55 protein-coding genes and 1 pseudogene (1 of these 56 cut by a window edge) are annotated in these 56,559 nt (G+C 67.8%); 34 read left to right on the forward strand and 22 right to left on the reverse strand.

Annotated features, from left to right (window positions below; all coding sequences use genetic code 11):
• Positions 1-92: 92 nt before the first annotated feature.
• Entirely contained in the window at positions 93-713 is a 621-nt protein-coding gene (locus AC5RW2_RS07030; RefSeq protein WP_494014087.1) for a hypothetical protein, read from the forward strand.
• A gap of 44 nt (positions 714-757) precedes the next feature.
• Here AC5RW2_RS07030 and AC5RW2_RS07035 read toward each other — a convergent pair whose 3' ends face one another.
• The 3 genes from AC5RW2_RS07035 to AC5RW2_RS07045 all read right to left on the reverse strand — a co-directional run bounded on the left by AC5RW2_RS07035 (position 758) and on the right by AC5RW2_RS07045 (position 2,337).
• The gene (locus tag AC5RW2_RS07035) at positions 758-1,045 is read right to left on the reverse strand and encodes a hypothetical protein (RefSeq protein WP_494014086.1); all 288 of its coding nucleotides are present in this window, start codon (positions 1,043-1,045) and stop codon (positions 758-760) included.
• Between the two features lie 34 nt (positions 1,046-1,079).
• Entirely contained in the window at positions 1,080-1,502 is a 423-nt protein-coding gene (locus AC5RW2_RS07040) for an arsenate reductase ArsC (protein ID WP_494073852.1), read from the reverse strand.
• Between the two features lie 160 nt (positions 1,503-1,662).
• Positions 1,663-2,337, reverse strand: a complete 675-nt coding sequence (locus AC5RW2_RS07045; protein ID WP_494014084.1) for an arsenate reductase/protein-tyrosine-phosphatase family protein — start codon at positions 2,335-2,337, stop codon at positions 1,663-1,665.
• A 46-nt stretch (positions 2,338-2,383) separates the two neighbouring features.
• On the opposite strand from AC5RW2_RS07045, the gene AC5RW2_RS07050 reads away from it, so the two are divergent.
• Both AC5RW2_RS07050 and AC5RW2_RS07055 read left to right on the forward strand, forming a co-directional pair.
• Complete coding sequence (locus AC5RW2_RS07050) at positions 2,384-3,124, forward strand: aquaporin (protein ID WP_494073853.1); 741 nt, start codon at positions 2,384-2,386, stop codon at positions 3,122-3,124.
• Between the two features lie 35 nt (positions 3,125-3,159).
• A pseudogene (locus AC5RW2_RS07055) lies at positions 3,160-3,348 on the forward strand (ArsR/SmtB family transcription factor); the annotation flags it as partial.
• 28 nt (positions 3,349-3,376) lie between these two features.
• On the opposite strand, the gene AC5RW2_RS07060 reads toward AC5RW2_RS07055, so the two are convergent.
• The 3 genes from AC5RW2_RS07060 to cmtR all read right to left on the reverse strand — a co-directional run bounded on the left by AC5RW2_RS07060 (position 3,377) and on the right by cmtR (position 6,682).
• A complete protein-coding gene (locus tag AC5RW2_RS07060; protein ID WP_494073854.1) occupies positions 3,377-5,506 on the reverse strand; it encodes a PEP/pyruvate-binding domain-containing protein in 2,130 nt (709 codons plus the stop codon).
• A gap of 154 nt (positions 5,507-5,660) precedes the next feature.
• Positions 5,661-6,332, reverse strand: a complete 672-nt coding sequence (locus tag AC5RW2_RS07065; RefSeq protein WP_494073855.1) for a cation efflux transmembrane domain-containing protein — start codon at positions 6,330-6,332, stop codon at positions 5,661-5,663.
• The gene (gene cmtR, locus AC5RW2_RS07070) at positions 6,329-6,682 is read right to left on the reverse strand and encodes a Cd(II)/Pb(II)-sensing metalloregulatory transcriptional regulator CmtR (RefSeq protein ID WP_494025970.1); all 354 of its coding nucleotides are present in this window, start codon (positions 6,680-6,682) and stop codon (positions 6,329-6,331) included. Before cmtR ends, AC5RW2_RS07065 begins: the two co-directional genes overlap by 4 nt.
• Positions 6,683-7,114: 432 nt before the next feature.
• On the opposite strand from cmtR, the gene AC5RW2_RS07075 reads away from it, so the two are divergent.
• The gene (locus AC5RW2_RS07075) at positions 7,115-7,732 is read left to right on the forward strand and encodes a hypothetical protein (RefSeq protein ID WP_493999852.1); all 618 of its coding nucleotides are present in this window, start codon (positions 7,115-7,117) and stop codon (positions 7,730-7,732) included.
• A 93-nt stretch (positions 7,733-7,825) separates the two neighbouring features.
• Here the strand turns inward: AC5RW2_RS07075 and AC5RW2_RS07080 are convergent, their stop codons facing one another.
• Positions 7,826-8,194 carry a cupin domain-containing protein gene (locus AC5RW2_RS07080; RefSeq protein ID WP_493999851.1) on the reverse strand — a complete coding sequence of 123 codons (369 nt, stop codon included), beginning with the start codon at positions 8,192-8,194 and terminating at the stop codon, positions 7,826-7,828.
• Between the two features lie 92 nt (positions 8,195-8,286).
• Entirely contained in the window at positions 8,287-9,360 is a 1,074-nt protein-coding gene (locus AC5RW2_RS07085; protein ID WP_494073856.1) for a DNA polymerase IV, read from the reverse strand.
• A gap of 252 nt (positions 9,361-9,612) precedes the next feature.
• On the opposite strand from AC5RW2_RS07085, the gene AC5RW2_RS07090 reads away from it, so the two are divergent.
• Positions 9,613-9,798: a hypothetical protein gene (locus AC5RW2_RS07090; protein ID WP_493999849.1), complete on the forward strand. Its 186-nt coding sequence runs from the start codon at positions 9,613-9,615 to the stop codon at positions 9,796-9,798.
• A gap of 57 nt (positions 9,799-9,855) precedes the next feature.
• Here the strand turns inward: AC5RW2_RS07090 and AC5RW2_RS07095 are convergent, their stop codons facing one another.
• Positions 9,856-10,110 (reverse strand): hypothetical protein, encoded by a 255-nt coding sequence (locus tag AC5RW2_RS07095; protein ID WP_494073857.1) that lies wholly within the window; start codon positions 10,108-10,110, stop codon positions 9,856-9,858.
• Positions 10,111-10,217: 107 nt separating this feature from the next.
• The gene (locus tag AC5RW2_RS07100; RefSeq protein ID WP_494073858.1) at positions 10,218-11,117 is read right to left on the reverse strand and encodes a ribonuclease Z; all 900 of its coding nucleotides are present in this window, start codon (positions 11,115-11,117) and stop codon (positions 10,218-10,220) included.
• Between the two features lie 194 nt (positions 11,118-11,311).
• Between AC5RW2_RS07100 and AC5RW2_RS07105 the strand changes: the two genes are divergently transcribed.
• A complete protein-coding gene (locus AC5RW2_RS07105) occupies positions 11,312-11,917 on the forward strand; it encodes a DnaJ family domain-containing protein (protein WP_493999846.1) in 606 nt (201 codons plus the stop codon).
• 7 nt (positions 11,918-11,924) lie between these two features.
• Here the strand turns inward: AC5RW2_RS07105 and AC5RW2_RS07110 are convergent, their stop codons facing one another.
• Positions 11,925-12,548, reverse strand: coding sequence for a uridine kinase family protein (locus AC5RW2_RS07110; protein WP_494023005.1), 624 nt, complete (start codon positions 12,546-12,548; stop codon positions 11,925-11,927).
• Between the two features lie 152 nt (positions 12,549-12,700).
• Here AC5RW2_RS07110 and AC5RW2_RS07115 point away from each other — a divergent pair, with 152 nt between their 5' ends.
• Together AC5RW2_RS07115 and moaA are read left to right on the forward strand one after the other, a co-directional pair.
• Positions 12,701-13,480: a lipoate--protein ligase family protein gene (locus tag AC5RW2_RS07115; protein ID WP_494073890.1), complete on the forward strand. Its 780-nt coding sequence runs from the start codon at positions 12,701-12,703 to the stop codon at positions 13,478-13,480.
• A 59-nt stretch (positions 13,481-13,539) separates the two neighbouring features.
• Entirely contained in the window at positions 13,540-14,649 is a 1,110-nt protein-coding gene (gene moaA / locus AC5RW2_RS07120; RefSeq protein ID WP_494073859.1) for a GTP 3',8-cyclase MoaA, read from the forward strand.
• A 141-nt stretch (positions 14,650-14,790) separates the two neighbouring features.
• Here the strand turns inward: moaA and AC5RW2_RS07125 are convergent, their stop codons facing one another.
• From AC5RW2_RS07125 to AC5RW2_RS07135, 3 genes are all read right to left on the reverse strand, one after another.
• A complete protein-coding gene (locus AC5RW2_RS07125; protein WP_494073860.1) occupies positions 14,791-15,420 on the reverse strand; it encodes an MBL fold metallo-hydrolase in 630 nt (209 codons plus the stop codon).
• Complete coding sequence (locus AC5RW2_RS07130; protein WP_493999841.1) at positions 15,417-16,505, reverse strand: S-(hydroxymethyl)mycothiol dehydrogenase; 1,089 nt, start codon at positions 16,503-16,505, stop codon at positions 15,417-15,419. Before AC5RW2_RS07130 ends, AC5RW2_RS07125 begins: the two co-directional genes overlap by 4 nt.
• A 164-nt stretch (positions 16,506-16,669) precedes the next feature.
• Positions 16,670-16,927 carry a glutaredoxin domain-containing protein gene (locus AC5RW2_RS07135; protein WP_127512700.1) on the reverse strand — a complete coding sequence of 86 codons (258 nt, stop codon included), beginning with the start codon at positions 16,925-16,927 and terminating at the stop codon, positions 16,670-16,672.
• A 168-nt stretch (positions 16,928-17,095) separates the two neighbouring features.
• Between AC5RW2_RS07135 and AC5RW2_RS07140 the strand changes: the two genes are divergently transcribed.
• From AC5RW2_RS07140 to pdxS, 8 genes are all read left to right on the forward strand, one after another.
• Positions 17,096-17,803, forward strand: coding sequence for an SOS response-associated peptidase (locus tag AC5RW2_RS07140; protein WP_494073861.1), 708 nt, complete (start codon positions 17,096-17,098; stop codon positions 17,801-17,803).
• Positions 17,804-17,943: 140 nt separating this feature from the next.
• Entirely contained in the window at positions 17,944-18,378 is a 435-nt protein-coding gene (locus tag AC5RW2_RS07145; RefSeq protein ID WP_494073862.1) for an SRPBCC domain-containing protein, read from the forward strand.
• A gap of 261 nt (positions 18,379-18,639) precedes the next feature.
• Positions 18,640-18,954 (forward strand): DUF6504 family protein, encoded by a 315-nt coding sequence (locus tag AC5RW2_RS07150; protein ID WP_493977563.1) that lies wholly within the window; start codon positions 18,640-18,642, stop codon positions 18,952-18,954.
• A gap of 99 nt (positions 18,955-19,053) precedes the next feature.
• A complete protein-coding gene (locus AC5RW2_RS07155) occupies positions 19,054-22,647 on the forward strand; it encodes a DNA polymerase III subunit alpha (protein ID WP_494073863.1) in 3,594 nt (1,197 codons plus the stop codon).
• A 156-nt stretch (positions 22,648-22,803) separates the two neighbouring features.
• Positions 22,804-24,816, forward strand: a complete 2,013-nt coding sequence (gene thrS, locus AC5RW2_RS07160; protein ID WP_493999837.1) for a threonine--tRNA ligase — start codon at positions 22,804-22,806, stop codon at positions 24,814-24,816.
• A 2-nt stretch (positions 24,817-24,818) separates the two neighbouring features.
• On the forward strand, positions 24,819-25,397 hold the full coding sequence (locus AC5RW2_RS07165) for an HIT family protein (RefSeq protein ID WP_493999836.1): 579 nt from the start codon (positions 24,819-24,821) through the stop codon (positions 25,395-25,397).
• Between the two features lie 7 nt (positions 25,398-25,404).
• Complete coding sequence (gene pgsA / locus AC5RW2_RS07170; protein ID WP_494069108.1) at positions 25,405-26,016, forward strand: phosphatidylinositol phosphate synthase; 612 nt, start codon at positions 25,405-25,407, stop codon at positions 26,014-26,016.
• A 124-nt stretch (positions 26,017-26,140) separates the two neighbouring features.
• A complete protein-coding gene (gene pdxS, locus AC5RW2_RS07175; protein WP_494014074.1) occupies positions 26,141-27,055 on the forward strand; it encodes a pyridoxal 5'-phosphate synthase lyase subunit PdxS in 915 nt (304 codons plus the stop codon).
• An 89-nt stretch (positions 27,056-27,144) separates the two neighbouring features.
• Here pdxS and AC5RW2_RS07180 read toward each other — a convergent pair whose 3' ends face one another.
• Positions 27,145-29,193 carry a M3 family metallopeptidase gene (locus AC5RW2_RS07180; RefSeq protein WP_494073864.1) on the reverse strand — a complete coding sequence of 683 codons (2,049 nt, stop codon included), beginning with the start codon at positions 29,191-29,193 and terminating at the stop codon, positions 27,145-27,147.
• A 102-nt stretch (positions 29,194-29,295) separates the two neighbouring features.
• Here AC5RW2_RS07180 and AC5RW2_RS07185 point away from each other — a divergent pair, with 102 nt between their 5' ends.
• The gene (locus tag AC5RW2_RS07185; protein ID WP_494073865.1) at positions 29,296-30,669 is read left to right on the forward strand and encodes a CapA family protein; all 1,374 of its coding nucleotides are present in this window, start codon (positions 29,296-29,298) and stop codon (positions 30,667-30,669) included.
• Positions 30,670-30,745: 76 nt separating this feature from the next.
• On the opposite strand, the gene AC5RW2_RS07190 is transcribed toward AC5RW2_RS07185, so the two are convergent.
• Both AC5RW2_RS07190 and AC5RW2_RS07195 read right to left on the reverse strand, forming a co-directional pair.
• A complete protein-coding gene (locus AC5RW2_RS07190; protein ID WP_494073866.1) occupies positions 30,746-31,468 on the reverse strand; it encodes a type 1 glutamine amidotransferase in 723 nt (240 codons plus the stop codon).
• On the reverse strand, positions 31,468-32,763 hold the full coding sequence (locus AC5RW2_RS07195; protein ID WP_494073867.1) for a MurT ligase domain-containing protein: 1,296 nt from the start codon (positions 32,761-32,763) through the stop codon (positions 31,468-31,470). Before AC5RW2_RS07195 ends, AC5RW2_RS07190 begins: the two co-directional genes overlap by 1 nt.
• Positions 32,764-32,897: 134 nt before the next feature.
• On the opposite strand from AC5RW2_RS07195, the gene pdxT reads away from it, so the two are divergent.
• The 9 genes from pdxT to AC5RW2_RS07240 all read left to right on the forward strand — a co-directional run bounded on the left by pdxT (position 32,898) and on the right by AC5RW2_RS07240 (position 42,729).
• Complete coding sequence (pdxT, locus tag AC5RW2_RS07200) at positions 32,898-33,602, forward strand: pyridoxal 5'-phosphate synthase glutaminase subunit PdxT (RefSeq protein WP_494073891.1); 705 nt, start codon at positions 32,898-32,900, stop codon at positions 33,600-33,602.
• Between the two features lie 2 nt (positions 33,603-33,604).
• Positions 33,605-34,360: a YebC/PmpR family DNA-binding transcriptional regulator gene (locus AC5RW2_RS07205; RefSeq protein WP_494073868.1), complete on the forward strand. Its 756-nt coding sequence runs from the start codon at positions 33,605-33,607 to the stop codon at positions 34,358-34,360.
• A gap of 26 nt (positions 34,361-34,386) precedes the next feature.
• Positions 34,387-34,947: a crossover junction endodeoxyribonuclease RuvC gene (gene ruvC / locus AC5RW2_RS07210; protein WP_493999827.1), complete on the forward strand. Its 561-nt coding sequence runs from the start codon at positions 34,387-34,389 to the stop codon at positions 34,945-34,947.
• Between the two features lie 157 nt (positions 34,948-35,104).
• Positions 35,105-35,740 (forward strand): Holliday junction branch migration protein RuvA, encoded by a 636-nt coding sequence (gene ruvA / locus AC5RW2_RS07215; RefSeq protein WP_494014068.1) that lies wholly within the window; start codon positions 35,105-35,107, stop codon positions 35,738-35,740.
• A 1-nt stretch (position 35,741) separates the two neighbouring features.
• Positions 35,742-36,827 carry a Holliday junction branch migration DNA helicase RuvB gene (gene ruvB / locus AC5RW2_RS07220; protein ID WP_493987107.1) on the forward strand — a complete coding sequence of 362 codons (1,086 nt, stop codon included), beginning with the start codon at positions 35,742-35,744 and terminating at the stop codon, positions 36,825-36,827.
• Positions 36,828-36,969: 142 nt separating this feature from the next.
• On the forward strand, positions 36,970-37,413 hold the full coding sequence (yajC, locus tag AC5RW2_RS07225; protein WP_493999825.1) for a preprotein translocase subunit YajC: 444 nt from the start codon (positions 36,970-36,972) through the stop codon (positions 37,411-37,413).
• A 111-nt stretch (positions 37,414-37,524) separates the two neighbouring features.
• Entirely contained in the window at positions 37,525-39,252 is a 1,728-nt protein-coding gene (gene secD / locus AC5RW2_RS07230; RefSeq protein ID WP_494014066.1) for a protein translocase subunit SecD, read from the forward strand.
• Positions 39,253-40,248: a protein translocase subunit SecF gene (gene secF, locus AC5RW2_RS07235; RefSeq protein WP_494023015.1), complete on the forward strand. Its 996-nt coding sequence runs from the start codon at positions 39,253-39,255 to the stop codon at positions 40,246-40,248. It begins immediately after the preceding gene.
• 270 nt (positions 40,249-40,518) lie between these two features.
• A complete protein-coding gene (locus AC5RW2_RS07240) occupies positions 40,519-42,729 on the forward strand; it encodes a RelA/SpoT family protein (RefSeq protein ID WP_494014064.1) in 2,211 nt (736 codons plus the stop codon).
• A 58-nt stretch (positions 42,730-42,787) separates the two neighbouring features.
• On the opposite strand, the gene AC5RW2_RS07245 is transcribed toward AC5RW2_RS07240, so the two are convergent.
• The 3 genes from AC5RW2_RS07245 to AC5RW2_RS07255 form a co-directional block, all read right to left on the reverse strand.
• Positions 42,788-43,399 (reverse strand): type IV toxin-antitoxin system AbiEi family antitoxin, encoded by a 612-nt coding sequence (locus tag AC5RW2_RS07245; RefSeq protein ID WP_494073869.1) that lies wholly within the window; start codon positions 43,397-43,399, stop codon positions 42,788-42,790.
• A 98-nt stretch (positions 43,400-43,497) separates the two neighbouring features.
• Entirely contained in the window at positions 43,498-45,075 is a 1,578-nt protein-coding gene (locus AC5RW2_RS07250) for a DUF349 domain-containing protein (RefSeq protein WP_494073870.1), read from the reverse strand.
• Positions 45,076-45,138: 63 nt separating this feature from the next.
• Positions 45,139-45,930, reverse strand: a complete 792-nt coding sequence (locus AC5RW2_RS07255; RefSeq protein ID WP_494073871.1) for a peptidylprolyl isomerase — start codon at positions 45,928-45,930, stop codon at positions 45,139-45,141.
• Positions 45,931-46,125: 195 nt separating this feature from the next.
• Here AC5RW2_RS07255 and hisS point away from each other — a divergent pair, with 195 nt between their 5' ends.
• Positions 46,126-47,475: a histidine--tRNA ligase gene (hisS, locus tag AC5RW2_RS07260; RefSeq protein WP_494014060.1), complete on the forward strand. Its 1,350-nt coding sequence runs from the start codon at positions 46,126-46,128 to the stop codon at positions 47,473-47,475.
• A gap of 84 nt (positions 47,476-47,559) precedes the next feature.
• On the opposite strand, the gene AC5RW2_RS07265 is transcribed toward hisS, so the two are convergent.
• Positions 47,560-48,810, reverse strand: a complete 1,251-nt coding sequence (locus AC5RW2_RS07265) for an APC family permease (protein WP_494073872.1) — start codon at positions 48,808-48,810, stop codon at positions 47,560-47,562.
• Positions 48,811-49,021: 211 nt separating this feature from the next.
• On the opposite strand from AC5RW2_RS07265, the gene aspS reads away from it, so the two are divergent.
• The 3 genes from aspS to AC5RW2_RS07280 all read left to right on the forward strand — a co-directional run bounded on the left by aspS (position 49,022) and on the right by AC5RW2_RS07280 (position 52,989).
• Positions 49,022-50,818: an aspartate--tRNA ligase gene (aspS, locus tag AC5RW2_RS07270; RefSeq protein WP_494023019.1), complete on the forward strand. Its 1,797-nt coding sequence runs from the start codon at positions 49,022-49,024 to the stop codon at positions 50,816-50,818.
• An 82-nt stretch (positions 50,819-50,900) separates the two neighbouring features.
• Positions 50,901-51,512, forward strand: a complete 612-nt coding sequence (locus AC5RW2_RS07275; RefSeq protein WP_494049893.1) for a GNAT family N-acetyltransferase — start codon at positions 50,901-50,903, stop codon at positions 51,510-51,512.
• 52 nt (positions 51,513-51,564) lie between these two features.
• Positions 51,565-52,989, forward strand: a complete 1,425-nt coding sequence (locus tag AC5RW2_RS07280) for a replication-associated recombination protein A (protein WP_494049894.1) — start codon at positions 51,565-51,567, stop codon at positions 52,987-52,989.
• A gap of 73 nt (positions 52,990-53,062) precedes the next feature.
• Here AC5RW2_RS07280 and dtd read toward each other — a convergent pair whose 3' ends face one another.
• On the reverse strand, positions 53,063-53,515 hold the full coding sequence (dtd, locus tag AC5RW2_RS07285) for a D-aminoacyl-tRNA deacylase (RefSeq protein ID WP_494014056.1): 453 nt from the start codon (positions 53,513-53,515) through the stop codon (positions 53,063-53,065).
• A gap of 270 nt (positions 53,516-53,785) precedes the next feature.
• Between dtd and rpsD the strand changes: the two genes are divergently transcribed.
• The 4 genes from rpsD to alaS all read left to right on the forward strand — a co-directional run.
• Positions 53,786-54,412 (forward strand): 30S ribosomal protein S4, encoded by a 627-nt coding sequence (gene rpsD / locus AC5RW2_RS07290; protein ID WP_493967703.1) that lies wholly within the window; start codon positions 53,786-53,788, stop codon positions 54,410-54,412.
• 251 nt (positions 54,413-54,663) lie between these two features.
• Entirely contained in the window at positions 54,664-55,047 is a 384-nt protein-coding gene (locus AC5RW2_RS07295) for a DUF948 domain-containing protein (RefSeq protein WP_493999812.1), read from the forward strand.
• Between the two features lie 18 nt (positions 55,048-55,065).
• Entirely contained in the window at positions 55,066-55,299 is a 234-nt protein-coding gene (locus AC5RW2_RS07300) for a DUF6167 family protein (protein WP_494014054.1), read from the forward strand.
• A gap of 75 nt (positions 55,300-55,374) precedes the next feature.
• Positions 55,375-56,559, forward strand: partial view of an alanine--tRNA ligase gene (alaS, locus tag AC5RW2_RS07305; RefSeq protein WP_494014053.1) — the beginning only. It continues 1,494 nt past the right edge of the window; only the first 1,185 of its 2,679 coding nucleotides appear in the window; it begins with the start codon at positions 55,375-55,377; its stop codon lies off the right edge, out of view.

The raw sequence follows: 56,559 nt of genomic DNA on the forward strand, positions 1-56,559 counted from the left end.
GTTCTCTCAACGGACCTGTCGCCATTACGGCATCCAACGGATATCCGTGCAGGACGAGCGAGCAGCCCTCCTGCCACGCCAGGAGTCTCATCATGATCATCAAGAAAACACTGCGCCTGCCCATTTTCATTGCCCTCGCGCTCGTTGCGGGGACCGCGCCGGCCGTTGCAACGCCCCAGGAGGAAGCCCCCACGCCTTGGCCGCCCGAGGACACCGGGGGGCAGTACTTGCCAGTCCCCGACGACTACTACGCTCCTATAGAGTTCGAGGCGTGCGGCACCACCGTCACCATGGAAGCCGGAGACGTCCGGGATGTTCACTACAAGTCCCGGGTGAAGCAGAACGGGTCCACGGTGCTGAAGTTCAAAGGAGATGCCACCGTGGACCTAACCCGTGCCTCGGATGGCGCCTTCATCGACGAACTCGACATTTCCGGATTGGCTTATCAATACATCTCAGCCGATGAGCTGACCGTTGTTGATCTCCTGGGAGGGCGCTCGATTGTGGCAGCAGCGAGCCCTGAAGAAGCCGAATCGATGGCCGAGGAAGGTTTGCCGGAGTTTGCCTACTACACACGGGGGTGGTTAGGTTTCTACAGCCAATTCTCTGAGGACCCCGAGATGATGGAGCCGATCGCTTCGGATATTGTGCTGAACACCACCCGGCATGTGCACGATGTGTGCGAAATGCTCGACGAGGCGGCCTGGGAGTGACGCCACCACCCGCCTCCTAAGGCTACAAAGGAGATGAGACGAGCTCAGGTTGCGCAGGACGCTGCCTTGGCGCCGACGGAGGCAAGGGCACCCAGCCCGACCGCCATTCCCTTGCAGGGACTGCAAGCCAAAACCGGCCTCTTCGAACTGACGGGTTTGGGCTTCTCAGCTCTCTTGTCGACGCCACGCCCAGCCAGAGAATCGGCCGAAAACGCGTTGATCGCGCTGCCGGGTTTGGTCCCGGCCGAGTGCACGGCCGAGATCGCGGCGGTGTAGCCGGCGGGGCCGGAGCCGATGATGATCAGCTGTTCGATGCGGATGTCGGTGCTCACGAAAGTCTCCCCTGATGCTCTAAGTCGGGTTGGTCTAATTGGTGGCCGGGATCAGGGATTCGATCAATCCCTCGATGCGGGTCTTGATCTCGTCGCGGATGGGGCGGACAGCGTCCACACCCTGCCCGGCCGGGTCCTCCAAGACCCAGTCCTCGTAGCGCTTGCCGGGGAAATAGGGGCACTCGTCGCCGCAGCCCATGGTGATCACGACGTCCGACTCCTTCACTGCCTCGGTGGTGAGGACCTTCGGGATCTCGGCGGACATGTCGATGCCGAGTTCGGCCATGGCCTCCACTGCGGCCGGGTTGACCTTGTCAGCGGGCTGGGAGCCGGCGGAGCGGACTTCGATAGCGCCCTCGGACAAGCTGGTCAGGAACGCCGCCGCCATCTGCGAACGCCCTGCGTTGTGGACGCAGACGAAGAGGACGGATGGCTTTTTGGTGGTATTGGTGCTCACGGGTTTCTCCTGTGGTTCGAATGGAATCAATATGGGGCCGGATACTCCGTACATCGACAACCATCAATGCTGCCTCGGTGCAGCGATGGAGCGGGGCGGACAACCAACCAAACCGACCACTCTGTCAATAAATGTGCTGGCGCTCGTCCTGCCCATGAGGTCAGGCGGCGCGCAAGCGTGGCGCGAGATCGCTGATGCGGGTGGAGATGTCGAGGAAGGCGTGTTCGAAAGCGTCCCTGGTGTTCACTCGAAGCGGGTCCGGAACAGACCAGTGAATTCCCTCCAGGTTCGGGAGTTCCTCGTGCGCGTTGTCGCACACAGTGACGATGAAATCGGCACTCGTTGCAACCTCAGCCAGCTGACGCGGCGTCGCGTTCCCGAGGGCGACGCCGTGGCGATGCGCGACGTCGACGGCCCCTTGGGCGACGCGGTCTGCCGGGCGCGTGCCCGCCGACGTCGCAGGGATTTCACTGACGCGCCGCCACAGGGCGGTCGCGAGCTGAGACCGTGCACTGTTGCGCGTGCAGACGAAGAGGACGCGGCGCACGCCGTGTTCACGCCGGGGCGACAGCCACTCCAGCGCCCCGGAGGTGAGTCTGATGTAGCTGCGCCGCTTATCCGCCTCCGAGCGGCGGCGGGTCGCGAGGCCGGCAGCTTCCAAGGTGCGCAGGTGGTGGGACAGCAGGTTGGAGGGGATGCCGAGCTCCGCCTGAAGCTCCGTCGGTGAGTAGTCTCCGAGCGTCAGCAGATCGACAATCCGCAGGCGGGCAGGGTCTGCGAGGGCGGCATGTTTTGCAACTCGCGCCTGAAAGTCCCCGTTTAGCTCAATAGTCATTGATTCAATTTTGACTGAGTTAATTTATTCGGTCAAGCTGGATCTCATGACTTCACAGCAGCCGCCCTTGTGGCGCCGCGCAATCGCCGAGCTGCTCGGGACGGCCCTGCTTGTTTGCATCGTCGTCGGCTCGGGCATTGCCGCGCAACAACTGTCCCCGAACGATGTGGGACTGCAGCTGCTGCAGAACAGTACCGCCACGGTGCTGGGTCTCACGGTGCTGATCCTCATGTTCGGGCCGGTCAGCGGCGCTCACTTCAATCCCATGGTTTCGCTCGCGGACTGGCTTCTGGGCCGGCGCAGCCGCACCGGCTTGACCCTTGCGGAATTGAGTACGTATCTGGTGGCGCAGATGGTCGGCGGGATCGGCGGCAGCGTACTCGCCAACGCCATGTTTGAGGTGGGTACGACCGTCTCGACCAAGGATCGAGCCACTGAGGGAACGTTGCTGGGCGAGGTGGTTGCGACGGCCGGGCTCATTCTGCTGATCTTCTCCCTGGCTGCCACTCGAAGGGGTATCCTTGCGGCTCCCGCTGTGGGTGCGTACATTGGCGCGGCGTACTGGTTCACGTCCTCGACGTCTTTCGCCAACCCTGCGGTAACGGTCGGCCGAATCTTCAGCGACACGTTTGCCGGCATCGCTCCGAGCTCCGTCCCCGGATTCGTGCTGGCGCAGATCATCGGTGCGGCATTGGGTATCGGCCTCCTTGTGCTCCTCTTCCCTGCGGCGTCGCGCATGGCCGACGACGTTGTTGTCCCGCACTCTTCCCAGAAGGACGGATCCTGACCCTCAGAGCATGAGTTGCGCGCCCGCCGGAATCGGCCTCCGGCGAATCGTGCGTTTGCGATCTCACCGAACCCTTGGACCTCGGCCAGCCCACCGTCTCCCACCACCTGAAAATCCTGGTGGATGCCGGCCTGCTAAACCGCGAAAAGCGGGGAACCTGGGCCTACTACTCGCTGGCACCCGGAGCCCTGGACAAAGCCGCGGGCATCCTGACCGACCTCTGAGCGCCACAGTAGCGTGCCCACGGCTGGGTCAGGGGTCCGTCTGAATCGGCAGGACCATGCCGGCACCGCCGTCGACGGTGACGCGTTGGCCTGTCCGAAGCAGCAGGGTCGCGTCTCCCGTTCCGACAACAGCCGGTATGCCGAATTCCCGGGCGACCAGAGAGGCGTGAGCCGCCAGGGTGCCGCCATCCGTGACGACCGCTGCCGCACGGGCGAAGAGGGGTGTCCACGCGGGCGCCGTCGACTTAGCGACCAGTACCTCGCCGTCGAGGAAGGTGTCGAAGTCCTCCGGCCCATGCATGACACGGACGATAGCTGTGATCCGGCCAATGCTCGCCGGCTGGCCTACGATGGCCCCTTCCGGCAGGTGAGGAGAACTTCTTGCTGCTTCCACTGCGCGGGCGATCGGATCGCCGATGAACTTGCCGGGATCGCCCAAGGTCAGCGGTGCAACGAGTTTCCGCTGCCGTTGCCAAGCGCCGCGTCGGCTGGCCACGGGCGGCCGCGCACCCGCAGACGGTCGGGTGACCTCATCCAACCTCAGGAAATGCAGGTACGATGCGTCTTCGATGATGCCGCTGGCGACCGACAGTTCGCCGAGGCGGCGGGCGCAGCGGCGTAGCACCGGCCATCCCAGGCTTAGGTCGCGAGACTGTTCTTCCCGCAGAACCGCGTAGTGTTGGGCCACTTCAACGAGGGCATTGAAACGTGCGAGTACTTTTGGTTGATCCTGGAGTGCCTTGCGTGCTGTTGCTTCGGTCTGGGCACGCTGAACGCGAAGAGCTTTGGTCTTCCCGGTAGCCGGCAGTTGTTCAACGCTCCGGTGCTGGGGCATTGCTTCTCCGGCGGTGGGGTGGTACCAGTCCAGGGAGTAGACCGCGTGGGGAACCTGTGCTGATGCGGTCCCCGCCAGACCGCGAAGGAGCGCCTGATGTCCGGTTTCTCCTGCCGCCGTTCCGTGCAGAGGCGCGGCCAGATGCTTCTGCCAGAACCGGGCGAGTGCGGTTTCCATCTTCCAAGCAGATCCGCCGACGACGGCAAGTGACCAAAGATAGATTCCGGCCCGGCGGCACAGGGCATCCACGAGTTCGACAATCCCGGCTCGGGATGCTGAATCGACCTCCTGTTCAGCTTTCCGCACGAGCTCGCGGTAATCGGGCAGCAGCTGGTTGCGCCACCGCAGTTCCAGGCCATGGAGAACTGCGTGATGCGCTGCGGCAGGATTGGTGGAGACGCGGATGAGAGTGTTGAACAGGAACCAGGGTGCCCGGCCGTGGCTGTCGAAAATTGCTTGTGCGAGAAGCCTTAGCGACGGCACCGGCGGGGAGTTGTAGTACCACCCGTTGACGGAGGCATATCGGAAAGGCACCCGCACGCGGGCGTCGGCCTGCATGCCGTCAAGGTATCCGGACTCAATCCGGGGCAGGAGCCAGTCCTGGAACAGCGGCGTCATCGGTTCCGGCAGCCATTCACCGAGGCGGAAGTTTCGTGACCACAGGCCTTTGCCTGGCGCCACCCAATCGACAACCTCCGGCATGGCCGTCATGGGGCGGGCCTGCAGAAGGAACAGCACGCCCGCCGGGTCGATGACCCATTCAATGTCCTGCGGGACTCCGGCACGGGCCGCGACATTGCGGGCCAGCTCCGCTACTTCCCGTGCCTGAACTCGAGTGAGGGTGCCGGCGTTCCGCGTACAGACGGCGTCCTGAGCCCGGACAGTCCATTGTTCCCCGACGGCGTCGCCGGCCACGAGGGATTCCCCGAGTCCTTGGACGGCAGTGATGATGGTTTCGTCTCTCTCCCCGGTGAGGGGATTGGAGGTGAACGCGACGCCGGCGGCCAGCGGCTGGACCATCTGTTGAACGAGCACCGCCATGGAAGCGGCCGCCGGTTGTGGCTGACCTGACGCTCCGCGTGCTGACTCATATGCCGCCACCCTATAGTGCGCAGCGGACGCCAGGCAGCGCCTGATTGCACCCTCGAGATCATCCCGTGCGACGTTGAGGTACGTCTCGTAAAGGCCCGCATACGAGGCGCCGGGCAGGTCCTCGGCAGGCGCGGAGGACCTGACCGCAAAGGGCCCCGGACCAATCAGGTCGGCGGCGTCCTGCAAGGCGTTGGCGATGTCGTTCCGGTCGGAGGCCTCTGAGGTAACCACGAAGCCCGGCGGAACATTAATCCCTCCGCCGAGAGGGCATCGAGCACGGCCGCTTTGGTGCCCAGCACTGCCGGCCCCGCGCTGACTGCACCAAGCCGCGGAAACGTTTCGTTGATGCCCATCATCGGCCTTCTCCATGAGCCCCTCATCTTGGTTATTCTCGGTCTGCTTCTTCGTCGTCGTCACGGAGTTCTTCGAAGACCTCGAATGGCGACTCGACATCTCCCCTCCATGCCTCGATGCCTTCGCGGACGGCAAGGGCTGCAACCACCAGAGCCGCGATCGAATCTGCCCAGGTCCACCCGAACAAGGTGTTCAGAAGTAGACCAATCAGCACAGTCCCGGACAAGTAGATGCAGAGCAATAGTTGTTTGGCATCTGCCTGAACGCTCTTCGAGTTCAACTCACGCCCGGTCCGGAACTCGAACCACGCGAGCACGGGCATCACGATGAGACTCAGTGAAGCGATACCGATGCCGAGGGGGCTGTGCTCGACCTTTTCGATGCCCGAAAGAGCCAATACTGCGTCTATGGTGACGTAGGCCGCTAAGGCGAAAAAGGCAATCCCGATTGCGCGGACAGTCACTTTCTCCCAACGTTCGGGATCTTTGCGTGTGAACTGCCAGGCGACCGCTGCCGCGGAGAGAACCTCGATGATGGAATCGAGGCCGAAGCCGATGAGCGCGGCAGACGAAGCCATGGAGCCGGCCCAGATCGCGACAATGGCTTCGATCACGTTGTACGTGATGGTGGAAGCGACAATGAGTCGCACACGGCGGTGCAGTACTAAACGCCGCTCGGCAGAGAGCGCAGTTGGTGCTGTCATCGGGACCCCTCGCAGCACCCGGGCAGCGGGCATGCCGGGTCGGCGCAGGGTTTGTTTTCGTCCACCATCAGTGTCACTTCAACGAGGGCCCGTAGAGCGTTCGCCAGGTGGGGGTCGGCGATCTCGTACCGGGTTTGCCGACCTTCAGGTTCGGCAATGACGATGCCGCAATCACGAAGGCACGTCAGGTGATTGGAAACATTCGAACGCGTCAAGTTCAGGCTGCGCGCGAGGACGGCAGGGTAGCTTGGCCCCTTGAGCAGGGACATGAGGATGGATGCTCGGCTTGAATCGGCCATGGCCCGCCCAAGGCGATTCATGACATCCAGCCTCGAAGTTATAGTCAGCATGGACTGACTATACAGTTGTTGCTGAACTATCGCACAACCAAAAGGGGTGCCTCTGCTCGGATGGGCAATAACTCGAAGAATCTGGTGCGGGAAATAACCTTAATTCGGGCATAGACATCGCTTCCGCCCCTAATACTCACCTATGGATGTGACGTTATCGCCTGCCTCCTGATATCCCATTCGCAACTGGGAGAAACGGTGCATTTCTTTTTGCACGGTTTTATACACCCTTAATGAGAAAGGGTAGTGGGACTGCGTCAGAACTCGTTGACAGTCGCAGAACCGCAGGCGTAGGTTGACCGCACTGTGCGCCTGGCTGGGGGAGGAACGCAGGGACCGTGGTTCACTCAACGGACCTGTCGCCACTACGGCATCCAACGCATCTCCCTGCAGGATGAGCGAGAAGCCTCCTGCCCGCCCAGGAGCCCCATCATGATCACCAAGAAGACACTGCGCCTGCCCATTTTCATTGCTCTTGCCCTCGCCGCGGGGACCGCGCCGGCCATTGCAACGCCCCAGGAGGAAACCCCCGCCCCTTGGCCGCCCGAGGACACCGGGGGGCACTACCTGCCCGTCCCCGACGATTACTACGCTCCAATAGAGATTGAGGTGTGCGGCACGACCGTCACCCTGGAAGCTGGAGACGTCCGGGATGTCCACTACAAGGCCTGGGTAAAAGAGAACGGGTCAACGGTGGTGAAGTTCCGGGGCGGGTCCACCGTGGACCTGACGCGCGCCTCGGACGATGCCTTCATCGATGAACTCGACGTCTCCGGTCGGATGGTTCAACATTTCTCGGCCGATCGGCTGACCGTCACGGATTCACTCAGGGGTCCCTCGATCATTTACCCCTTAAGCGACGTTGACGCCGCGGCTCTGGCCGAAGAAGGCTTCCCGGAGTTTTTCTATTATGACCGGGGGTGGCTGAGTATTCAGGCCCACCTGTCCGAGGACCCCGAAGAAGAGCCAACATCGGTGGATATCCTGCTGAACACCACGCGGCACGTGCACGATCTGTGCGAAATGCTCGACGAGGCGGCCGGGAAGTAATACGTTCTCCTCCCCGGGCCGGGGAGGAGGAACCGAGGACGGCGCCTTAGAGGGCGTCAGTCGTGCCAGCTGCGGGGACGCGAGGCGGCGCTCTTAGTCCTGTCGCTTGGCGTAGTCACTGTATCCGTGCCAATCAAGGACCACGCACTGCTCATCGCCTACGACCCAGGCATCGTGACCGGGCGGAACCGACATAAGGTCGCCGACAGCGAACTCGTTTTCCTCGCCGTCGTCCATGACGATCTTGAGTCGTCCGGACAACACATAGCCGGTATGGGCCACCTGACAGCTGTCCGTCTTAGCGATGGGTTTCACGTGCTTGGACCACTGCCAACCGGGTTCGAAAACCGCTCGCCCGACGGGGCCTGACTCGAGATTGATCAGATCCAGCTTCCCCTTACCGTCCTCGAAAGGCCGGGTTTCTTCGGGCTCGTCCAGACTCTTGCGGATCATGGGTGACATGAGGGTCTCCTTTGAACCAACCTGCCCTGCACACACAAGTGTGGCAGCACGCCGGGAACAGGGTCAACGCGTGTCGGCATGGCCAGGGGCCGTCACCAACCGCCGCGCGTCGGCGTATGTCCCTGTCGGGCGTCATCGGGCATCGCCATTTCGGCCCGCAGGCCCAAGAGCCGGATGGGACGACCCCCTTCGATTCCGGCTGCGAGGTCCAGGGCCCGCGCGAGGATTTCGTTCCGGTCGAATGTCTCGGGGATCTTCCTAGCGTGGGTCTTGGTGAAGAAGGGTGCGTACCGGACCTTCAGCGTCAGCCCGACAACGGGCCGTCCCTCGGCCACAACGTCCTCAAGGACCCGCGCTGTCAGCTCCCTTACGGCGCCGTCGACCTCGGCGGGCTCAGTCAGGTCCCGCTGGAAGGTGGTCTCCCGGCTGTGCCCCCGGGCAACCCACGGGGTGTCGTCCACGACGCTGGCGCCGTCCCCGCGTCCGAGTTCCGCGTACCAGGGCCCCATCTTAGGGCCGAACTCCGGCACCAGCTCTTGGGGGTCGGACGCGGCGAGCTCGGCAACGGTGTTAATGCCGAGCTTGGCCAGCCGGCCCGACACCTTGGTGCCGACGCCCCACAGGTCCTTGGTGGGCCGGCCGCCCATGACGTCAAGCCAGTTCCCGGCGGTGAGACGAAAGACGCCGGCGGGCTTGCCGAAACCGGTGGCGACCTTGGCGCGGACCAGAGTGTCGCCGATGCCCACGCTGCAATGCAGCTGCGTTCGCTCCAGTACGGCGGCCTGCACCTGCCGGGCGTAGGCTTCCGGATTCTCTGTCTCGACGCCGACAAAGGCTTCATCCCAGCCCAGCACCTGCACGGTGGCGCCTGGCTGCGCTCGCAGCGTATCCATCACCGCTTCTGACGCCGCGAGGTACGCCTCGTGATCGACGGGGAGGATGACGGCGTCGGGCACTTTCCGTGCCGCCGTGCGCAAGGGCATTCCCGAACCCACGCCGAACGCCCGGGCTTCGTAGGATGCGGTCGACACCACAGCCCGTTCCGTGGGGTCGCCCCGGCCGCCGACAATGATCGGTTTGCCCGCAAGCTCCGGCCGTCGGAGCACTTCGACCGCAGCGATGAACTGGTCGAGATCGACGTGCAGCACCCACGGGATTCCGCTCACGCCACCAGTCTGCCCTAAACGCCCTTGGCAAGCATCGGCCCGCCACCGGTATGGCCGTCTCCTTGGCCTTCTCCCTTGTCATCGGTTACGGCGCCCCAGCAATCTTCAGCCCGCCCAAAGTCCTCGACGTCATCGTCGAATTGCGATGACGGAGGGCGGACCCTCAGCGTGCATGAATCCGCGCGAAAACGGCCCTTGGCATCCGCCGCTGACCGGAGGACGATTAAAGGACCGACACGAAGGAGGTTCGTGATGTGCTACGCCTCGAATAGGGATTCCCGCTGGGGCTTCCGCAAGGAAGCCGCGACCACGCCGGAAACCCGCCGCGAAGACAAGGACACCGGGCGCGAAACCTGGACGAAGACTGATGACTCCGAAGTGATTGCCTTTCTGGACAAGTCAACAGTGGAAGAGCCAGCCAGCGACCGGACCACGTAGCCGAAACCGTACGGGACAAGTGAAGCCCCGCAGTAACTCTGCGGGGCTTCACTGCGCCTACTGGCTCGGCGATTCATCCGGGTCGAAATCCTCCAGCGGGGCTCCCAGCCGGTCGTCCGCCATCCCGCCCTCGAGCGGATCGGACAGGGTCTCGTCCACGGGACGCTCGGAGTCCGTATCGATCCCGGCGTCCACCAGTTCCGGCGGCACCGCGTCGGCGCCCTCATCCGGGATGACTGGGTCTTCACCCTGGATGTTCAGTTCGGGATCCGGCAGGGTCTGTTCGTCCTCCGGGCGGTTCTGCTCGCTCATTGCAGCCTCCTTCGATCGTGATCCACCTTGCGTTGAGATTGCCACCGTAACCCGGACGAGCCCTGAGGGAAACAGGCAGGGCAGCCGGAAAAGCGGCCGGTGCGTGCTTACCGCCCGAAGCCGGACCGCCGGCGTTGCGGAAACGGGACGAGGTCCAGGTCCTTGGCGGCAACCACCTCGGCCCCTCCTGCCCGCGCCCTGGCCTGTTCCTCGAGCGGGGCCAGGTTGGGATAGCGCGAGGAGAAATGGGTCAGCACCAGCGTGCCCACACCGCCGCCGGCGGCGAGTCCGCCGGCCTGACCGGCGGTGAGGTGGCGGTGCCGGACGGCAAGAGCCCCGTCGTCGTCGCTGAAGGTGGACTCGGCCACGAGCAGGTCGGCGCCGTCGGCCAGTTCCTCCGCCCCGGCGCAGACCGCGGTGTCCATTACGAAGGCGAAGCGCTGTCCCGGGCGGGCCACGCTGACATCCTGCAGCCGCACCCCCTTCCAGGTTTCTTCCCGCTGCAGGCGGCCCACGTCGGGGCCGGAAATCCCGGCGGCAGCCAGCCGGTCGGGCAGCAGGGTGCGGTCGTCGGGTTCGACCAGCCGGTAGCCGTAGGCCTCGATCCGGTGGTCCAGGGGTCGCACCTCGAGGCCGTCCGCGATGGCCCCGGCGCCGCCGTGCGGGTGCAGGCGCAGGTCAAGTCCCGGGGAGGCGAGTGAGACCAGGGCCCGGACCACATCAGCACCGGAGGCCGGGTAGTGCAGATGAACCGGATGCTCAACGCCGTCCAGGACCATGCGCGAGAGCACGCCGGGCAATCCGTAGCAGTGGTCGCCGTGCACATGCGTCAGACAGATACGCGTGATCCGGCTGGCCGAAACTCCGGCGAGGATCATTTGCCGCTGCGTTCCCTCACCCGGGTCGAACAGCACTCCCTCGCCGTCCCAGCGCAGCAGGTAGCCGTTGTGGTTGCGGCTCCGGGTAGGAACCTGCGAGGCGGTGCCCAGGACGACAAATTCGCGCATGCGGCCGAGTCTGCCATCGCGGATGCGCCGGCGGCCACCGCTGAAGCGCGCCGGCGCGGCCGGACGGGGAACCTGCGATCGGCGCATGAACGACGGCGACGCATTGCTGGCTCGCAACGGGGCTGGGAAAATGTCAGGAAAAGCCCGGTGGCCGAGCATCGGGCCCAAGTCGTACCGGAGGCGGTGTCTGACGAGTGAACAGCAGGGCAGCGGGTGACAACGGCCGGCGGCTGGAACGCGCCGCGGAGCTGCGGGCGTCACGCGAACGCGGGCCGGCCGACGCGGAGGAAGAGGAGCGGGCGGAGGCCGAAGAGGAGAAGCACCGGAAAATCCGGGAGCTGGACACCTCCCGGCGCGCGGACTACCTGATCCGGGATGCCATGGCCCGCGGGGATTTCGATGACCTGAAATACGCCGGAAAACCGATACCCAACCTGGGCAACGGGTATGACCCCGACTGGTGGCTTAAGGGGCTGATCGAGCGCGAGAACCTTACGGGGCTGGGCCCCGAAGCCCTGCTGCTGCGGACCGAGGACGCCGAGCTGGACGGACGCCTGGACCAGCAGATCTCTGACCGGCGGGTGCGCGAAATCCTGGAGGACTTCAACGCCCGGGTGGTCAACGCGCGGCGACAGTTACAGGGCGGCCCGCCGGTGATCACCAAGACCCGGGACGTGGAGTATGAACTGGAACGCTGGCGGGAACGCCGGGCGGCCAGGGCGGCCGCGGCGGCACGCGAGGAACCGGAGCCCGAGCCCAAGCGGCCATGGTGGCGCCGGATGTGGGACGTGACCGAATAGCCGGGCGCTACTTCCGCTGGGCGGCCGGTGTCCGGCGCAGGGCGGCCAGCTCCCTCTTCACCTGCCGCTTGGCGACAGGGCGAAATCCCGCCGCCACATAACGGTCGCGCACGGCGCGCTCGGAACGGAAGATTGCCCAGCCCCGCTTGAGCAGGAACGGCAGTGGCTTGCGGTGCTCCCGCAGGTCGCGCACCAGGCGGCGCACCGCCGTCGTGATGGGGGAGACCCTGATGAAGACGGGGTCAACCTCCGCCCCGAGGCCGCGCAGCCGACCGAGCACGGCGTCGGCGAAGATCCCCTCGGCAATCACCGGCCCCTCCGAGAGTTCCACGGTGCGGTGCCCGCTGTAGCTGGAGGTGGCGATGGAGTAGTTGGGGATCCGGGTGCTGCCGGTCTCCAGCAGGTCCATTATGGCGCCGGCCGCGGCGCCGCTGTTCCAGGTGTCGGCATGGTCCCAGTCGATTTCCCCGTACGGGGTGAGCGGCATGGGGGACGCGCCGGTGTGCTCGCTGATCTCCCGGTAAAACGCGTCGAGCTCCACATGCGGACGGCCGAACCGCGCTGCCAGGTAGGACTTACCGGAGCCGGAGACGCCGCCGAGCAGCACGAGCGGTGTTTGGGGAGAAGTCACATGGCTATTATTCCGTGTCCGGCACGGTGACAAGGTCCTCGAATGCCCGGCCCCGGCGCGGACGGCACTTTATGGCCCCGGGCCGTAAAATGGCAGGGGCATCCGCCGCGACCGGCGGCGCGGATCAGCAGGTTCAGGAAGCAGGCATCACTTTGGAGCAGTCGGCGCAGGGCCCTGGCGGGCTCGACTGGGTCCGCCAGCCGGAGTCGTTCGGCGCGGAGGCGGACCTGCAGTTTGGTCTGGCATTGCTGGCCGCGGCCAAGCAGGGACGGCTCGGCCCTACCATGCGCGTGTACCGTCCGGCACCGACGGTGGCGTTCGGGCAGCGGGACGCGCATCTGCCCGGCTTTCCGGAGGCGGCCCGCCGCTGCCGCGAACGTGGATTCGAACCGCTGGTGCGCAAGGCGGGCGGCCGCGCCGCGGCCTACCACGAAGGCTGCCTGGTGCTGGACCATGTGGAACCGCTGGCCGATGCCATTGCCGGCGCGAAAAAGCGTTTCGGCCGGTTCGGGGAGCTGATCGCCGGCGGCTTGCGGGCCACCGGGCTGCAGGTCGGCGTGGGCGAAATCCCGGGGGAGTACTGCCCGGGCGAGTTCAGCATCCACGGCGCGTACCCGGTCGAGCCCCTGCGCCGGATCAAGCTGGTGGGCACCGCGCAGCGGGTCGTGGCCGGTGCCTGGCTGTTTTCCTCCGTCGTGGTGGTGGAGGATGCGGCACCGCTGCGCGAGGTCCTCACGGCCAGTTACGACGCACTCGGCCTGGACTGGGATCCGGCAACGGCCGGCGCGGCCGAGGACCTGCTGCCCGGCCTCGGCGTGGGCTCGGTGGAGCGGGCGCTGCGGGCGGCGTACGCCGGCTACGCCGACGTGGCGGACGGGGCGTTTCCCGACCTGCTGGCCCGCGTGCAGGTCCCGGAACCGGCCCCGTTGTAGTCGACGCCCGGCCCGCCTAGTCTGGAGGGGACTTCGAGTCCCGGCAGCGGAGGCACACCATGGACGGGCCAGCGCAGCACGGTCCGGATACCCTCGACGACGCACTGGGCCGGCCCCTGCGGGATCTGCGGATCTCCGTCACCGACCGGTGCAACTTCCGCTGCGTGTACTGCATGCCCAGGGAAGTGTTCGGCCGCGACTTCGTGTTCCTGCCCAAGGACCAGCTGCTGACCTTCGACGAAATCGTCCGGGTGGCCCGGATCGCCGCCGCCGAAGGGGTGGAGAAGCTGCGGCTGACCGGCGGCGAACCGCTGCTGCGGCGGGGAATCGAGGACCTGGTCGCCGGGCTGGCCGGGCTCCGCACGCCCGAAGGCCGTCCGCTGGACCTGGCGATGACGACCAACGGCTCGGCGCTGGCCCGCAAGGCCGAGGCGCTCAAGGCGGCCGGGCTGTCCCGGGTGACCGTCTCGCTGGATTCGGTTGACGACGCCACCTTCCGCGCAATGAACGACGTCGACTATCCCGTCGCCGCGGTGCTGGAGGCCATCGAGGCCGCGGCCGCGGTCGGGCTGGGCCCGGTCAAGGTCAACATGGTGGTCAAGCGCGGCCAGAACGACGGCGGCGTCCCGGCCATGGCGCGCCACTTCCACGGCACACCCCACATCGTCCGGTTCATCGAGTACATGGACGTGGGCACGACCAACGGCTGGAACCTGGCGCAGGTCGTCCCGTCGGCTGAGATCGTGCGGCGGATCGATGCCGACCTGCCCCTGGAACCGCTGGCACCCCGGTACCCCGGCGAGACGGCCACACGCTTCAGGTACCGCGACGGCGGCGGCGAAATCGGGACCATCTCCAGCGTCACGCAGGCGTTCTGCCACGGCTGCACCCGCGCCCGGCTGAGCACCGACGGGAAGCTGTTCACCTGCCTGTTCGGCACCGGCGGAACGGATCTGCGCGCCCTGCTGCGCGGCGGCGCGGACGACGGCGAACTGACGCGCGTGCTGTCCGGCGTCTGGCGGGGCCGCTCGGACCGCTACTCGGAACTGCGCAGCGCCGAGACCGCGGGCGTGGCCGCCGGAAACGAGACCGGTCCGGCGCCGCGCGAGGCGCCCCCGGCCACCGGTTGGCCAGGGCAAAGGGTCGAGATGCACTACATCGGCGGCTGATCGGTCGGCCGCACCGCAGCCGCGCGTGGAACCGATGGCGCCACCGCCGGCAAGCCGGATCCGGCCCCGGACAGCACACCGCCCGCACCCGAACCGGAATACGGTCGGGCGCGGGCGGTGCGGGACTGGGCCCGGACTTACTCAGTGGCCGCGGGCAATCCACTCGTCGAGCTGCGGCGCTTCGGCGCCGATGCTGGTGGAATCGCCGTGACCGGTCTTCACCGTGGTCTCGGCCGGCAGCGTCAGCAGCCTGCCCTTGATCGACTCGATGATCGTTTCGAAGCTGGAATAGCTGCGGCCGGTGGCTCCCGGACCGCCGTTGAACAACGTGTCCCCGCTGAACAGCACGTTCTGCGATGCCAGGTGGAAGCAGACCGATCCGGGGGAGTGGCCCGGAGTGTGGATGGCCTGCAGCCGCGCCCCCGCGATCTCGAAGGTGTCGCCGTCCTCGATCGCGTGGTCGGGTGCGCTGTCCGGGAAGACGGCGTCCCAGAGCATCCGGTCGGCGTCGTGCAGGTAAACCGGTGCCTTCACCAGGTCCCGGAATTCACCGACGGCGCGGATGTGGTCGTCGTGACCGTGCGTGAGCAGGATGGCCTTCACCGTCCGGGAGCCGACGGCGTTGGCAATGGCCTGCGGATCATGTGCCGGGTCGATGACGATGACCTCGGTGGCGTCGCCGACGATCCACACATTGTTGTCCACGTCCCAGGTGCCGCCGTCCAGCGAGAACGTGCCCGAGGTGACCAGGTTTTCGATTGCGGCGCTCATGCGACCTCCACCACCGAACGCAGCACCTTGCCCTCGTGCATCTTGTCGAACGCGGCCTCAACCTCGTCGAGCTTGATCCGCTCGGTGACGAAGGCGTCCAGGTCCAGGTTGCCCTGCTTGTAGTGGCTGACCAGCATCGGGAAGTCGCGGGACGGCAGGCAATCGCCGTACCAGGAGGACTTCAGCGAGCCGCCGCGGCCGAACACGTCCAGCAGCGGCAGTTCGATCTTCATGTCCGGCGTGGGGACTCCCACCAGGACCACGCGCCCGGCCAGGTCGCGGGCGTAGAACGCCTGCTTGTAGGTTTCCGGACGTCCAACCGCTTCAATCACGACGTCGGCGCCGTTGCCGCCGGTGAGCGCCCGGATGGCCTCCACCGGGTCCTGTTGCTTCGAGTTGATCCCGTGCGTGGCACCCAGCGACTTGGCCAGCTCCACCTTGTTGTCATCGATGTCGACGGCGATGATCGTGGTGGCGCCGGCCAGCTTGGCGCCGGCGATGGCGGCGATGCCCACGCCGCCGCAGCCGATCACGGCCACGGATTCGCCGCGCTTGACCTCGCCGGTGTTGATCGCCGCGCCGATGCCGGCCATGACGCCGCAGCCGAGCAGTCCGACCGCCGCCGGGTCGACGTCGTCGTCCACCTTGGTGCACTGGCCGGCGGCCACCAGGGTCTTCTCGGCAAAGGCACCGATGCCCAGGGCGGGGGAGAGCTCGGTGCCGTCCTCGAGGGTCATCTTCTGGGTGGCGTTGTGCGTGTTGAAGCAGTACTGGGCTTCACCGCGCCGGCAGGCCCGGCACTCGCCGCACACTGCGCGCCAGTTCAGGATGACGCGGTCGCCGGGCTCAAGATCGGTCACGTCGGGGCCGACGGCGCTGACCACGCCGGTGGCTTCGTGGCCGAGCAGGAACGGGAAGTCGTCGTTGATCCCGCCCTGCTTGTAGTGCAGATCGGTATGGCAGACGCCGCAGGTGAGGATGTCCACCAGCGCCTCGCCCGGGCCCGGATCGGGAACCAGGATGGTTTCGATGGAGACCGGAGCATTCTTTTCCAGGGCCACTACTGCCCGAACCTTGTGAACCATGCGGGAGTGATTCCTTCCTAGCGAAGTCTGGCGAGGCCGTCGTCGGCCGTCCTGCCCCATCCTAGGAACAAAACAGGGGCGCCACAATTTCCAAAACGATTGTTATGGAAACTGCGGCGCCCCGTGGCCCGCGGTCCGGATTCCGCCGGTGGAGCCTGCCGCTGCTAGACGCCCAGGCGTTCCTTGACCAGGGAGAGCGGCGGGTTCGTGGCGCTGCTGCCATCCGGGAAGAGCAGGGTGGGAACCGTCTGGTTTCCGTCGTTGAGCTTCTCGACGAGCTCCGCGGTGCCGGGGACCTCTTCGATATTAATCTCGGTGTAGCCGATGCCCTGCGCATCGAACTGGGTCTTCAGGCGGCGGCAGTACCCGCACCAGGTGGTGGAGAACATGGTGACGGTTCCGGCAGCAGGTGTGTAATCCAAGATGGCTCCTTCTGGTCTGAAAGCTTGTGTACATGTCAACGTCGCACCGGGCGCGGTCATTCCCGGCGCCGGCCGCGGCGGCTGCCGGGCGGGGAGTACCGCCGGGGTGCGAGGCCGTTTCGGGCCGCGCGCCGGGCTTCCGCCGCGCGGCTGGACCATAATGGAGGCATGTGCGGCAGATACGTCATGGCCCGGAGCACCGGCGACCTGGTGGCTTCCTTCGACGTCGATGAGTCCTATGTCGAAGAGATCCAGCCTTCCTACAACGTGGCTCCGACCGACGAGGTCCCCTTGATCATCGACCGCAAGCAGGCCGACGGCGAGGGAGTGTCCAGGAAACTCATCCTGGCGCGGTGGGGCCTCGTGCCGCCGTGGGCCAAGGACCCCCGCTCCGGCGCCCGCCTGATCAACGCGCGGATGGAGACCGTGACGGAGAAACCCTCGTTCCGAAAGGCGGCGGCCAGGAAGCGCGGATTGCTTGTTGCCGACGGGTATTTCGAATGGCAGAAGACCGAGGACGGCAAGATCCCGACCTACCTGCACGGCGCAGGCGACGAGGCGCTGGCTTTCGCGGCTTTGTTCGAGAACTGGCCCGACCCGGCCCTGCCCGAAGACCACCCGGAGAAGTGGCTGCGCACCTGCACCATCATCACCACCCAGGCGGCCGATGCGCTCGGGCATATCCATGACCGGACACCGCTGATCGTTCCGCCCGGCCTCTATGCGGACTGGCTGGATCCGGAAACAACATCCGAGGCCGACGTGCGGCAGCTGCTGGAGGCCATGCCCGAACCGCATCTTGTCCCGCGGCGGGTCAGTTCGAAGGTGAACAACGTGCGCAACAACGGGCCCGACCTCATCGACGAGGCAGCATGAGCGCCGTCGGGCGGCCCGGAAGCGGGGATCGTTCCCTGAGCGGTGTCCCCGCAGCCATTGTGCGCCGGCCCCGGCTGCCGGAAGCTGGGATGGAGTAGCCGCACCCGCGGCGCCACGGCGGGAACCAGGGGAGGAAGCCAATGTCCGGACGGTACGTGGCCAGTTCGACGGCGACCATTGCGGCGCCGCCGGACCGTGTCTGGTCCGTGATCACGGACCCCGAGGCCATCAGGGGATTCATGTTCGGCACCGACGTGCAGACCGATTGGAGCGTTGGCGGGCCCATCCGTTGGCGGGGCGAGTGGGAGGGCGAGGCGTACGAGGACAAGGGCCAGGTGCTGGAGTTCGAACCCGGACGGCGGCTGGTCGTCACGCATTTCAGCCCGCTGTCCGGCCGGGAGGACTTGCCCGAGAACTACCACCGTCTCGTCTGGACGCTGGAGGAAGTTCCGGGCGGCACGGAGTTCACGCTGTCGCAGGACAACAACGAGACCGCCGAGGCGGCGGAACACTCCAAGCTGATGTGGGACAAGCTGGTCGGCGACGTGAAGTACCTCGCCGAGCACGACGGCTAGGCTCCTTGGCCGCCGCACGGCACGCACCTGGCCGTCCTACCTGCACGGTAGGCCGTGCTGCTGCACTTAGCCGCAGTGCGGCCGCGCGCTGAGCCGACGTCGGCGGGAGGCCCGATTTTGTCAGTGCCCGAACCTAGGCTTGATCTTGGATTCGAATACATATTCGAATAGAATAAGAGGGTCAAGTTCTTCGGCGGGCGTGTTGGCAGGGGCGCTCGCCGGGGATTATGACCCGTTGTCCAGATGAAAGGCGACTGGGACATGGGTGTTTTCAGCGAAGCAGTTGACGTTGTGTGTTCCCCTGCCGGACAGCCGCTCCGGCTGCGCTGGCAGGGCAGGAGCTACCGCATCGTCGCGGAACCGGTGCGTTGGTACGAACGCCGCAAATGGTGGGCGGAGGAACTGCGTGCGGAACGGGGCCGGGGCGCGGGACTGGTGGACCATGAGATCTGGCGGGTGCAGGCGCGGCTGAACGGCCGGTCGCAGATCCGCACCCTGGACCTTTCCCATCAGGTGGATACCGGACGCTGGCGCCTGATCCGCGTCCATGATGCCGTCCGGGAGCTGAGCGCCTGACCGCACCACGGTACCCGCCGGCCTTTCTGTCAGCCCCCGGTTCGCCCCGGCAGTCCGCCGGATGCCGATCCCGAGACCCGACCGTTGTTTGGAATGTCCATGAGCTTTACCCACCTGCACGTATCCACGGCGTACAGTGCCCACTACGGTGTCTCCTGGCCGGAGGAACTGGCCGCTGCGGCCGCTTCCTTCGGAGCCGACGCCTTGGCCTGCACCGACCGGGACGGTCTCTACGGCACGGTCAAGCACCTGAAGGCATGCCTGGCGACGGGGATGGATCCGATAGTCGGCGTGGACCTGGCCGTCCAAGACGGCGGCGGTCGGGACACCGGCCGCGTTGTGGTGCTGGCCCATGGCGGGAACCAGGGCAGCGGTTACCATGCGCTCTGCCGCCTGGTCTCGGAAGCCCACGCCGGCACGGCTGCCCGCGGGCGTTCCGCCAGCCGCCGGACGCCCGGCGTGACGGTGGATCAACTCGCCCGGCATGCGGGCATTCCGGACGGCGGACCGGCCCTGACGGTGCTGGTGGGTCCTTTTTCCGACGTCGGACAGGCGCTGCGCCGCCGTAGCTACGCCGAAGCCCGCCGGCTGGCCGGACGCTGGCGCAGCGGACTGCCGGCCGGGGCGCTCGCAGTGGAAATTGTCTCCCACCTGAGTGCCCCGGGGGAGAATCTCAGTACCGCCCACGCGGTGCGGATGCTTAACCTGGCCGGGGAGTTGAATCTTCCCGCAGTGCTGACCAACGCCGTGCGCTACTGCGAAGAGGACGGCGCCGCCACTGCAGATGTGCTGGACTCGGCGAGGGCGCTGACAGCCTTGTCCAAGCTGCCGGATCTGCAGCCGAGCGCCCAGGGCTGGTTGAAATCCCCCGACCGGATGCAGGCCCTGGCGCGGGAAATCGTGCAGGCAGCCGGCGGCGGAAGCAAGGACGTCATTCGCCTGCTGGCCACGACGGAAGCGGTGGCCGACCGGTGCCGCATGGATCCTTACCGGGACATGGGGTTCAAGCGCCCGGTGGTCCCCGAAGCCTCCGTCATCGGGATCGACGGGGATCCCGTGGCCGAGCTGGTCCAGCGCTGCGAAACCGGCATCGCCGAACGGTTTGGCGGAATGTCCGGACGGGCGGAGAAGGAACTGCGGGACCGGCTGGCCCATGAGCTGGGCATCATCTCGCGGCTGGGCTTCGCCTCCTACTTCCTGACGGTGGCCGAAGTGTCGCGCATGATCACCGGGATGGGCGTGCGCGCCGCGGCCCGGGGGTCGGGTGCCTCGAGCCTGGTGAACTATCTGCTCTACATCAGCCACGTGAACCCCCTGGACCACGGGCTGATCTTCGAGCGCTTCCTCTCCCAGGACCGTTCCACCCTGCCGGACATCGACATCGATGTGGAAAGTGCAGAGCGGCACAACGTCTACCAAAAAATCTTCGACCGTTTCGGCAGCCAGCGGGTCACCCTGATGAGCATGCAGAACGGTTACCGTGCCCGCGGGGCGGTCCGCGACGCCGGCTTGGCGCTGGGCCTGCCGGAGGAGGAGATTTCGGGCATCGCCAAACAGCTCTGGCGGTTCTCCGCGCGCCAGTTCCGTGAGGCTATGGCGGAGAAGCCGGAGCTGCGCGCGTTTTCCGCCCAGGTGGAGCAGGACCAGCAGCTGGACCTGCTGGTGGATTTGACCGAACGGCTGGACCGGCTGCCCCGGCATATCTCCATGCACCCCTGCGGCGTGATCCTGGGCGACAGCTCGCTGTTGGACCGCACCCCTACCCAGCCAAGCGGGCTGGGTCTGCCGATGAGCCAGTTCGACAAACACGACATGGACCCGATGGGCATGCTCAAGCTGGACGTGCTGGGCGTGCGGATGCAGAGTTCCATCGCCTACGCGCTCAAGGAAATAGCCCGCATACATCCGGGCAAGGACGCCGTGACGGCAGCCGGCCGGCATCCGGTGGGCGAGGACGGAACCGGGCCCGACTACATTGCCGCGGACGGGACCATCAACCTGGAACAGGTCCCGCTGGACGACGAGCCGACCTATGAGCTGATCCGCAGCACCCACACCCTGGGATGCTTCCAGATTGAATCGCCGGGCCAGCGCGAGCTGGTGGGCAAGATGGCCCCGCGGGACTTCAACGACCTGATTATCGACATTTCGCTGTTTCGTCCGGGGCCGATGCAATCGGATATGGTCCGGCCGTTCCTGGAACACCGCCATGGCTGGGCGCCGGAGCGCTTCCCGCACCCCGATTTGATTCCGGTCCTCAAGGAAACCCACGGCGTCACGATCTTCCACGAACAGGTCCTGCGGACCTTCGACGTATTCACCGGTTGCGGACTGGCCAAGGCGGACGAATTCCGCCGGCTGCTGGGCAACGAGGAAGCCGAACCCGCGGTGGAGGAATACTTCCGCAACGCCTCGCTGGACCGGGGGTATCCGCCGGAGGTGGTCGAGACGGTGTGGGGCACGCTGAAGTCCTTCGGCAGCTTTGGCTTCTGCAAAGCCCACGGGGCCGCCTTCGCGGTGCCCACCTACCAGACGGCCTGGCTGAAGGCCCACCACCCCGAGGCGTTCCTGGCCGGGTTGTGGCAGCACGATCCGGGAATGTACCCGCTGCGCCTGCTGGTGGCCGAAGCGCGGCGGCTGGGCATCCCGATCCTGCCGCTGGACATCAACCGCAGCACCGACCGCTACCAGGTGGAACGCGTTCCCTCCGGCAGCGGCGAAAAGCTGGGGATCCGGCTGAGCCTGACCGGCATCTACGGGCTCTCGGCGGCCGAGCTCAAACGCATCGTCGCCGGCCAGCCGTACGAATCGCTGGCCGACCTGCGCGCGCGGGCCAAGGTCGGCAAACCCGCGCTCAAACGCCTGGCCCAGCTGGGCGCCTTCGACGAACTGAACCGCCGGACCGGCCAACGCGGCGGCCGGGCGGCCAGCCGGACGGATTTGGTCTACCATCTGGACCAGCCGGACACCCGCCCGGTTCCCCAGCGCTACCAGCCCACCGAGGGCCAGCTGTCCCTACCGCTGGGGGACTTGGAGCTGCGCCATCTGGTTCCGGTCTTCCCGGAACCGACCACGGTGGACAAGGTGCGCACCGAACTGGATCTGCTCTCGATCGACGCCAGCTCCCACCTGATGGAGAGCTACGCTCCGCTGCTGGCCCAACTCGGAGTCACCCAGGCCAAGGACCTGCTGCAGATGCGCAACGGGAGCGAAGTAATGGTGGCCGGCATCCGTGTGGCCACCCAGACACCGCCCATGCGCGGCGGCCGTCGGGTGGTTTTCATCAGCGTGGACGACGGCACCGGCTGCGTGGACGCCACCTTCTTCCAGGAAGCCCAGGAACGCTCCGGCCCGTTGCTGTTCGGCACCGAGATGCTGCTCATCCGCGGCCTCACCCGGCGGACCGGCCCCAGGGGAATCGGGCTGCAGGCGCTGGAGGCGTGGGACCTTTCGGACACCGCCAGCCTGCCGCTGCCGGGGCACCCTGTTCCTTCCGGGGCCGCTGCAGGACGGGGGCCGGCAACACCGGCGGCAGGACGAGGGCCGGCAACACCGGCGGCCGGCAGGGACGCCGCCCGCCAGGAAAAGCTTGGAACTGGCGAACTTGCCCGCCGCATGGCCGCCGAAGGACTGGATCACCGCGTTCCGGCCGGGTCCTGGCTGGCCGGTAGCCACGGGAACCGGGCAGGATGATGCGCGGCCAGAGGCGGCTCGCCGGCTCCAGCGGGCGCGCAGCCCCGCCGCGGCGGTGTTGGTCGGGCTTCGCGTCAGCGGATACGATCGTAGAGGCTTGCAGCGCCCAAGTATGTCGCTGCAGTAACGGCTTACATCCACCATAAGGAGACCTCTGTGTCAGCGCCCCAGAACATCACCCTCATCGTCGACGGCGAAGAGAACCAGGTGACCGAGGGCACGACGGGAGCCGACCTTTACGGCGCCCGGCGGGAGGTCGTCGTCGTCCGCGTCGACGGCGAACTGAAGGACCTGGACCAGCCGATCCCGGCCGGGGCCAAGGTCGAAGCCGTGACCATCGACTCTCCCGACGGGCTCAACGTGCTGCGCCACTCCACCGCGCACGTCATGGCCCAGGCGGTCCAGCAGCTGCGGAAGGACTCCAAGCTCGGGATCGGCCCGTACATCACCGACGGTTTCTACTTCGACTTCGACGTCGATGAGCCCTTCACCCCGGAGGACCTGAAGCAGCTGGAGAAGATGATGCTCAAGATCGTCAACTCCAACCAGCGCTTCGTCCGCCGCACCGTCTCCGAGACCGAAGCGCTCGCCGAGATGGCGGGGGAGCCGTACAAGGAAGAGCTGATCGGGCTCAAGGGCCACTCCGACGAGGCCGGCGAGGGCGCCAGCATCGAAGTGGGCGCCGGCGAACTGACCATCTACGACAACGTTGACGCCAAGAGCGGCGAAGTGGTCTGGAAGGACCTCTGCCGCGGGCCGCACCTGCCCAACACCAAGCTGATTTCCAACGCCTATGCGCTGACCCGCTCGGCCGCCGCCTACTGGCGGGGCAACGAAAAGAACAAGCAGCTGCAGCGCATCTACGGCACCGCCTGGCCCACCAAGGAAGACCTGAAGGCCTACCAGGAGCGGCTGGCCGAGGCGGAGCGCCGCGACCACCGCCGGGTGGGCGCCGAACTGGACCTGTTCTCCTTCCCGGATGAACTCGGCTCCGGCCTGCCCGTCTTCCACCCGAAGGGCGGCATCGTCCGCAAGGCGATGGAGGACTACTCGCGGCAGCGGCACACCGAGGCGGGCTACGAATTCGTCTACACCCCGCACATCACCAAGAGCAACCTGTACGAGGTCTCCGGCCACCTGGACTGGTACCGGGACGGGATGTTCCCTCCCATGCATGTGGACGAGACCCGCGACCCCGAAACCAACGAGGTCGTCAAGCCCGGCCAGGACTACTACCTGAAGCCGATGAACTGCCCGATGCACAACCTGATTTTCCGCTCGCGCGGCCGGTCCTACCGCGAGCTGCCGCTCCGGATGTTCGAATTCGGCTCCGTCTACCGCTACGAAAAGTCCGGCGTGGTCCACGGCCTGACCCGCGTGCGCGGCATGACCCAGGACGACGCCCATATCTACTGCACCCGCGAGCAGATGAAGGACGAGCTCACCACCACGCTCAACTTCGTGCTGGACTTGCTCAAGGACTACGGGCTCGACGATTTCTTCCTGGAGCTCTCCACCAAGGACCCGGAGAAGTACGTCGGCGCCGATGAGGTCTGGGACGAGGCCACCCGCACCCTGGCCGAGGTCGCCGAAGCATCCGGCCTGGAACTGGTGCCGGACCCGGGTGGAGCGGCCTTCTACGGCCCCAAGATTTCGGTACAGGCCCGCGACGCGATCGGCCGCAGCTGGCAGATGTCCACCATCCAGCTGGACTTTAACCTGCCCGAACGGTTCGAACTCGAATACCAGGCAGCAGACGGCAGCCGCCAGCGCCCGGTCATGATCCACCGCGCCCTGTTCGGGTCGGTAGAGCGCTTCATGGGCCTGCTGATCGAACACTACGCCGGCGCCTTCCCGGCATGGCTCGCCCCGGTCCAGGTCGTCGGCATCCCGGTGGCGGAGGCGTTCAACGACTACATGCTGGAGATCGTGGCCAAGCTGCGCGCCCAGGGCATCCGCGCCGAGGCCGACCTGGGTTCGGACCGCTTCCCGAAGAAGATCCGGACCGCCAGCAAGGACAAGGTTCCGTTCGTGCTGATCGCCGGCGGCGAGGACGCCGAGGCCGGAGCCGTCTCCTTCCGCTTCCGCGACGGCAGCCAGGACAACGGCATCCCGGTGGACGAGGCCGTGTCCCGGATCGTGCAGGCCGCCGCCAGGCGCGGCAACTGACGATGGCCGAGACGACCGAAGCCATGACCGACCGGACCGGCGACGAGGTGACGGACGGCTTTGAGCTGCCCGGCGTGCCGGATGCCTTCCAGCGGCTCTGGACGCCGCACCGCATGGCCTACGTCAAGGGCGGCCAGGGCCAGTTCAAGAACAAGGACGAGTGCCCATTTTGCGTGGCTCCGGCCCGCCCCGACGAGGAATCGCTGATCGTCCACCGCGGCGAGTTCGCCTACGTGGTGCTCAACCTGTTTCCGTACAACCCCGGGCACCTGCTGGTCTGCCCGTACCGCCACGTGCCCGACTACACCGACATCACCGCGGAGGAGACGGCCGAGTTCGCCGAGCTGACCCAGACGGCGATGCGGGTCCTGCGGAAGGTGGCCAACCCCAGCGGCTTCAACCTGGGCATGAACCAGGGCGAAGCCGGGGGCGCCGGGGTGGCGGCGCACCTGCACCAGCACGTGGTGCCCCGGTGGGGCGGCGACGGGAACTTCTTCCCGATCATTGCCCAGACCAAGGCGATCACCGAGACCCTGGACGAGGTCCGCAAGCAGGTATCCCAAGCCTGGCCGGCACGGTAGCGCGGCGATGCTCAACAAGTACGCGCGCGGGTTCTTCGGAAAACTGTTCACGCCGCTGGCCCGTGCCCTGATCCGGATGGGCGTCTCACCCGACGCCGTCACCATCGTGGGCACCCTCGGGGTCTCCGTGGGGGCGCTCGTGTTCTACCCGCTGGGGGAGCTGTTCTGGGGAACGGTCTTCATTACGGCGTTCGTCTTCTCCGACATGGTGGACGGCTTGATGGCGCGCATGCTGGAGCGCAACAGCCGCTGGGGCAACTTCCTGGATTCCACCCTCGACCGGCTGGCCGACGGCGCAGTGTTCGCCGGCGTGGCCATCTGGTTCTTCACCGGCGGAGAGAACACCGCCATCGCCGTCTCCGCGCTCGTATGCCTGCTGCTCGGGTCGTTGGTCTCCTATGCCAGGGCCAAGGCCGAGTCGCTGGGCTGTACCGCCGCGGTGGGCCTGGCCGAACGCTCCGAGCGCCTGGTTTCCGTCCTGGTTTTCACCGGCCTGACCGGACTGGGCCTGCCGGAGGTGGTCCTGCTGGTGGTCCTGGTGCTGCTGGCCGCCGCCAGCCTGCTGACCGTGGCCCAGCGGATCATGGCCGTCTACCGTCAGACACAGCAAACCGCCTGATCCGCCCCGGACCGCCCAGGCCCCCGGTTGGGGCCCCGAGGAAGGTTACGTCATCGGTGACCCAGCGCACCGGGCCGGACGTATGATGAGGTGTACGTTTCCTACCGACTCCTAGGGGCTTTTAGTGTCCAGCAGTGAAGAAACTTCAACTCACGCGCCCGTGACCGGCAGCAGCCGCGTCAAGCGGGGCATGGCCGAGATGTTGAAGGGCGGCGTCATCATGGACGTCGTGACTCCCGAACAGGCCCGCATCGCCGAAGACGCCGGTGCGGTGGCCGTGATGGCCCTTGAACGCGTTCCGGCGGATATCCGCGCCCAGGGCGGCGTGTCCCGGATGAGCGACCCGGACATGGTGGACGGCATCATCGACGCCGTCTCCATCCCGGTGATGGCCAAGGCCCGCATCGGCCACTTCGTCGAGGCGCAGGTGCTGCAGTCCCTCGGCGTGGATTACATCGACGAGTCCGAGGTGCTGACCCCGGCCGACTACACCAACCACATCGACAAGTGGAACTTCACCGTTCCCTTCGTCTGCGGCGCCACCAACCTGGGCGAGGCCCTGCGCCGCATCAACGAGGGCGCGGCCATGATCCGTTCCAAGGGCGAAGCCGGCACCGGCGACGTCTCCAACGCCACCGGCCACATGCGCCAGATCCGCTCCGAGATCAAGCGCCTGTCGGCAATGCCCGAAGACGAACTGTACGTGGCCGCGAAGGAACTGCAGGCCCCGTACGAGCTGGTCAAGGAAATCGCCGCCACCGGCAAGCTGCCCGTGGTGCTGTTTACCGCCGGCGGCATCGCCACCCCGGCCGACGCCGCGATGATGATGCAACTGGGCGCCGACGGCGTGTTCGTCGGCTCCGGCATCTTCAAGTCCGGCAACCCGGCCGAGCGCGCCGCCGCGATCGTCAAGGCGACCACCTTCCATGACGACCCGGACGTCATCGCCAAGGTCTCGCGCGGCCTGGGCGAGGCCATGGTCGGCATCAACGTGGACGAGATCCCGCAGCCGCACCGCCTCGCCGAGCGCGGATGGTAAATACCGACGACGGCGAACGCCCGGTCCTGCACGAAGGTGCGGGACCGGGCGTCTGTCGTTTCCAGGGGCCGGCGTTTCCGGGGCCGCCGTTACGGGACGTCCCCGCGGCCGGCCGGGGCGCTGCTGGCCCGGTCGAGCCCGCGCCGGGCCAGCAGCGGTGCCAGGTCGGCGTCCCGGCCGCGGAAGGTCCGGTAGGCCTGCAGCGGGTCGATGCTGTTGCCGCGTGAGAGCAGTTCGAGTCGGAAACGGTCTCCGTTGCTGGGTCGGAGTCCGCCGTTTTCGCCGAACCAGGCGACCGTGTCGGCGTCGAGGATTTGGCTCCACAGGTAGGAGTAGTAGCCCGCCGCGTAGCCGCCGGCGAAGATGTGCTTGAAGTAGCCGGTGCGGTAGCGCGGCGGGACCAGGGGCAGGTCGATTCCGGCGTCGGCCAGTGCCTGCCGTTCGAAGGCCGGCGGATCCTCGACCCGCTGCCCGGCGGCCAGGCTGTGCCAGGCCAGGTCGAGCACGCACGCGGCCAGGTACTCGGTGGTGGCAAAGCCTTCGCCCCACAGCTGCGCAGCCTTGATGCGGTCCACCACCTCCCGCGGCAGCGGCTCGCCGGTCAGGTGGTGCCTGGCGTAGTTGCCGGCGACCTCCGGCTCCAGCATCCACATCTCGTTGACCTGCGACGGGTACTCCACGAAATCCCGGGGCACGTTCGTGCCCGAGAGGCTGGGGTACTTCACCCGGGACAGCAGGCCGTGCAGCGCATGGCCGAACTCGTGGAAAAGCGTCACCACGTTGTCGTAGCTGAGCAGGGCCGGCTCGCCTGGAGCGGGCTGCGGGATGTTCAGGTTGTTGATCACGACGGCGCGCTGTCCCAGCAGGTGGGACTGCTCGACCAGCGAATCCATCCAGGCGCCGCCGTTCTTCGTGTCCCGGGTATGGAAGTCGCCGATGAACAGGCCCAGCCGGGCACCGTCGTCGTCCATCACTTCCCAGATCCGGGCCTGCGGATGATAGGCAGCGAGGTCCGGCCTGGCCTCGAACCGCAGCCCGTACAACCGGTTGGCGGCGAAGAAGACGCCGTCGGCGAGCACGCGTTCGAGCTCGAAGTACTGCCGCAGCCCGGCCAGGTCCACGCTGTAGTCGCGGCGGCGCACAACCTCCGCATAGTAGGCCCAGTCCCACGGCTCGAGGGGGTGGCCGGCCGCCTCGGCGAGGATCTCCGCCTCGGCGCGGGCGTTGGCGACGGCCGGCGGGACGAGCCGCGCCAGCATGTCCTGCACGGCCGCGAGCGAGGGCGCCGTCTGGCCGTCCAGCACATACTCGGCATGATTGGCGAAGCCGAGCAGCGCGGCCCGCTCGGCCCGCAGCTCCGCCGTGCGGGCCGCCAGCTCCAGCGTCCGGCGGCCCGCTTCGCTGCGGCCCACCGATGCCTCATGCAGGCGGCGGCGGGTGCCGCGGTCGGTGAGGGTTTCCAGCGCCGGCTGGGCGGTTGGCAGGGTCAGGGCCAGCAGCCATCCGTCGTCGTAACCGGCGTCCCGCGCCGCGAGTTCGGCGGCGGCCAGGTCGTCGTCGGCGAGCCCGGCCAGTTGTGCGCGGTCGGTGACATGTACCGCGGCGGCATTGCCGGCGGCCAGCAGTTCCCGCGAGTACTCCGCGTCCAGCTCCGACAGCTCCACGTTCATGGCGCGCAGCCGCTCCTGGTCCGCCGGGGGGAGCTGGGCGCCGGCCCGTCGGAACTTCTTGCGCAGCTCGGTGAGCAGGCGCAGGTCTTCGCCTTCGAGGCCTTCGGCGGCTTCGTCGACAGCCGAGACCCGCCGGTAGAGCGCCGCATGCAGGTAGATGTTGTCCCGGTGGGCGGCCCGCTGCGGGGCCATCTGCTGCTGCAGCTCCATCACGTCGTCGGTGGCGTCGGCGGCGGCGAAGTTGTCCAGCACGGCGCTCACCCGGTACAGCGTGCGGCCGGACCGTTCGAAGGCGACGGCGGTGTTCTCGAACGTCGCCGGTGCCGGATTGGCCGCGATCGCCTCGATTTCCGCCAGTTGCTCGCGGAACCCGGCCTCGAACGCTTCCGGATAGTGTTCAAGGCGGATCGCGGCGAAATCGGGCAGCTCGTAGGGGAGGACACTGGGTTCCAGAAAGGGGTTGGCCATGCCACCACTTTGCCATGGGTACCCGGCGTCCCCGCCGTATCTGCCGGGGGCACGCCGCCGCGCCGCCGTGGTGCACGGCACAGCCGGACTTACACTTGCGGCATGAGCAGGCAGCCGCCCGAGGGCCCGACGGGTTCCCCGGTGCGGGAACCGGGCCGATGCATTCACTGGGCAGCGGTGTCGCGGACTCCCGCACCGGCGGCGGCGTTGGCCATCGCGGCCCTGCTGCTGGCCGGCTGCGGCCCGGGGCGGGAGGCCGCCGGACCGCCCGGCACAGGGCCGGCCGACACCAAGCCGGCGGCGGTGCCCTCCGGATCCGGCCCACCGGGGAGCGGCGGCGCGGGGGAGACACCGCCGTCGACCTCCGCACCGGAGCCCGCCCCGGAGCCGGCGGCGACGGCCGGCGCGGTCCCGGCGTGCCCGGGAATCCGCTGCGCCACCGTGGCCCTCACCGGCGACCTGCTGCTGCACGAGCCGCTCTGGGAGCAGGCGGTCGCCGACGCCCGGCGGACCGGGAAAGGGGCCCTGGACTTCGAGCCGATGTTGGCGGCCCAGGAGCAATACCTGGACACCGCCGACCTCGCCGTCTGCCAGCTGGAAACCCCGTTGGCCGGTGACGACGGACCGTACTCCGGCTACCCGGCGTTTAACGCGCCGCCGCAGATCCTCGACGCCGCCGCCGCCCTGGGCTACGACGCCTGCACCACCGCCAGCAACCACGCGTTCGACCACGGCACCGCCGGCCTGGAACGGACCCTGCAGGCGCTGGACGCGCGCGGCCTGGAACACACCGGCACCTACGCCAGCGCGGCCGAGGCCGAGGAGGTACTGGTCCTGGACACCCCGGCCGCGCGGATCGCGGTTATCACCGGCACCTTCTCGCTGAACGGGCTGGAGCCGGACCGGCCCTGGCAGGTGGACGTGCTGGATCCCCGGGCGATGATCGCCAAGGCCAGGAAGGCCCGGGCGCAGGGCGCGGACATCGTCTTGGGAGCGGTGCATGCCGGGGACGAATACACCGCCTACGCCAGCCCGCAACAGCAGGAGGTTGCCCACGCGTTGGCCGACAGCGGCGAGTTCTCCTTGGTGTACGGGCACCACAGCCACTCCGTCCAGCCGATTGAGCGCCACGACGGCACCTGGATCGTCTACGGGCTGGGCAACACCCTCGCCGCGCATGCAACCCCGAACATCCTCAACACCGAGGGGATGATGGTCCGGGCCCGGTTCAGCCAGGCCGGCGACGACGGCTCCTGGGAGGTGGCGGGGCTGGACTGGCTGCCGGCCACGTTCGACGGACCCGGGCACCGCTGGTGCCCGGTGGCAGCGGATGCGCTGGCGGCAGCCGCGAAGTCCGGGGACTGGTGCGTGTCCGAACAGGCGGACGCGGCCAGCCGGCTACGGACCAAGGCGACCGTCGAGTCCATGGGAGCCCCGACGGACGTCGCCCGCGAGTGGCTGCTCAGCGGCGATTGACGCCGCGGCCCGTCGCCCGGACTGGCTTAGCGACGGCCTGGCGTCAGTGTCTGCCAAGCGTCAGCGTCCGCCGGCGTCAGCGCGGACGGGCGGCCGCGTCGGCGCGGGCTTCGGCCTCATGCGGAATGTCCAGCGGCACGTCGTTGAAGCTCCCGTAGCGCCGCTCGACGGCGTGGCGGATCAGGTAGTCGGCCACGGCCGGGTTCTTGGGCAGCAGGGAACCGTGCAGGTAGGTGGCAATGACGTTCCGGTAGCGGGCTCCCTCGGTGCCGTCGGTGCCGTTGTTGCCCTGGCCCTTGGTGACCCGTCCCAACGGCCGGACATCGCTGCCGAGGGTGGTCAGTCCGCTGTGGTTCTCGTACCCGATAACCGTGCCGAACTCGCCGCTTTCGAGCACGGTGTTGCCGATCAACCGGGTGGGCCCGCCCACGGTTTCGGCACCGAGCAGCCCGATGCCGGTGATGACCTCGCCGGTGTGGGTGGTGAACCGGTGGCCGAACAGCTGGTAGAGGCCGCAGACCGCCAGCATCGGCAGGCCGTCCTCGGCCAGCTCCCGCAGCCGGCCGCCCTGGGCCAGCAGGTCGGCCTGGATCTTGTTCTGGCCGGAGTCCTGGCCGCCGCCGCCGACGATCAGGTCCACCTGCTCGGGGAACGCGTCGCCGGGGTTGTACTCGTGCAGCCGGACGTCGTAGCCGCGCAGCTCCAGGCGCTTGCGCAGCACCAGGACATTCCCCCAGTCGCCGTAGATGTTCATGTCCCGCGGGTAGAGCTGGAGCAGGTCGATAACAGGAGCGTCCATCAGGAGACCACTTCCACTTCGGTCAGTTTACCGAGCTCGCGGCGCAGCGCCAGCATGGCGGTGTAGGTGCAGTAGATGCGCTTCGGCGTCTCCGGACCGCCCGCGATGAACCGCTGCAGCGAGGCATTGAGGTCCGTGTCCACCCGGTCCACCGGAACGTCCTCGTAGAAGAGGCGCAGTCCCATGTCGCGTGCCCGGACCCCGGAGACCTCGGCCACGCCGGTGTCCCGCAGCGAATCGAAGTCGACGTCCCACAGCCAGGACATGTCCCGCCCGTCCGCGTAGTTGTCGTTAATGGCGATCATGGTCCGGTAGCCGGCGGCGGGGAAGGACTTCAATGCCAGCCGGAAGCCGGCCGGGTTCTTCACCAGCACCAGGTCCAGCGGCTGGCCGTTGACGGTCAGCGATTCGCCGCGGCCGAAGGCCGGCGTCACGTTCTCCAGCGAGGCCAGCAGCGCCGGCTCGTCCACCGCGGGGCCCAACACGGTCCGCGCCAGCACCAACGCCGCGGCGGCGTTGAACACGTTGTAGACGCCGGTCAGCTTCAGCTCGACCTCGAGCTCACGGCCGTCCAGCTGGAAGGTTGCGGCGGCCCCTTCGCAGGCCGAGAGCACGACGTCGGCGCTCGGCCGGCCGGCGTCGGCGGCGGTGGCGCCGGAGGGGTCGGCGGAGGCGGCGGACCGCATTTCGTCGTCGTGCGGAAACATGTGGCGCAGCTGCGGCGCCAGGCCGAAGTATTCGACCCGCGGCGCGGCCACGGCGCCCGCCAGCGCCGCGATGCGCGGGTCTTCCCGGTTCAGTACCACTGCCTCGGTCGTCGCGGCGGCGATCTGCCGGAGGAAACCCGCGGTCGTTTCGATTTCGCCAAAGCGGTCCAACTGGTCGCGCATGACGTTGAGCAGCAGGCTGTAGCGCGGGGCCACCAGTTTGACGAAGTGAACCGCGTGGGCCTCGTCAAGCTCCAACACGGCAATGTCCGCGTCAAGCCGGCCCCGGGCGTCGGAGTCGCCCAGCACGGCAGCGACCACGCCGCGGGTGAAGTTGCTGCCCGTCCGGTTCGTGAACACCTTCAGGCCCTGCCCCTGCAGCAGCTCCACCACCATCTTGGTGGTAGTGGTTTTGCCGTTCGTCCCGCTGATCACCACGACGCCGCGCGGCAGCTCGCCGAGCGTGCGCGGCAGGAACTGTGGATCGATTTTTTCGGCCACCAGGCCGGGCAGTGCGGAACCGCCGCCGCGGAGCCTGGCTACCGCCTTTACGGCCTTTCCGGCAACGGTCGCAAGGAGGTGTCGCATGAGTAGAGACTATACAAGCCGCCGTGCCCCGGCGCCGTCGGCCCGGGCCTAACAGTGTCGGTCACCACAGGGGAGGGGGCACCGTTTAACACCGCCGGACCGGTTGGCACTACTGTTTTTCCGTACGGCCGCCACTGAGGCGGCCCCGATGCGAACTCCGAGGAACCGTCACCGTGGTCACGATTGGTGTGCTTGCCCTGCAGGGCGATGTCCGCGAACATCTATCCGTCCTGGAGCACAGCGGCGCCACGGCGGTGCCGGTGCGCCGGCCTGCGGAACTGGCGGCCGTGGACGGCCTGGTCATCCCAGGCGGTGAATCCACGACTATCGACAAGCTCACCCGCATTTTCGAGCTGGCCGACCCGCTGAAGGGGCGGATCGAGGCGGGCATGCCGGTCTACGGTTCGTGCGCGGGCATGATCATGCTGGCCCGGGAGATTGCAGACCCGGCCACCGACCTGAAGGGCGAACCGCAGCAGACGCTGGGCGGCCTGGATATAACGGTGCGTCGGAACGCCTTCGGCCGGCAGCGCGAATCGTTCGAGTCCGAGCTGGACTTCCGGGGCCTGGAGTTCAGCGCGGCGTCTCCCGGCCAGGACCCGGCGCCGGTCCACGCCGTGTTCATCCGTGCGCCCTGGGTGGAACGCGTGGGCAAGGGCGTGGAGGTCCTGGCTGCCGTCCAGCCGGAGGAGGCCTCCCACACCGACACTTTGCACGGGACAGCTAGAATAGTGGCAGTGCGTTCGCGGCATCTGCTGGCGACATCCTTCCACCCGGAGATTACGGGGGAGCGCCGCATCCACGAACTTTTCATCCGCATCGTCAGAGGAGAGGCGTAAGCATGGCCGGACACTCCAAGTGGGCAACCACCAAGCACAAGAAGGCCGTGATCGACGCCAGGCGTGCCAAGTCGTTCGCGAAGCTGATCAAGAACATTGAGGTAGCGGCGCGCAACGGGGGAGCGGACATGTCCGGCAACCCCGCGCTGGAACTGGCCGTCCAAAAGGCCAAGAAGACCTCGGTTCCCAACGACAACATCGACCGCGCGGTCAAGCGCGGTGCCGGCCTGACCGGCGAAACGGTGGACTACAGCGAAATCATCTACGAGGCCCGCGGGCCGCAGGGCTCCGCTGTGCTGATCGAGTGCCTCACCGACAACAAGAACCGGGCCGCCTCGGAGGTTCGCCTGGCCATCACCCGCAACGGCGGCACCATTGCCGACCCGGGGTCGGTGTCCTACATGTTCTCCCGCAAGGGCGTGGTGTCCCTGCCCAAGAATGAACTCACGGAAGACGACCTTCTGATGGCGGTGCTCGAAGCCGGCGCGGAGGAAGTCAAGGAGCAGGGCGACAACTTCGAGGTCCACGCCGATCCCACGGACCTGCGCGCCGTCGTGGCCGCACTGGAAGAGGCCGGCATCGAATACGAAACCGACGAAATCGAGTTCGTGTCCTCGATGGCCGTGGAGCTCGACGCGGACGCGGCCCGGAAGTTCATGAAGCTGGTGGATGCCCTCGAGGACTTGGACGACGTCCAGAACGTCTACTCCAACGCCGACATCAGCGCGGACGTCCTCGCCGAAATCGAGAACGACTGACACCGGTCCGGCCGTCGGCGCCCGCCATGCGCGTGCTGGGAGTGGACCCGGGCCTGACCCGCTGCGGCCTGGGCGTGGTCGATGTTGAACCGAACCGGCGCTCCTCCCTCGTGGACGTCGGTGTGGTGGGGACCACCCCGGACATGGCGCTGGAGCTGCGCCTGCTGAAGATTGCCGACGCGATCGACGAATGGCTCGACGCGCACACCCCGGACGTGCTCGCCGTCGAACGCGTCTTCAGCCAGACCAATGTCAGTACCGTGATGGGCACCGCGCAGGCGTCCGGGGTGGTCATCGCGGCGGCGGCACGGCGCGGGATCGCCGTCGCGCTGCACACGCCCACCGAGGTGAAAGCGGCGGTCACCGGCAACGGGCAGGCGGACAAAGCCGCCGTGACCAAGATGGTGACCCGGATCCTTCGGCTGGACACCCCGCCGCGCCCGGCCGATGCCGCGGACGCCCTGGCGCTGGCGATCACCCATGCCTGGCGCGGCGGAGCTGCGAGACCGGCTGCCGGCGGCGGGATGACGACGGCGCAGCGGCTCTGGGCGGAGGCCGAAGCGAAGGCCAAGCGCACCCGCCGCTGACGTGCGGCCGGCCGCCGGAACCGGTGCCACGGTGTGGCGGTGGCCGGCAATGTCCGTGCTGCCCCGTAAGCTATTCGTAGATATGTTCGGACATCCGCCGCCGTGCTGCCCGCGGGGCGGGCTCCGGGCCGCAGTGCCGGAATTGGGAGTTGAGTTCATGATTAGCTCGTTGCGCGGCGTCGTCGCCCACGTGGGATTGCAATCGGCCGTGATCGACGTCAACGGATTCGGCATGCTCGTCCAGGCGACGCCGCAGACCCTGGGCACGCTGTTCGTGGGGCGGGAGGCCGAACTGGCCACCACCATGATTGTGCGCGAAGACTCCATGACGCTGTTCGGCTTCGAGGACGCAGCGCAACGGGAAGTTTTTGAAACCCTCATCTCGGTCAGTGGGGTCGGCCCGAGGCTGGGCCTGGCGGCGCTGTCGGTGCACTCGCCCGAGGCGCTGAGGGTTGCCGCCGCGGAGGGGGACAGCAAGGCGTTCACCAAGGTTCCGGGTATCGGGCCGAAGCTCGCCGGCCGGATCGTGCTCGAGCTGGCCGGGAAGCTGATCCCCACCGGCGAGCAGGCCCCCCAGCAAAAGGGCGGCTGGAAGGGACAGGTGCAGGAGGCCCTGGCCGGCCTGGGCTGGTCCGAGAAGGACGCCGCCGCGGCGGTGGACACCACCGCCGAGGAAAATCCAGAGGCGGCAGCGGCAGGCAACGTGGGCGACTTGCTGCGGCTGACTCTGCGCAGGCTCGGCCAGGACGGCGCCCGGACCGGCGCGTCCCGGCGGACCGCGGGAGTGAACTAGCGTGGCGGAGGATTCCGAGAACAACCGGCTGGTCGCCAACACGTCGGAAACCGAAGAACGGGCGATCGAATCGGCGCTGCGGCCCAAGAACCTGGACGATTTCGTGGGCCAGGCCCGGGTCCGCCAGCAGCTGTCGCTGGTGCTGGAGGCGTCCCGGATCCGCGAACGGACAGCCGACCATGTCCTGCTGTCCGGCCCGCCCGGACTGGGCAAGACCACGCTGGCCATGATCATCGCCGCGGAAATGAACGCGCCGCTGCGGATCAGCTCCGGGCCGGCGATCCAGCACGCGGGCGACCTGGCGGCGATCCTGTCGTCGCTGACCGAAGGGGAGATCTTCTTCCTGGATGAGATCCACCGGATGTCGCGGCCGGCAGAGGAAATGCTCTACATGGCGATGGAGGACTTCCGGGTGGACATCGTGGTGGGCAAGGGCGCCGGCGCCACCGCCATCCCGCTCGACCTGCCGCCGTTCACCCTCGTCGGGGCCACGACGCGGGCCGGGCTGCTGCCGGGGCCGCTGCGCGACCGGTTCGGCTTCACCGGGCACTTGGAGTTCTACGCCGTCGCGGAGCTTGAGCTGGTGCTCCGCCGCTCGGCCATGCTGCTGGACCTCAAGGTCAGTTCGGCCGGTTTCGCCGAGATCGCCGGGCGCTCCCGCGGCACGCCCCGCATCGCCAACCGTCTGCTGCGCCGGGTGCGGGACTGGGCCCTTGTGCACAAGATCGAGGAAATCGATGCGCGTGCGGCAGCCGCGGCGCTCGATATGTATGAAGTCGACGAACGGGGACTGGACCGGCTGGACCGGGCGGTGCTGACCGCCCTGATCACCAAGTTCGGCGGCGGGCCCGTCGGTTTATCCACCCTGGCCATAGCCGTCGGCGAGGAAACCGAGACGGTGGAGACGGTGGCCGAGCCCTACTTGGTCCGCGAAGGGCTGCTCGGCCGGACGCCGCGCGGACGGATCGCCACCGCCGCGGCCTGGCAACACCTGGGGCTGGCGGTGCCGGATCACCTGGCCGCGGGACAGACCGAAGACCTGCTCTCGGAACTGCTGGAGCCGGACACGGATTTCGCCGAAAACTGAAGCTTGACCGTGTCAGGGCGGTCACCGCGTAGAATGGTAGGAACGTGCGGAGTGCGCCGTCCCTCACGGGACGCGGCAGGCTGCGTACACGGTCCGGATTTTCCTACCGGTCCGCTCCAGACTTCTAGGACGGAACTTCCCTGTGTTCGTAAATCTCTTCACCGGCACCACTCCCCAGCAGCAGTCGGGCGGCATCGACGTGATGACCATCGCCCTGTTCGCCGTTTTCGCGCTGATGATCTTCTTCATGTTCCGCAAGCAGAAGAAGGTCCAGGCGCAGATGCGCGAAAAGGCCGAGCGCATCAAGGAGCAGATGGTGCCGGGCACCGAAGTGATGACTCAGTTCGGCCTCTTCGGCACCGTCGTTTCCCTCGACCCCGACAACAACAAGGTGGTCCTTGAACTGTCGCCGGGCAACACCGCCACCGTGCACACCCAGGCGGTGAACGAAGTCGTGACGCCGGAGGCCCCCGAGGTTCCCGACGACGCCTCGTCCCTCACCGCGGAAAGCGCTACCCGCCCGGAGGAATCCGCCGAGGACACCCTTAAGCGGCTCAACGAAGAGCAGAACAAAGACACCAAGTAGGCCAGCGACGGCTTAGCCGTATAGGCGTGCAGTGGCGGGGCATGCCCCGCCACTTCGCCATGTACCGGCCGGTTCCTCCGGCCGACTGAGCCGATGAGAGAAAGATCTTCCATGGCACGATCCGGTTCCACCAGCATTGCGCGGCGGACACTTATCTGGCTCGGTGTGCTCCTGGCCGCCGGCACCGTCATCCTGGGCAGCGGTGTATTCACCGGCCAGGCAAGCTGGGCGCCAAAGCTGGCGCTCGACCTTGAGGGCGGCACCCAGATGATCCTGGCTCCGCAGGTCCAGGGCGGCGGAGGCGAGATCACCGCCGAGCAGCTCAACCAGGCCGTGGAGATCATCCGCCAGCGCGTCGACGGCTCCGGCGTGGCGGAAGCCGAGATCACCACGCAGTCCGGCCGCAACGTGGTGGTCAGCCTGCCCGGTGTTCCGGACCAGCGGACCCGCGAACTGATCCAGGCTTCGGCCGCCATGGAATTCCGCCCGGTGCTCACCGTTGCACCGGGTTCCGCCGTTCCGGAGGAGGAGCGGACGCCCGAAGCGGACCTTCCGAAACCGGCGGCCGAACCGAAGAACGCCAGCGACCTGAACTGGATCACCCCGGAGCTCTACCAGGAGTTCGAGGCGCTGGAGTGCCTTGACCCGGCCGCGGCCGCAGAGGAGACCGAGCCGGCCGACCCGGCCAAGCCGACGGTCGCCTGCGAACCGGATACCGGCATGAAGTACATCCTGGGCCCGGTGGAGGTGCCCGGCACCGACATCGCCGACTCCAGCTTTGGCCAGGTGCGCGGCACCCAGGGACAGACGCTGAACCAGTGGGCGGTGAACATCGAGTTCAACAGCGAGGGAACCGCAACCTTCAAGGAAGTGACCGAACGGCTGTTCGGGCTCTCCGGCGCCCAGAACCAGTTCGCCATCGTGCTGGACGGCGAGGTGATTTCCGCTCCCACGACCAACGCGGTCATCCCGGACGGCAAGCCGCAGATCACCGGCAACTTCACGGAAGAATCGGCCCGTGTCCTCTCCGAGCAGCTGAAGTACGGCGCGCTGCCGATCAGCTTCGAGATCCAGAGCGAGCAGCAGATTTCCGCCACGCTGGGCGCCGACCAGTTGCGGATGGGCCTGATCGCCGGGCTTATCGGCCTGGTGCTGGTCGCCGCCTACTCGATCTTCCAGTACCGCATGCTCGGCCTGGTGACCATCGCGTCGCTGGTGGTGGCCGGCATTTTGACCTATCTGGCGATTGCCATCCTGGGCTGGACCGAAAACTACCGGCTGTCGTTGGCCGGGGTCGCCGGCCTGATCGTGGCGATCGGCCAGACCGCCGACTCCTTCATCGTCTACTTCGAACGCATCCGCGACGAACTGCGCGAGGGCCGGGGCCTGGTCTCGGCCGTGGACAACGGCTGGAAGCGTGCACGGCAAACCGTGCTGGCTTCCAAGGCGGTCAACCTGCTGGCCGCCGTCGTGCTCTACTTCGTGGCGGTGGGCAACGTGCGCGGTTTTGCGTTCACGCTGGGCCTGACCGCGGTGGCCGACCTCCTGGTGGTCTTCATGTTCACGCACCCGACCATGCAGCTGCTGGCACGCACCAAGTTCTTCGGCGAGGGCCACCGCTTCTCCGGCCTGGATCCGCGCCTGCTGGACGCGGTGCCGCTGTACCGCGGCGCAGGACGGATCCGCCAGCCCGGCGAACGCAAGGTGCCGGTGCGGGCCAAGAACGCCGCGGCGGCTGCCGAAGCCGACCGCCGCCAGACCATCGCCGAACGCCGGGCGGCCGAGAAGCAGCGCGCCACCAGCGGCGCGGGCCGCGGGTCCGACAAGGAGAGCAACTAAATGGCCAACTTTGCTAAGTGGGGCAACGATCTCTACACCGGCAAGCGCTCCTACGACTTTGTCTCCAAGTACAGGCTCTGGTTCGGCATTGCCGCCGCCGCGATCCTCCTGTCCATCGTGGTGCCGTTCGTCAAGGGCGGGTTCAACCTGGGCATCGACTTCCGCGGCGGCTCCGAGTTCACCGTGTCCAACGTGGAAAACACCGACGTCGGCCCCGGCGAGGCGGCCGTGGCCCAAGTCGCGGCGGATGCCGATCCCCGCGTGACGAACATCGCCCCGGGGACCATGCGGATCCAGACCGAACGCCTGGACGACGACCAGACCCTGGAACTGCGCGACGCCCTCGTCGAAGCCTACGACGTCGAGTCAGACGAGGTGACGTCCTCGTACGTCGGTCCCACCTGGGGTGCCGACGTGACCCGGCAGGCGATCTGGGGCCTGGTGGTGTTCGTTGTGCTGGCGGCGATCATGATGGCGCTGTACTTCCGGACCTGGAAGATGTCCGTCGCCGCGCTCAGCGGCCTGGTGGTGGTGCTCATCGTGACCGCCGGCATCTATTCGCTGAGCGACTTCGAGGTGACGCCCTCGGCGATCATCGGCTTCCTGACCATTTTGGGGTACTCGCTGTACGACACGGTGGTGGTCTTCGACAAGATCCGCGAGAACACGGAAGACCTGGACAAGTCCACAAGGAGGACCTTCGCGGAGGAGGTCAATCTCGCCGTGAACCAGACCCTGGTCCGGTCCATCAACACCTCCGTGGTCGCCGTCCTGCCGGTCGCCGCCATCTTGTTCATCGGCGCGTTCCTGCTCGGCGCCGGCACGTTGAAGGACGTGTCCCTGGCACTGTTCATCGGCATCATCATCGGCACCGCCACCACAATCTTCATTGCGGCGCCGATGTATGCGCGGCTCCGGGCCAAGGAACCGGCACTGCTCAAGCAGGCCAAGAAGGTGGAAGAACGGCGCCGCACCGAGGCCGCCCCCGTCGGGTGATGCCGCACCGGAACGCCCGGGCCGCCGGACGAGCATAGAATGGTTTGCGGAACAGTGCTGGGCTGTGCGCCGCTGCCTTGCGGGCTGTAGCGTCGGTTCCAGGACTCATCGGGAAGGCGGGAAGGATTGGCCGAACACCTCAGGTCGACAGACCAGGCCAGTGACGCCGGTGTGACACCGGATCCTGGTCCTTCTGTGGTGCCCGCGGCCGCCGAAGTCCCGGGCAACGCACCGGTCCGCCATGCCTTCCCGGGGCGCCGGGAACGGACGATGTCCCGGCTTGCCCGGCTGGCCGGCCGGGGCGGGACCAGCTACTCGCCCATCCTGGAGCCGCTGCTGCGCACCGTCCGGGCCAACAACCCGCGCGAGGACTTCGACCTGATCCACCGCGCCTTCGTGGTGGCCGAGCGCAGCCACCGAGGGCAGAAACGCAAGAGCGGCGACCCGTACATCACCCACCCGGTGGCTGTGGCCACGATCCTCGCGGAACTGGGCATGACGGGCACGACGCTGGCCGCCGCGCTGCTGCACGACACGGTCGAAGACACCGAGTACACGCTCGCCGACCTGAAGGCGGAGTTCGGTCCGGAGATCGCGATGCTGGTGGACGGCGTCACCAAGCTGGACAAGGTGCAGTTCGGCGACGCGGCCCAGTCCGAGACCGTGCGCAAGATGGTCGTGGCGATGGCCAAGGACATCCGCGTCCTGGTGATCAAGCTGGCCGACCGGCTGCACAACGCCCGGACCTGGCGCTTTGTCTCGCCGGAGTCGTCGGCGAAGAAGGCGCGCGAAACCCTGGAGATCTTCGCCCCGCTGGCGCACCGGCTGGGCATGAACACCATCAAGTGGGAGCTTGAAGATCTCTCCTTCGCGGCCCTGCACCCGAAGGTCTACGAAGAGATCGTGCGGATGGTGGGGGAGCGCACCCCCGAACGGGAGAAGTACCTGACGACGCTGCGCACCAAGATCGGCGACGACCTGCGCGCGGTGAAGATCAAGGCCACGATTACCGGCCGGCCCAAGCACTACTACTCCATCTACCAGAAGATGATCGTGCGGGGTAAGGACTTCGACGACATCCACGACCTGATGGGCATCCGGGTACTGGTGGATACGGTCCGCGACTGCTACGCGGCACTCGGTGCCCTGCATGCGCGCTGGAACCCGCTGCCCGGCCGGTTTAAAGACTACATCGCCATGCCCAAGTTCAACATGTACCAGTCGCTGCACACCACGGTGATCGGCCCGGGCGGCAAGCCGGTGGAAATCCAGATCCGCACCCACGAGATGCACCGCCGCGCCGAGTACGGCGTCGCGGCCCACTGGAAGTACAAGGACATCGCCCGCGGCGGGACGGCCGACGGCGGTGACATGGGCTGGCTGCGCAGCCTGGTCGACTGGCAGCAGGAGACCAGCGACCCCGCCGAGTTCCTGGACTCCCTCCGGTTCGAAATCAACGCCAAGGAAGTCTTCGTCTTCACGCCCAAGGGCGAAGTCATGGCGCTGCCGGCAGGATCAACGCCGGTGGACTTCGCCTATGCCGTGCACACCGAGGTCGGCCACCGCACCATCGGTGCGCGGGTCAACGGCAAGCTGGTCCCGCTGAACAGCGAACTCAGCCACGGCGACTGGGTGGAGATCTTCACCTCCAAGGCGGAGGGCGCCGGTCCCAGCCAGGATTGGCAGGGCTTCGTCAAGAGCCCGCGGGCACGGAACAAGATCCGCCAATGGTTCACCAAGGAGCGCCGCGAAGAGGCGATCGAAAAGGGCAAGGACCAGCTCACCCGCGCCATGCGGAAGCAGAACCTGCCGCTGCAGAAGATGATGACGCACGACGCGTTGATGTCGGTGGCGCAGGAACTTCACCACGCCGACGTGTCGGCGCTGTACGCCGCCGTGGGCGACGGCCACACGTCCGCCCAGAACGTGATCGAGCACTTGGTCGGCCTGCTCGGCGGACGCGAGGCGGTCGAGGAGGCCGAGCCGTCGCTCCCGACGACGGTCAGGCGGCCGAAGCATCCGGACTCCGGCGTCACCGTCGTGGGGGTCGGCGACGTCTGGGTCAAGCTGGCCCGGTGCTGCACCCCGGTCCCGCCGGATCCCATCATCGGGTTCGTCACCCGGGGCTCGGGGGTGTCGGTGCACCGGTCCGACTGCCGCAACGTGGCGGAACTGCGCGAAAGCCCCGACCGGATCGTCGATGTCGCCTGGGCGCCCACCCAGTCCAGCGTGTTCCTGGTGGAGATCCAGGTCGAGGCGCTGGACCGCAAGAGCCTGCTCTCCGATGTCACCCGGGTGCTCGCCGAGAACCATGTCAATATCCTCTCCGCCACGGTGCATACCTCGAGCGACCGGCTCGCGATCTCGCGGTTCTCCTTCGAGATGGGCGACCCGAAGTACCTCAGCCATGTGCTCAGCGCGGTCCGGCGCATCGACGGCGTCTACGACGTGTACCGCACCTCGGGGTCCCAGCGCCGCTGATCCGCCCGCCCGCGGTGGGACGCCACTCCGCGGCCGCCTCGCAGGAGCGTTCCCGCCGTCAGGCCGTACCCGTCGCCGAGTCCAGGCGCTGCAGGGCCCGGGCCTTGCCCGGCAGCCTCGGCCTCGCCTCCACCGCCTGCCGGACGGCGTCCAGCGGGCAGTCGAGTCCGCTGGCCCCGGCCAGCGCCCGCAACACGGGGATGGCCTCTTGGTCCGGAACGTGCAGGGCCACGTCCAGTGCGGTCCTCAGCGGCGTGCTCACCGGGACCCCGCCGATGGTCACGGTATCCAGGGGGCCAAGTGTCACTTCGTGGATCAGGGCAAGGCGATACCTGCCCTGCGACGTGGTCCTGTGCCGGTGGTCCAGCAGCACCGAGAGTTTCTGCGGGGCCGGCGCGCAGCCGTAGACCCATGCCGCCGTCATCCTCCCCAGCACCACTTTCCGGCGGACATGCCCGGGCAGGCTGAAGTACGCGGCTGCCGCACGGTGTCGGGGCGTGATCGGCTCCCATGGCAAGGCAAACCCCGGACCGTAGACGTTGACTAAGAGGCCCTCCAGACGCATGCACTCAAGTTCGCTGCGGCTGAACGGATGCCCCGGCCGCAGTACCGCCGGCGCGGCCTGGGCGGTACGTTCAGCCGCCGTGGCGGCGGGATGTAGACGGGCCATGCAGACAGCATGCCAAACGGGCCGGGACAGCCGAAGGGCCCCCGAACGCCTTGTGGAAAGCCGTTCGGGGGCCCTCGGGTTGTGTAGGGCTTGGTCCTCTAGGAGAAGTCCTCCGCTGAGCGCTGCAGCGTGTCGAGCCACTGGCGGCGCGCCTCCAAGGCCTCCCGGGCCTTGGCGATCCGCCGCTGGTCGCCGGCCTTTTCGGCCTGGGCCAGGTCATCCTCGAGCCCGGCGATGGCCGACTCGAGCTGGGACAGGGCGCTGTTGGTGCGGGCCTTGGTCTCCGGATTCGTCCGGCGCCAGTGATCGTCCTCCGCGGCCTTGACCGCATCCTCGACCTTGCGCAGGCCGGCATCGATCCGCTGCATGTCGCCGCGCGGAACCTTGCCGGCTTCCTCCCAACGATCACGGATGGACTGCAGGGCCTTCTTGGCTGCGGACAGATCGGTCACTGGCAGCAGCGCCTGCGCCTCGGCGACCAGCGCTTCCTTGACCACCAGGTTGGCGGCGAACTCCTGGTCGATTGCCTCGTTGGCGGCCTGGCGTGCCGCGAAGAACCTGTCCTGCGCCGCCCGGAACCTGGCCCAGAGCGCGTCGTCGTCCTTGCGGCTGGCGCGCTTGGATGCCTTCCAATCGTCCATCAGCTTCCGGTACTCGGCCGCGGTGTGGCCCCAGTCCGTGGAGGTGGAAAGCTCTTCGGCCCGGGCGATCAGGGCTTCCTTGGCGGCCTTTGCCGCGGCGTTGTCGCTGTCCAGTTGGCTGAAGAACGCGCGGCGGTGCCGATCAAAGACCGTCCGTGCCGAGCGGAAGCGTTTCCACAGTGCGTCCTCGGTGCTGCGGCCCAGCCGGATGCCGTTCTTCTGGGCGGCCTTCCACGCGTCGAAGAGTTCGTTCATGCGGGCGCTGCTGGTTTTCCACTGCACCGACGACGGGTCCTTGCCGGCGATCTCCTCGGCTTCGGCGACGATGGCTTCGCGGGCCGCCAGTTCTGCGGCTCGCTGGGCTTCCTGGTTTGCCTTCTCGGCCTTCTGCAGTTCGCTGATGGCTGAGCCAAGTTTCGCCAGCCGGGACTCGAGCGCGGGCACGTCGCCCACCATGTGCCGCTCGGCCACCTGGGCCTTCAGATGCTCAAGGGTCTTGTGCATGTCGTTGGAGGGAGCCTTGGCTTCGACCCGCTGTTCCAGCAGGGCAGCCTGGGCCGCCACGTCGTCATACTTGCGCACGAAGTAGGCCAGCGCCTCGTCCTTGCTGGCGTCCGGGTACTGTCCGACCGGATGTTCCTGCCCGTCGACAAGTAGGAAGACGTGGCCGTCGTCGGTGACGCGGGCCCACTTGGACGCCTCGGACAGCGGTGTGGAGGCGACCGCCGGAACAGGGATGACGTGCTGTGCGGGGGCAGCGGCAGCAATCTTTCCCGGCATGGCCGCCGGCGTGGGCTTGCGGCCCGGGGCGGGCTTCGGGGCCGGTTTGCCTGCCGGCTTCGGGGCACTGGGGGAGGGCGCGGCCGGGGCCTCGTCCTCGGTGGCCTGCGGCGCCGCCTCTGCGGCAGGCGGCTGGCCGGCTGCCGAGCCGTTTGCCGTTTGGTCGGTCGGAACCTGTTCCGCTGCCAAACCGTTTGCGGCTTGTTCGGTCTGGGCGGTCTGGGCTGCTTCGTCGGATTGCTGACTGGGTGTCACCGCTAGAACTCTTTCGCTTGTGCCTGGGGCCGCGTATTCAGCGGCACCATCGTGGTGGGGTGCTCACTGGAGGGTGAACGACTCTATTGTTACCGGTATCTTAGGCGGGCCGTCCTGGCTGTCGGCATCCTCGACGCCTCCGGCCGCGATCTGCTCGATGACGTCCAGCCCTTCGGTTACCTTACCCATAATCGTGTAGCCGCCGGTATCTTGCGGGATGGTGGAATCTTTCCACGCAATGAAGAACTGCGTCCCGTTGCTGTAGGTATCGGCGCCGCGGGCGACGGCGATTGTGCCGGCCGGATACACGCCGTCTTCGGGGGTGTTCTCCACCGGGCCCCACTGGTATGCGGGATCGCCGCCGCCGGCCCCGTCCACGGAACCGCACTGCAGCACGCCCATGCTGGCGGCGGTGGTGAGCCGGTGGCAGGTCTTGCCCTCGAAGAAACCGTCCCGGGCCAAGGTGCTGAAGACCGCTGCCGCCTGCGGCGCCACGTTGCCGTCCAGTTCCACACCGATATCGCCCTCGTTCGTGGCGATGGTGCCGTTGAAGACCTTTCCCTCGGCGATCTCCGGCGACGGGATGCCGGCCGCGTTCGCGGAGGGCGGCGGCGAGGCGACGCCTTGCGGGTCTTCGAGGCCCCGGCGGACCTGTTCCACCTCGGACGGAGTGGGGTTCGAGGCGAACACGGTCATCTGCACGATCACGCCGCCGACTACCAGTGCCGCCAAGGCTGCGCCGCCGATGATGTTGTCGCGCTTGCGCCGCGCCGCCTGCTGCCGGCGCAGGTCGCGTTTGGCCTCCATCCGGGCAATGCGGCGCCGGGTTTCGCGGTCATGACGGCTCCGGGCCAAAGCTCCTCCTGGTCGTTGCGCTAATAGACTCCGCCCGGCGCCGGGGCGGCGCCCGGCAGCGCGTTTGGTTCCGCTGCCGTGGCAGGCCTTAAACTGGTCCAGCAGCCAGTCTAGCGATCCAGTGCCGCAGCACTGCCGCCGGCTTTAATGCACCCGCCTCATCCTTACCCCTCATCTACTAGGAGATACGTCCGTATGGCACGCAAGGCCTCCCTGTCAGGCTTCCCGGAATGGCTTCCGCAGGAGAGGCTTGTGGAGCTGCATGTTCTGGATTCCCTGCGCCGGACGTTTGAGCTGCACGGTTTCTCCTCCATCGAGACCCGCGCCGTCGAAACCGTGGCCCAGCTGCTGCGCAAGGGCGAGATCGACAAAGAGGTTTACGGCCTGCACCGCCTGCAGGCCGACGAATCCGAGGGCAAGTCCGAGGACAAGCTGGCCCTGCATTTCGACCTTACGGTCCCGTTCGCCCGCTACGTCGTGGAGAACGCCGGCCACTTGGCCTTCCCGTTCCGCCGGTACCAGATCCAGAAGGTCTGGCGGGGCGAGCGTCCGCAGGAGGGCCGGGCCCGCGAGTTCACCCAGGCGGACATCGACGTGGTGGGCGACGGCGAGCTGCCCTTCCGCTACGACGTGGAGCTGGCGCTGGTCATCGTCGAGGCCCTCAGCGCGCTGCCCATCCCCGAGTTCAAGCTGCGCGTAAACAACCGGAAGCTGGCCGAGGGCTTCTACCGCGGGATCGGGCTGACCGACACCGCCGGGGTACTGCGCAGCATCGACAAGCTGGAGAAGATCGGTCCCGAGAAGGTTGCCGCGCTGCTGCAGGAAGAACTGGGCGCCACCGACGAACAGGCGCAGGCCGCGCTGAAGCTGGCATCCATCCGCACCGAGGACACCTCCTTCGTGGACCAGGTGCGGGCGCTCGGAGTCCGGCACGAGCTGCTGGACACCGGCCTGGCCGAGTTGGAGGAAGTCATCGGCGAGGCGCACCGGCGCGCCCCGGGCAAGGTGCTGGCCGACCTGAGCATCGCCCGCGGCCTGGACTATTACACCGGCACGGTCTACGAAACCGTCCTTGTGGGCCATGAGCAGCTGGGATCCATCTGCTCCGGAGGCCGTTACGACGCGCTGGCGGCCAAGGGCAACCGGACCTTTCCCGGCGTCGGCCTCTCCATCGGCGTGACCCGGCTGGTCATGCGGATCCTGGGACAGGAGTTCGCCGTGGCGTCCCGGCAGGTGCCGACGACCGTGCTGGTCGCCCTGGCCAACGAGGACAGCTGGTCGCAGGCCCAGGACGTGGCGGGGGAGCTGCGTTCACGCGGCATCAGCGTGGAGGTGGCCGCGAAGGCAGACAAGTTCGGCAAGCAGATCAAGTACGCGGACCGCCGCGGCATCCCCTACGTCTGGTTCACCTCCGTGGCCGACGACGGCAGCCTCAGCCACGAGGTCAAGGACATTCGCTCCGGCGACCAGGCCGCGGCGGATCCGGCGGTCTGGACCCCTCCGGCGGAGGATCTGGCCCCGCAGATCACCGCGGCCGCCCACTAAGGGCGGCCGCGGTCGGGCGGCCCTGCTCAGCAGCCGCGGTTGGCGGCGACCCCGCTCAGCCGCCGCGGTTGGCGGCGACCCCGCTCAGCCGCCCGGACGGCGGCGGACCGGCGCCAGCGCCGCGCGGCCGACCACGCCCGCGCCGAGCACGGCCAGCATCATCACCACGGACGTGACCGGCAGGGTGAAGGCCAGCAGCAGGCAGCCGAGGAGCCCTGCGACATTCAGCAGTTTCGGCGCGTGCCAGGGCCGCTCGTCGAGGGTGAGGGCGGCCGCATTCGTGACGCTGTAGTAAATCAGCACGCCGAAGCTGGAGAGCCCCACCACGGCGAGCACATCCTGGGTGAGCAGCAGGAAAATGACGACGGCGGCCACCACCAGGTCCGCCACCCACGGAACCTTGAACCGGGTGCCCACCGTGGCGAAGACGCGCGGCAGGTCGCCTTCCCGGGCCATGGCGAACGTGGTCCGGCCGACACCGGCGATCAGCGCCAGCAGGGCGCCCAGGCTGGCGAGGGCGACTGCGATGCCCATGGCCGTGGTGCCCACGCCGCCGCCGACCTCCTCCATGACGGCGCGCAGCGGGGCATCGCTCTCCGCCAGCAGCTCGGGCCCCAGGTAGCGCAGCAGTCCCAGGCCGATCAGCACGTAGAGCACGAAGGTAATCAGCAGCGCGGAGAAAATAGCGAGCGGAATCAGCTTCTTCGGTTCCCGGATCTCTTCGCCCATGGTGGCGACCCTGGCGTAGCCGGCGAAGGCGAAGAAGAACAGCCCCGCGGCCTGCAGCACACCGTACGGGGACGCGGCGATCTGCCCGCCCGGGACCCCGACCGGATCGGCGTCGAAGGCCACAACGACCGCGAACACCAGCACGGCGGCCACGAACGACACGATCCACCGGGTCACCCAAGCGGTCCGGGTGATGCCCAGCAGGTTGATCGAGGTCAGCACGACGACCGCGGCCACGGCAGCGGCCGTGGCATACTCCGGGAAAACGTAGAGGCCGAAGGTCAGGGCCATGGCCGCGCAGGAGGCAATCTTGCCGGTCACGAAGCTCCAGCCGGCCAGGAAGCCGGGCCATTCGCCCAGCCGCTTCCGTCCGTAAATGTACGTGCCGCCGCTGGTGGGGTAGAGGGCGGCCAGCTGCGCAGTCGCCGCCGCGTTGCAATAGGCCACGAACGCCGCGATGCCCAGCGCCAGCGGCAGCCACGAACCGGCCGCGGCGGCCGCGGGACCAAACACCACGAAAACGCCGGCACCGATCATGGATCCGACGCCCACGGTGGTCGCGTCGACCCCGCCGAGGCGGCGTTCCAGCGACGATTCACTACTCACAGTTGCTCCAGCTCCTTGCCCGCTGCGCCCCGCGCCGGCCGGCCGGTCCGGGCCATTTCCCCTCGCGCGACGGCAGCCGAGGTCCGGGGCGCAGCTTGATCAACGGTAAACTCGTCTACATCTCCACTCACCATAGCCGTACCCCGCCGCCGCACCAGGTAAACAGCGGGCGGCGAACAGATGAGCGAATCGTTCTACCGGAAGGACTGTTGTGCTGCGCACACACGACCTCGGCACCCTCAGGGCCGAGCACATCGGACAAACCGTTACCCTCGCCGGCTGGGTGGCCCGCCGCCGCGACCACGGTGGTGTGGCGTTCCTTGACCTGCGCGACGCCTCCGGTGTGGCGCAGGTAGTAGTCCGCGAGGAGGACGTGTTCCATTCGCTCCGCAATGAATACGTGCTGCAGATCAAGGGCACCGTGGAGAAGCGCCCGGAGGGCAATGAGAACCCGGCCCTCGCCACCGGTGAGGTGGAGGTCATGGCCGAGGACGTCGTCGTCCTCAACACCGCCGACCCGCTGCCGTTCCAGGTGGACGAGCATGTGGAGGTGGGCGAGGAGGCCCGCCTCAAGCACCGCTACCTGGACCTGCGCCGGCCGGGCCCCTCGAAGGCGCTGCGGCTGCGCTCGGAAGCCAACCGGGTGGCGCGCGAACTCCTGCACGGCGACGGATTCGTGGAGATCGAGACCCCGACGCTGACCCGCTCGACGCCCGAAGGCGCCCGCGACTTCCTGGTCCCGGCGCGCCTGGCCCCGGGGGCCTGGTACGCGCTGCCGCAGTCCCCGCAGCTGTTCAAGCAGTTGCTGCAGGTGGGCGGCTTCGAGAAGTACTACCAGATTGCCCGCTGCTACCGCGACGAGGACTTCCGCGCCGACCGCCAGCCGGAGTTCACCCAGCTGGACATCGAGGCCAGCTTCGTGGACCAGGACGACATCATCGCCCTGGGCGAGCGGATCGTGCAGGCCCTGTGGCGGCTGATCGGCGTCGAAATCAGCACCCCGATCCCGCGGATGACCTACGCCGAGGCGATGGACAAGTACGGTTCGGACAAGCCGGACCTGCGGTTTGGCCAGGAACTGACCGAGCTGACCGAATTCTTCAAGGACACCACGTTCCGAGTCTTCCAAGCGCCCTACGTGGGTGCGGTGGTGATGCCCGGCGGGGCCTCGCAGGCCCGCCGCACCCTGGACGCCTGGCAGGAGTGGGCCAAGCAGCGCGGCGCCAAGGGCCTCGCCTACGTGCTGGTCCAGGAGGACGGGGAGCTGACCGGCCCGGTGGCCAAGAACCTCACCGACTTCGAGCGCGAGAACCTCGCGGGCACCGTGGGCGCCAACCCCGGCGACTGCATTTTCTTCGCGGCCGGCGACCGTGCCGCCTCGCGAGCGCTGCTGGGTGCGGCTCGCGTGGAAATCGGCCACCGCACCGGCCTGATCAACGAGGGCGACTGGGCGTTCGTCTGGGTGGTCGACGCGCCCATGTTCGAGCCTGCCGAGGCGGCCGTCGCCTCCGGCGACGTGGCCGTGGGCGGCGGCAAGTGGACGGCCGTGCACCACGCCTTCACCTCGCCGAAGCCGGAGTTCATGGACACGTTCGACACCGACCCGGAGTCGGCGCTGTCCTACGCCTACGACATCGTTTGCAACGGCAACGAAATCGGGGGAGGCTCCATCCGTATCCACCAGCGGGACATGCAGGAACGCGTGTTCAAGGTGATGGGGCTGGACAAGGAGTCCGCGCAGACCAAGTTCGGCTTCCTGCTGGAGGGCTTCAAGTACGGCGCCCCGCCGCACGGCGGCATCGCCTTCGGCTGGGACCGTGTGGTCGCCCTGATGGCCGGCGAGGAGTCCATCCGCGAGGTCATCGCTTTCCCGAAGACCGGCGGCGGCTACGACCCGCTGACCGCGGCGCCGGCACCGATCACGCCGCAGCAGCGCAAGGAAGCCGGCGTCGACGCCAAGCCGCAGCCCAAGGACGCGGCCAAGGAGGCCGGGGCCAAGGCGGAGTAGCCGGGCACTGATCCGTCCCTGACGTACGACGGCGGGCGCGCGCCCCTTGCGGTGCGTGCCCGCCGTGCTGTCTGCTGGGAGCATGCAGACAGCTACCGGCGCCGGCGTCGCCGTCGTCCCCGCAAACCAAGCCTCCTGGGAGGACCTGCAGGCAGTCTTCGGCACCCGCGGCGAAGCGGCGCGTTGCCAATGCCAGTGGTTCCAGACCCCGGCGGCCCGGTGGCGGGAGGAGCTGGTCGAGGAACGGGCTTTCCGGCTCCGGGCCGAAACCCGGTGCGGTGATCCAGAGGCCGGTTCCACCAGCGGCCTGGTGGCCTATCTGGACGGCGAGCCGGCCGGCTGGTGCGCCGTGGAACCCCGGACGGCCTACCGGCGCCTGAGCACCAGCAGAGTGGTGTGGGCCGGACGCGACGAAGACCCCGACGACGGGACGGTGTGGGCGGCGGTGTGCTTCACCACCAGGACCGGCTTCCGGCGCCGCGGCATCAGCCGGGCCCTGGCTTCCGCGGCCGCCGCCTGGGCAAAGGAGAACGGCGCCCGCGCCATCGAGGGCTACCCGCTCATCCCCAAGCCCGGGCAGCGGCTGACGTGGGGCGAACTGTACGTGGGCAGCCACAGTATCTTCAGCGCCGCGGGGTTCCGGGAGGTCACACGCCCCACGCCCCGCCGCGCCGTGATGCGCATCGACTTTTAGGGAATAGCGCGGCCGGTCCCCGGGCGTCAGGGTGCAACGATAGCCTTGACGTGTGAGTGACTTGTTCAGTGCCGCCGCGGGCGACGATGAAGACTACGACGGCGACGGCCGGGGACCGGATTCCGACGGCGAGGCCGACGCCGGATCCGGGCGTCCGCGCAGCCCGCTGGCGGTCCGGATGCGGCCGCGCACGCTGGACGACGTGGTCGGCCAGCAGCACCTGCTCCAGTCGGGATCGCCGCTGCGGCTGCTGGCCGCCGGCGGTGCGGCCACCGGACCGGCGGGGCCGTCCTCGGTGATCCTGTGGGGCCCGCCGGGCACCGGCAAGACCACCTTGGCGCACGTGATCGCCCGCGGTCCCGGCCGCAAGTTCGTGGAGCTCTCCGCCATCACCGCCGGCGTCAAGGACGTGCGCCGGGTGATGGACGAGGCCCTGACCGCCCGCGACTTGCACCGGATTACCACCGTGCTGTTCCTGGACGAGATCCACCGCTTCAACAAGGCGCAGCAGGACGCGCTGCTGCCCGGCGTCGAGAACCGCTGGGTGGTGCTGGTCGCCGCGACCACCGAGAACCCGTCGTTCTCCGTGGTCTCGCCGCTGCTGTCCCGCTCGCTGCTGCTGACGCTGCAGCCGCTGACCGCCGACGACATCGAGTCCCTGCTGGTGCGGGCCGTGGCGGACGAGCGCGGGCTGGCCGGGCGGGTGGCCCTGAGCGACGAGGCACTGGAACACCTCGTGCGGCTGGCCGCCGGCGACGCGCGCCGCGGCCTCACCGCGCTGGAAGCCGCCGCCGGAGTGGCCTGGGGCGAGTCCGGCGGAACCGGCGAGGACGGCGCCCCGGTCCTCGTCGAGCTCGCCCATGCCGAGCGTGCCATGGACCGTGCCGCGCTGCGCTACGACCGGGCCGGCGACCAGCACTACGACATCACCAGCGCCTTCATCAAGTCGATGCGCGGTTCCGACGTGGACGCGGCGCTGCACTACATGGCCCGGATGCTGGAGGCGGGGGAGGACCCGCGGTTCGTGGCCCGCCGGATCGTAGTCCATGCGTCCGAAGACGTCGGCATGGCCGACCCCACCGCGCTGCAGACGGCCGTCGCCGCCGCCCAGGCCGTGCAGCTGATCGGCATGCCCGAGGCCCGGCTGGTGCTGGCCCAGGCCGTGGTCCACATCGCCACCGCACCGAAGTCGCCGGCCTGCTACCTGGCGATCAACGCGGCAGTGGCGGACGTGCGCGCCGGACGCGGCCAGGGAGTTCCCGTGCACCTGCGCGACTCCCACTACGCCGGCGCCAAGGGGATGGGCCACGGGAAGGGCTACGTGTACTCGCACGATGCCCCGCACGGGATCGCCACCCAGCAGTACGCACCCGACGACCTGGTGGGCCGGAACTACTACGAACCGACCACCAACGGCGCCGAGCGGGAGATCTCCGCCCGGGTGGACCGGCTGCGGAAGATCATCCGCGGCGGATAACGACGGCGGTGCCCGGGCTCCAACGACGGCGGTGCCCGGGCTCCAACGACGGCGGTGCCCGGCCGTGCAAAACCTAATCGCGGCGCGGCTTGCCGAAGTCCTCCGTGTCCAGGCTGATGGTAAACGGGCCCGAATTCACCAGCTCCAGCTCCATCATGGCGCCGAACACTCCGGTTTCGACTTGCGCGCCGAGCACCCGCAGCGCCGCCACGAAGTCCTCCACCAAGGGTTCGCCGACCGCCGCCGGGGCGGCCGCCGACCAGGACGGCCGCCGGCCGCGGCGGGTATCGGCGTACAGGGTGAACTGGCTGACCACCAGCAGCGGGGCGCCGGCCGTGGCACACGACTGCTCGCCGTCGAGGATCCGCAGCTGCCAGGTCTTCTGCGCCAGCGCCACGGCGTCGTCAGGGGTGTCGGTGTGGGTGGCGCCGACCAGCACCACCAGTCCGGGACCTGGCAGGGCGCCCACCACGGCGCCGTCGACACTGACGCTGGCGCGGCTGGCGCGCTGCAAAATGGCTCGCATGGACCCAGCCTAGGCAAAGCCGCCCCTCCGCACGAATGGCGGCGGCCGGAAGCCGGCACCCGGACGCGTGCGGCAGCAACCCGAGCTGCTGCTAGAATGGTTGGCTGACTGGCAAGCCGTTCTTCACGCGCCGTCAAACCCCGGATCACATCAGAGGTGGGGCCAGACGCGTGCCGCGAACGGACTGTAGCTGAAGGTAGCGGTTGACCAACGCTCTCCGATACATGGAGGCCAGCAAACCATTGCACCGCACATAACTGGAAGGACATCGTGGCTAACAACACACGAGCCCGCCGCAAGGTCCGCATTTCGCGTGCCCTTGGCATTGCCCTGACGCCCAAGGCTGAGAAGTACATGGAGCGTCGCCCGTACGGCCCCGGCCAGCACGGACGCGCCCGCCGCAAGCAGGACAGTGACTACGCCGTACGTCTGCGCGAGAAGCAGCGTCTGCGTGCCCAGTACGGCATCCGCGAAGCACAGATGACCCGTGTCTTCGAGGAAGCCCGCAACACCGCCGGCCTGACCGGTGAAAACCTGATCGAGCTGCTGGAAATGCGTCTTGACGCCCTGGTGCTGCGTGCCGGCTTTGCCCGCACGATTGCCCAGGCCCGCCAGCTGGTGGTGCACCGCCACATCATGGTTGACGGCAAGCGCGTGGACCGCCCGTCCTTCCGCGTTTCCGAAGGCCAGCTGATCCACGTCCACGAGCGCTCCGAGAAGATGCCCCCGTTCCAGGTGGCAGCTGCCGGCGCTCACCGCGACGTGCTCCCCAACGTTCCGGCGTACCTGGATGTCGCTTTGGAGAAGCTGCAGGCCCGCCTGGTCCGCCGCCCCAAGCGCTCCGAGGTCCCCGTGACCTGCGAAGAGCAGCTGGTGGTCGAATACTACGCTCGCTAGGCCCGTTGTCCCGGGCGTGAAACCCCGGGACAGCACCTGCGAGATGCCGTCCCCGTGCGCGGGGTCGGCGCAGAACAGCCCGCGGCATCGCCGCGGGCTGTTCAGTAGGTAAGGTGTTGTCAGTGGCGGTACGGTGCCTGCGTCCAGGTGCGCCCCGCCGTCGTTAGCCGGAACCCGCAGCCGATGGCCCGCCCATGCCGCGCGCGGAACCGGAGTACGCCAAGAACCAACAAATAGGAGCGTTTGAGCCCATGTCAGGTGGAGATATCGCCGGTCTGATCGCCGCGGGCGTGTTCGCGGTGCTGGTGGCCCTGCTGGCCATACCGGTCTGGAAGCTCGGCAAGGTGTTTGACGAGCTGCGCCAGGCAATCCGGGACATCAGCGACGGCACCACGCCGCTGATCGGCGAAGTGACCACCACTGTGAGCACCACCAACGAACAGCTCAGGAAGGTCGACGGGATCTCCAACCACGTCTCGGACGCCTCCGCCAACCTGTCGGCCCTGACCTCGCTGGTCTCCGCGACCCTGGGCTCGCCTTTGATCAAGGTGGCCGCCTTCTCCTACGGTGTGCGCAGCGCCTTCAATTCCGCCGGCAAGGGCGCGCCCGAGGGCAAGCGCCGCCGCGGCCGCTGACCGGAAAGAGGAACCCACATGAAGCGAATAATCTGGATGGCCGCCGGCGTGGCGATCGGCGTGCTCGCGGTACGCAAGGTGTCCCAAACGCGTGAGGCGTTGGGCCCGGCGGGCCTGAACCGCGCCCTGGCACAGGTGGCCGACTCCGTGGCCAACTTCGCCGACGCGGTCCGCGACGGCATGCAGGAACGTGAAACCGACCTGCGCCTGGCCCTGGGCATCGATTCCGCCGACGACGTCCGCAAGCGATAAGTTTTTTACGGTCACCGAAGCCGCAGCCCGGCGCCCACAACCGTATTGCACCCCGGAAGGTAAGACACAGGCACCATGAAATCCCATGAGATTGTCCGCCGCTGGCTCGACTTCTTCGAGAAGAAGGGCCATTCCGTGGTCCCCTCCGCGTCCCTCGTGTCGCCGGATCCCTCGCTGCTGTTCACCGTGGCCGGCATGGTGCCGTTCATCCCGTACCTGACCGCCCGCGAGACGCCACCGTACCCGCGCGCCACCAGCGTGCAGAAATGCATCCGCACCGCGGACATCGAAGAGGTCGGCAAGACCGTCCGGCACGGCACGTTCTTCCAGATGTGCGGCAACTTCTCCTTCGGCGACTACTTCAAGGAACAGGCCATCGCGATGGCCTGGGAACTGCTGACCAGCCCGGTGGAGCAGGGCGGCTACGGCCTGCCGCCGGAGAAGCTCTGGATCACCGTGTACGAAGAGGACGAGGAAGCACTGGCCATCTGGCGCGACCAGGTGGGCGTTCCGGCCGAGCGGATCCAGAAGTCCGGCAAGAAGGACAACTACTGGTCCACCGGCCAGCCCGGCCCGGCCGGCCCCTGCTCGGAAATCTTCTACGACCGCGGCCCGGAGTACGGGATCGAGGGCGGCCCGATCGCCGACGAGACCCGCTACATCGAAATCTGGAACCTGGTCTTCATGCAGTACCAGCGCGGCGCCGGCATCGGCAAGGAAGACTTCGAGATCCTGGGCGAATTGCCGCAGAAGAACATCGACACCGGCCTGGGCATGGAACGCCTCGCGATGATTCTGCAGGGCGTGGAGAACATGTACGAGACGGACCAGGTCCGCCCCGTGCTGGACAAGGCCGCGGAGATCTCCGGCAAGGAGTACACCAGCGCCGAGTCCGACGACGACCCGCACCACGGCGACGATGTGCGAATGCGCGTGGTGGCCGACCACATCCGCTCCTCCCTGATGCTGATCTCCGACGGCGTGACCCCCTCCAACGAGGGCCGCGGCTACGTGCTGCGCCGGCTGATCCGCCGCGCGGTGCGCGCCATGCGCCTGCTCGGCGTGGAACGCGCCTGCCTGCCGGACCTGCTGCCGGTCTCCCGGGATGCGATGAAGGGCACCTACCCGGAAGTGGCCGAGGACTTCGAGCGCATCAGCCGGATTGCCTACGCCGAGGAGAAGGCGTTCCTGCGCACCATTGCCTCCGGCACCGCGCGGCTCGAGGAGGCCGTGAAGGAATCCAAGGCCGCCGCCAAGCCG

Source organism: Arthrobacter sp. B0316-1-20, from assembly GCF_059091865.1.

Coding starts and splice junctions, on each gene's coding strand:
- AC5RW2_RS07155 (WP_494073863.1), top strand. CDS start 19,054: ATGAGCTTTACCCACCTGCACGTATCCACGGCGTACAGTGCCCACTAC.
- dtd (WP_494014056.1), bottom strand. CDS start 53,515: ATGCGAGCCATTTTGCAGCGCGCCAGCCGCGCCAGCGTCAGTGTCGAC.
- AC5RW2_RS07185 (WP_494073865.1), top strand. CDS start 29,296: ATGAGCAGGCAGCCGCCCGAGGGCCCGACGGGTTCCCCGGTGCGGGAA.
- secD (WP_494014066.1), top strand. CDS start 37,525: ATGGCACGATCCGGTTCCACCAGCATTGCGCGGCGGACACTTATCTGG.
- cmtR (WP_494025970.1), bottom strand. CDS start 6,682: ATGCTGACTATAACTTCGAGGCTGGATGTCATGAATCGCCTTGGGCGG.
- moaA (WP_494073859.1), top strand. CDS start 13,540: ATGGACGGGCCAGCGCAGCACGGTCCGGATACCCTCGACGACGCACTG.
- AC5RW2_RS07300 (WP_494014054.1), top strand. CDS start 55,066: ATGAAGCGAATAATCTGGATGGCCGCCGGCGTGGCGATCGGCGTGCTC.
- AC5RW2_RS07140 (WP_494073861.1), top strand. CDS start 17,096: ATGTGCGGCAGATACGTCATGGCCCGGAGCACCGGCGACCTGGTGGCT.
- AC5RW2_RS07030 (WP_494014087.1), top strand. CDS start 93: ATGATCATCAAGAAAACACTGCGCCTGCCCATTTTCATTGCCCTCGCG.
- AC5RW2_RS07180 (WP_494073864.1), bottom strand. CDS start 29,193: ATGGCCAACCCCTTTCTGGAACCCAGTGTCCTCCCCTACGAGCTGCCC.
- pgsA (WP_494069108.1), top strand. CDS start 25,405: ATGCTCAACAAGTACGCGCGCGGGTTCTTCGGAAAACTGTTCACGCCG.
- AC5RW2_RS07275 (WP_494049893.1), top strand. CDS start 50,901: ATGCAGACAGCTACCGGCGCCGGCGTCGCCGTCGTCCCCGCAAACCAA.
- AC5RW2_RS07240 (WP_494014064.1), top strand. CDS start 40,519: ATGTCCCGGCTTGCCCGGCTGGCCGGCCGGGGCGGGACCAGCTACTCG.
- AC5RW2_RS07100 (WP_494073858.1), bottom strand. CDS start 11,117: ATGCGCGAATTTGTCGTCCTGGGCACCGCCTCGCAGGTTCCTACCCGG.
- AC5RW2_RS07080 (WP_493999851.1), bottom strand. CDS start 8,194: ATGTCACCCATGATCCGCAAGAGTCTGGACGAGCCCGAAGAAACCCGG.
- AC5RW2_RS07050 (WP_494073853.1), top strand. CDS start 2,384: ATGACTTCACAGCAGCCGCCCTTGTGGCGCCGCGCAATCGCCGAGCTG.
- AC5RW2_RS07295 (WP_493999812.1), top strand. CDS start 54,664: ATGTCAGGTGGAGATATCGCCGGTCTGATCGCCGCGGGCGTGTTCGCG.
- AC5RW2_RS07130 (WP_493999841.1), bottom strand. CDS start 16,505: ATGGTTCACAAGGTTCGGGCAGTAGTGGCCCTGGAAAAGAATGCTCCG.
- AC5RW2_RS07045 (WP_494014084.1), bottom strand. CDS start 2,337: ATGACTATTGAGCTAAACGGGGACTTTCAGGCGCGAGTTGCAAAACAT.
- secF (WP_494023015.1), top strand. CDS start 39,253: ATGGCCAACTTTGCTAAGTGGGGCAACGATCTCTACACCGGCAAGCGC.
- AC5RW2_RS07195 (WP_494073867.1), bottom strand. CDS start 32,763: ATGCGACACCTCCTTGCGACCGTTGCCGGAAAGGCCGTAAAGGCGGTA.
- AC5RW2_RS07065 (WP_494073855.1), bottom strand. CDS start 6,332: ATGACAGCACCAACTGCGCTCTCTGCCGAGCGGCGTTTAGTACTGCAC.
- AC5RW2_RS07245 (WP_494073869.1), bottom strand. CDS start 43,399: ATGGCCCGTCTACATCCCGCCGCCACGGCGGCTGAACGTACCGCCCAG.
- AC5RW2_RS07190 (WP_494073866.1), bottom strand. CDS start 31,468: ATGGACGCTCCTGTTATCGACCTGCTCCAGCTCTACCCGCGGGACATG.
- AC5RW2_RS07150 (WP_493977563.1), top strand. CDS start 18,640: ATGGGTGTTTTCAGCGAAGCAGTTGACGTTGTGTGTTCCCCTGCCGGA.
- AC5RW2_RS07090 (WP_493999849.1), top strand. CDS start 9,613: ATGTGCTACGCCTCGAATAGGGATTCCCGCTGGGGCTTCCGCAAGGAA.
- hisS (WP_494014060.1), top strand. CDS start 46,126: ATGGCACGCAAGGCCTCCCTGTCAGGCTTCCCGGAATGGCTTCCGCAG.
- AC5RW2_RS07125 (WP_494073860.1), bottom strand. CDS start 15,420: ATGAGCGCCGCAATCGAAAACCTGGTCACCTCGGGCACGTTCTCGCTG.
- ruvA (WP_494014068.1), top strand. CDS start 35,105: ATGATTAGCTCGTTGCGCGGCGTCGTCGCCCACGTGGGATTGCAATCG.
- ruvC (WP_493999827.1), top strand. CDS start 34,387: ATGCGCGTGCTGGGAGTGGACCCGGGCCTGACCCGCTGCGGCCTGGGC.
- AC5RW2_RS07165 (WP_493999836.1), top strand. CDS start 24,819: ATGGCCGAGACGACCGAAGCCATGACCGACCGGACCGGCGACGAGGTG.
- AC5RW2_RS07145 (WP_494073862.1), top strand. CDS start 17,944: ATGTCCGGACGGTACGTGGCCAGTTCGACGGCGACCATTGCGGCGCCG.
- AC5RW2_RS07095 (WP_494073857.1), bottom strand. CDS start 10,110: ATGAGCGAGCAGAACCGCCCGGAGGACGAACAGACCCTGCCGGATCCC.
- AC5RW2_RS07075 (WP_493999852.1), top strand. CDS start 7,115: ATGATCACCAAGAAGACACTGCGCCTGCCCATTTTCATTGCTCTTGCC.
- AC5RW2_RS07205 (WP_494073868.1), top strand. CDS start 33,605: ATGGCCGGACACTCCAAGTGGGCAACCACCAAGCACAAGAAGGCCGTG.